The sequence below is a fragment of the Enterococcus mundtii genome (assembly GCF_002947535.1).
Taxonomy (GTDB): domain Bacteria; phylum Bacillota; class Bacilli; order Lactobacillales; family Enterococcaceae; genus Enterococcus_B; species Enterococcus_B mundtii_B.
In genome coordinates this window covers 1-57,671 of the sequence record NZ_PUAP01000008.1, presented here as the reverse complement: position 1 = coordinate 57,671, position 57,671 = coordinate 1, and the positions used below count along the sequence as shown (strand labels likewise).

General features: G+C 39.2%; 60 protein-coding genes, 1 tRNA gene and 1 other annotated feature (1 of these 62 running past the window's edge). Of the genes, 53 read left to right on the top strand and 8 right to left on the bottom strand.

Annotation, left to right across the window (positions count from 1 at the left end; genetic code table 11):
- From dltB to CUS89_RS02275, 8 genes are all read left to right on the top strand, one after another.
- Positions 1–315 carry the final stretch of a D-alanyl-lipoteichoic acid biosynthesis protein DltB gene (dltB, locus tag CUS89_RS02310; RefSeq protein ID WP_104870884.1) on the top strand. Its footprint begins 891 nt before the window's first position, so only the last 315 of its 1,206 coding nucleotides appear in the window; its start codon lies off the left edge, out of view; it ends in the stop codon at positions 313–315.
- 27 nt (positions 316–342) lie between these two features.
- Complete coding sequence (gene dltC / locus CUS89_RS02305) at positions 343–576, top strand: D-alanine--poly(phosphoribitol) ligase subunit DltC (protein ID WP_104870883.1); 234 nt, start codon at positions 343–345, stop codon at positions 574–576.
- Between the two features lie 2 nt (positions 577–578).
- A complete protein-coding gene (dltD, locus tag CUS89_RS02300) occupies positions 579–1,844 on the top strand; it encodes a D-alanyl-lipoteichoic acid biosynthesis protein DltD (RefSeq protein WP_104870882.1) in 1,266 nt (421 codons plus the stop codon).
- A gap of 230 nt (positions 1,845–2,074) precedes the next feature.
- Positions 2,075–3,157, top strand: coding sequence for a M42 family metallopeptidase (locus tag CUS89_RS02295; RefSeq protein ID WP_104870881.1), 1,083 nt, complete (start codon positions 2,075–2,077; stop codon positions 3,155–3,157).
- Positions 3,157–3,951 (top strand): DUF975 family protein, encoded by a 795-nt coding sequence (locus CUS89_RS02290; protein ID WP_104870880.1) that lies wholly within the window; start codon positions 3,157–3,159, stop codon positions 3,949–3,951. Before CUS89_RS02295 ends, CUS89_RS02290 begins: the two co-directional genes overlap by 1 nt.
- 61 nt (positions 3,952–4,012) lie before the next feature.
- Entirely contained in the window at positions 4,013–4,753 is a 741-nt protein-coding gene (locus CUS89_RS02285) for an MBL fold metallo-hydrolase (protein WP_104870879.1), read from the top strand.
- Positions 4,754–4,766: 13 nt separating this feature from the next.
- Entirely contained in the window at positions 4,767–5,771 is a 1,005-nt protein-coding gene (locus tag CUS89_RS02280; RefSeq protein WP_104870878.1) for a lipoate--protein ligase, read from the top strand.
- Positions 5,772–6,207: 436 nt separating this feature from the next.
- Positions 6,208–7,425 (top strand): IS110 family transposase, encoded by a 1,218-nt coding sequence (locus CUS89_RS02275; RefSeq protein ID WP_104870877.1) that lies wholly within the window; start codon positions 6,208–6,210, stop codon positions 7,423–7,425.
- A 232-nt stretch (positions 7,426–7,657) separates the two neighbouring features.
- On the opposite strand, the gene CUS89_RS02270 is transcribed toward CUS89_RS02275, so the two are convergent.
- On the bottom strand, positions 7,658–9,490 hold the full coding sequence (locus tag CUS89_RS02270; RefSeq protein WP_181055287.1) for a hypothetical protein: 1,833 nt from the start codon (positions 9,488–9,490) through the stop codon (positions 7,658–7,660).
- 200 nt (positions 9,491–9,690) lie between these two features.
- Here CUS89_RS02270 and CUS89_RS02265 point away from each other — a divergent pair, with 200 nt between their 5' ends.
- The 3 genes from CUS89_RS02265 to CUS89_RS02255 all read left to right on the top strand — a co-directional run bounded on the left by CUS89_RS02265 (position 9,691) and on the right by CUS89_RS02255 (position 11,375).
- Positions 9,691–10,221 (top strand): signal peptidase I, encoded by a 531-nt coding sequence (locus CUS89_RS02265; protein WP_104870875.1) that lies wholly within the window; start codon positions 9,691–9,693, stop codon positions 10,219–10,221.
- A gap of 80 nt (positions 10,222–10,301) precedes the next feature.
- On the top strand, positions 10,302–10,985 hold the full coding sequence (locus tag CUS89_RS02260) for an O-methyltransferase (protein WP_104870874.1): 684 nt from the start codon (positions 10,302–10,304) through the stop codon (positions 10,983–10,985).
- Positions 10,986–11,301: 316 nt separating this feature from the next.
- Positions 11,302–11,375 (top strand) — tRNA-Arg (locus CUS89_RS02255).
- Positions 11,376–11,492: 117 nt separating this feature from the next.
- On the opposite strand, the gene CUS89_RS02250 is transcribed toward CUS89_RS02255, so the two are convergent.
- Positions 11,493–12,182: a CPBP family glutamic-type intramembrane protease gene (locus CUS89_RS02250; protein WP_181055286.1), complete on the bottom strand. Its 690-nt coding sequence runs from the start codon at positions 12,180–12,182 to the stop codon at positions 11,493–11,495.
- A 380-nt stretch (positions 12,183–12,562) separates the two neighbouring features.
- Between CUS89_RS02250 and CUS89_RS02245 the strand changes: the two genes are divergently transcribed.
- Positions 12,563–12,913: a hypothetical protein gene (locus tag CUS89_RS02245; protein ID WP_104870872.1), complete on the top strand. Its 351-nt coding sequence runs from the start codon at positions 12,563–12,565 to the stop codon at positions 12,911–12,913.
- Between the two features lie 71 nt (positions 12,914–12,984).
- On the opposite strand, the gene CUS89_RS02240 is transcribed toward CUS89_RS02245, so the two are convergent.
- Positions 12,985–13,521, bottom strand: a complete 537-nt coding sequence (locus CUS89_RS02240; protein ID WP_104870871.1) for a TetR/AcrR family transcriptional regulator — start codon at positions 13,519–13,521, stop codon at positions 12,985–12,987.
- A gap of 146 nt (positions 13,522–13,667) precedes the next feature.
- On the opposite strand from CUS89_RS02240, the gene CUS89_RS02235 reads away from it, so the two are divergent.
- The 4 genes from CUS89_RS02235 (at position 13,668) to CUS89_RS02220 (ending at position 17,066) form a co-directional block, all read left to right on the top strand.
- The gene (locus CUS89_RS02235) at positions 13,668–14,273 is read left to right on the top strand and encodes a GNAT family N-acetyltransferase (RefSeq protein ID WP_104870870.1); all 606 of its coding nucleotides are present in this window, start codon (positions 13,668–13,670) and stop codon (positions 14,271–14,273) included.
- A gap of 215 nt (positions 14,274–14,488) precedes the next feature.
- Entirely contained in the window at positions 14,489–14,848 is a 360-nt protein-coding gene (locus tag CUS89_RS02230; RefSeq protein ID WP_104870869.1) for a DUF1304 domain-containing protein, read from the top strand.
- A gap of 124 nt (positions 14,849–14,972) precedes the next feature.
- A complete protein-coding gene (locus CUS89_RS02225) occupies positions 14,973–16,607 on the top strand; it encodes a SulP family inorganic anion transporter (protein ID WP_104870868.1) in 1,635 nt (544 codons plus the stop codon).
- Positions 16,608–16,691: 84 nt separating this feature from the next.
- A complete protein-coding gene (locus tag CUS89_RS02220; RefSeq protein WP_010736015.1) occupies positions 16,692–17,066 on the top strand; it encodes a MerR family transcriptional regulator in 375 nt (124 codons plus the stop codon).
- Between the two features lie 70 nt (positions 17,067–17,136).
- Here CUS89_RS02220 and CUS89_RS02215 read toward each other — a convergent pair whose 3' ends face one another.
- On the bottom strand, positions 17,137–17,781 hold the full coding sequence (locus CUS89_RS02215) for a uracil-DNA glycosylase (RefSeq protein ID WP_104870867.1): 645 nt from the start codon (positions 17,779–17,781) through the stop codon (positions 17,137–17,139).
- A 127-nt stretch (positions 17,782–17,908) separates the two neighbouring features.
- Positions 17,909–17,988 (top strand) — a sequence feature (ribosomal protein L21 leader region).
- A 20-nt stretch (positions 17,989–18,008) separates the two neighbouring features.
- Here CUS89_RS02215 and rplU point away from each other — a divergent pair.
- The 20 genes from rplU (at position 18,009) to recN (ending at position 35,515) form a co-directional block, all read left to right on the top strand.
- Positions 18,009–18,317, top strand: a complete 309-nt coding sequence (gene rplU, locus CUS89_RS02210) for a 50S ribosomal protein L21 (protein ID WP_019723824.1) — start codon at positions 18,009–18,011, stop codon at positions 18,315–18,317.
- A gap of 28 nt (positions 18,318–18,345) precedes the next feature.
- Positions 18,346–18,690, top strand: a complete 345-nt coding sequence (locus tag CUS89_RS02205) for a ribosomal-processing cysteine protease Prp (protein ID WP_104870866.1) — start codon at positions 18,346–18,348, stop codon at positions 18,688–18,690.
- 12 nt (positions 18,691–18,702) lie between these two features.
- Positions 18,703–18,996 (top strand): 50S ribosomal protein L27, encoded by a 294-nt coding sequence (gene rpmA, locus CUS89_RS02200; RefSeq protein WP_010736011.1) that lies wholly within the window; start codon positions 18,703–18,705, stop codon positions 18,994–18,996.
- A gap of 393 nt (positions 18,997–19,389) precedes the next feature.
- Positions 19,390–22,245, top strand: coding sequence for a sigma-54-dependent transcriptional regulator (locus CUS89_RS02195; RefSeq protein ID WP_104870865.1), 2,856 nt, complete (start codon positions 19,390–19,392; stop codon positions 22,243–22,245).
- Positions 22,246–22,408: 163 nt separating this feature from the next.
- Entirely contained in the window at positions 22,409–22,900 is a 492-nt protein-coding gene (locus CUS89_RS02190) for a mannose/fructose/sorbose PTS transporter subunit IIB (RefSeq protein ID WP_019724015.1), read from the top strand.
- Positions 22,901–23,000: 100 nt separating this feature from the next.
- Entirely contained in the window at positions 23,001–23,972 is a 972-nt protein-coding gene (locus tag CUS89_RS02185) for a mannose/fructose/sorbose PTS transporter subunit IIA (protein ID WP_104870864.1), read from the top strand.
- A 32-nt stretch (positions 23,973–24,004) separates the two neighbouring features.
- Positions 24,005–24,811 carry a PTS mannose/fructose/sorbose transporter subunit IIC gene (locus CUS89_RS02180; protein WP_104870863.1) on the top strand — a complete coding sequence of 269 codons (807 nt, stop codon included), beginning with the start codon at positions 24,005–24,007 and terminating at the stop codon, positions 24,809–24,811.
- Between the two features lie 16 nt (positions 24,812–24,827).
- Positions 24,828–25,742 (top strand): PTS system mannose/fructose/sorbose family transporter subunit IID, encoded by a 915-nt coding sequence (locus tag CUS89_RS02175; protein WP_104870862.1) that lies wholly within the window; start codon positions 24,828–24,830, stop codon positions 25,740–25,742.
- Between the two features lie 303 nt (positions 25,743–26,045).
- Positions 26,046–26,420 carry a DUF956 family protein gene (locus CUS89_RS02170; protein ID WP_019724013.1) on the top strand — a complete coding sequence of 125 codons (375 nt, stop codon included), beginning with the start codon at positions 26,046–26,048 and terminating at the stop codon, positions 26,418–26,420.
- A 77-nt stretch (positions 26,421–26,497) separates the two neighbouring features.
- The gene (locus CUS89_RS02165) at positions 26,498–26,743 is read left to right on the top strand and encodes a GlsB/YeaQ/YmgE family stress response membrane protein (protein WP_010736004.1); all 246 of its coding nucleotides are present in this window, start codon (positions 26,498–26,500) and stop codon (positions 26,741–26,743) included.
- Positions 26,744–26,894: 151 nt separating this feature from the next.
- Positions 26,895–27,959, top strand: a complete 1,065-nt coding sequence (locus CUS89_RS02160; protein WP_104870861.1) for a M24 family metallopeptidase — start codon at positions 26,895–26,897, stop codon at positions 27,957–27,959.
- Positions 27,960–28,172: 213 nt separating this feature from the next.
- Complete coding sequence (locus tag CUS89_RS02155; RefSeq protein ID WP_104870860.1) at positions 28,173–28,598, top strand: Asp23/Gls24 family envelope stress response protein; 426 nt, start codon at positions 28,173–28,175, stop codon at positions 28,596–28,598.
- Positions 28,591–29,040, top strand: coding sequence for a transcription antitermination factor NusB (nusB, locus tag CUS89_RS02150; protein WP_010736001.1), 450 nt, complete (start codon positions 28,591–28,593; stop codon positions 29,038–29,040). Before CUS89_RS02155 ends, nusB begins: the two co-directional genes overlap by 8 nt.
- A 94-nt stretch (positions 29,041–29,134) precedes the next feature.
- Complete coding sequence (locus CUS89_RS02145) at positions 29,135–29,989, top strand: bifunctional methylenetetrahydrofolate dehydrogenase/methenyltetrahydrofolate cyclohydrolase (protein ID WP_104870859.1); 855 nt, start codon at positions 29,135–29,137, stop codon at positions 29,987–29,989.
- Complete coding sequence (gene xseA / locus CUS89_RS02140; protein ID WP_104870858.1) at positions 29,986–31,323, top strand: exodeoxyribonuclease VII large subunit; 1,338 nt, start codon at positions 29,986–29,988, stop codon at positions 31,321–31,323. Before CUS89_RS02145 ends, xseA begins: the two co-directional genes overlap by 4 nt.
- 4 nt (positions 31,324–31,327) lie before the next feature.
- A complete protein-coding gene (locus CUS89_RS02135; protein ID WP_104870857.1) occupies positions 31,328–31,555 on the top strand; it encodes an exodeoxyribonuclease VII small subunit in 228 nt (75 codons plus the stop codon).
- A complete protein-coding gene (locus CUS89_RS02130; protein WP_104870856.1) occupies positions 31,552–32,439 on the top strand; it encodes a polyprenyl synthetase family protein in 888 nt (295 codons plus the stop codon). The genes CUS89_RS02135 and CUS89_RS02130 overlap by 4 nt, the downstream gene beginning before the upstream one ends.
- Before the next feature lie 8 nt (positions 32,440–32,447).
- Positions 32,448–33,269 carry a TlyA family RNA methyltransferase gene (locus tag CUS89_RS02125; protein WP_010735996.1) on the top strand — a complete coding sequence of 274 codons (822 nt, stop codon included), beginning with the start codon at positions 32,448–32,450 and terminating at the stop codon, positions 33,267–33,269.
- A 99-nt stretch (positions 33,270–33,368) separates the two neighbouring features.
- Positions 33,369–33,818, top strand: a complete 450-nt coding sequence (locus tag CUS89_RS02120) for an arginine repressor (protein WP_010735995.1) — start codon at positions 33,369–33,371, stop codon at positions 33,816–33,818.
- Between the two features lie 17 nt (positions 33,819–33,835).
- Positions 33,836–35,515 carry a DNA repair protein RecN gene (gene recN / locus CUS89_RS02115; RefSeq protein ID WP_104870855.1) on the top strand — a complete coding sequence of 560 codons (1,680 nt, stop codon included), beginning with the start codon at positions 33,836–33,838 and terminating at the stop codon, positions 35,513–35,515.
- A gap of 126 nt (positions 35,516–35,641) precedes the next feature.
- Here recN and CUS89_RS02110 read toward each other — a convergent pair whose 3' ends face one another.
- Together CUS89_RS02110 and CUS89_RS02105 are read right to left on the bottom strand one after the other, a co-directional pair.
- A complete protein-coding gene (locus CUS89_RS02110; RefSeq protein ID WP_010735989.1) occupies positions 35,642–35,758 on the bottom strand; it encodes a DUF4044 domain-containing protein in 117 nt (38 codons plus the stop codon).
- Positions 35,759–35,829: 71 nt separating this feature from the next.
- Positions 35,830–36,786, bottom strand: coding sequence for a magnesium transporter CorA family protein (locus CUS89_RS02105; RefSeq protein WP_104870854.1), 957 nt, complete (start codon positions 36,784–36,786; stop codon positions 35,830–35,832).
- 209 nt (positions 36,787–36,995) lie between these two features.
- On the opposite strand from CUS89_RS02105, the gene CUS89_RS02100 reads away from it, so the two are divergent.
- From CUS89_RS02100 to ileS, 17 genes are all read left to right on the top strand, one after another.
- A complete protein-coding gene (locus CUS89_RS02100; RefSeq protein ID WP_104870853.1) occupies positions 36,996–37,364 on the top strand; it encodes a DUF3397 domain-containing protein in 369 nt (122 codons plus the stop codon).
- A gap of 170 nt (positions 37,365–37,534) precedes the next feature.
- The gene (gene mraZ, locus CUS89_RS02095) at positions 37,535–37,966 is read left to right on the top strand and encodes a division/cell wall cluster transcriptional repressor MraZ (RefSeq protein ID WP_104870905.1); all 432 of its coding nucleotides are present in this window, start codon (positions 37,535–37,537) and stop codon (positions 37,964–37,966) included.
- Positions 37,967–37,987: 21 nt separating this feature from the next.
- Positions 37,988–38,947: a 16S rRNA (cytosine(1402)-N(4))-methyltransferase RsmH gene (gene rsmH, locus CUS89_RS02090; protein ID WP_104870852.1), complete on the top strand. Its 960-nt coding sequence runs from the start codon at positions 37,988–37,990 to the stop codon at positions 38,945–38,947.
- Between the two features lie 4 nt (positions 38,948–38,951).
- Complete coding sequence (ftsL, locus tag CUS89_RS02085) at positions 38,952–39,350, top strand: cell division protein FtsL (RefSeq protein ID WP_104870851.1); 399 nt, start codon at positions 38,952–38,954, stop codon at positions 39,348–39,350.
- On the top strand, positions 39,351–41,543 hold the full coding sequence (locus CUS89_RS02080; RefSeq protein WP_104870850.1) for a penicillin-binding transpeptidase domain-containing protein: 2,193 nt from the start codon (positions 39,351–39,353) through the stop codon (positions 41,541–41,543). It abuts the gene before it with no gap.
- Between the two features lie 16 nt (positions 41,544–41,559).
- Positions 41,560–42,522, top strand: coding sequence for a phospho-N-acetylmuramoyl-pentapeptide-transferase (gene mraY / locus CUS89_RS02075; RefSeq protein WP_104870849.1), 963 nt, complete (start codon positions 41,560–41,562; stop codon positions 42,520–42,522).
- Between the two features lie 12 nt (positions 42,523–42,534).
- Positions 42,535–43,896: a UDP-N-acetylmuramoyl-L-alanine--D-glutamate ligase gene (murD, locus tag CUS89_RS02070; RefSeq protein WP_104870848.1), complete on the top strand. Its 1,362-nt coding sequence runs from the start codon at positions 42,535–42,537 to the stop codon at positions 43,894–43,896.
- Positions 43,897–43,922: 26 nt separating this feature from the next.
- A complete protein-coding gene (gene murG, locus CUS89_RS02065) occupies positions 43,923–45,011 on the top strand; it encodes an undecaprenyldiphospho-muramoylpentapeptide beta-N-acetylglucosaminyltransferase (RefSeq protein ID WP_104870847.1) in 1,089 nt (362 codons plus the stop codon).
- Positions 45,012–45,025: 14 nt separating this feature from the next.
- Entirely contained in the window at positions 45,026–46,177 is a 1,152-nt protein-coding gene (locus CUS89_RS02060) for a cell division protein FtsQ/DivIB (RefSeq protein WP_104870846.1), read from the top strand.
- A 153-nt stretch (positions 46,178–46,330) separates the two neighbouring features.
- Positions 46,331–47,659 (top strand): cell division protein FtsA, encoded by a 1,329-nt coding sequence (gene ftsA / locus CUS89_RS02055; RefSeq protein ID WP_019723318.1) that lies wholly within the window; start codon positions 46,331–46,333, stop codon positions 47,657–47,659.
- A 21-nt stretch (positions 47,660–47,680) separates the two neighbouring features.
- A complete protein-coding gene (ftsZ, locus tag CUS89_RS02050) occupies positions 47,681–48,928 on the top strand; it encodes a cell division protein FtsZ (RefSeq protein ID WP_010735977.1) in 1,248 nt (415 codons plus the stop codon).
- 15 nt (positions 48,929–48,943) lie between these two features.
- Positions 48,944–49,630, top strand: a complete 687-nt coding sequence (locus CUS89_RS02045; RefSeq protein WP_071865934.1) for a YggS family pyridoxal phosphate-dependent enzyme — start codon at positions 48,944–48,946, stop codon at positions 49,628–49,630.
- The gene (locus tag CUS89_RS02040; RefSeq protein WP_104870845.1) at positions 49,630–50,229 is read left to right on the top strand and encodes a cell division protein SepF; all 600 of its coding nucleotides are present in this window, start codon (positions 49,630–49,632) and stop codon (positions 50,227–50,229) included. The genes CUS89_RS02045 and CUS89_RS02040 overlap by 1 nt, the downstream gene beginning before the upstream one ends.
- Positions 50,230–50,259: 30 nt before the next feature.
- Positions 50,260–50,529, top strand: a complete 270-nt coding sequence (locus CUS89_RS02035) for a YggT family protein (RefSeq protein ID WP_104870844.1) — start codon at positions 50,260–50,262, stop codon at positions 50,527–50,529.
- A gap of 33 nt (positions 50,530–50,562) precedes the next feature.
- Positions 50,563–51,345 (top strand): YlmH family RNA-binding protein, encoded by a 783-nt coding sequence (locus CUS89_RS02030; protein WP_104775503.1) that lies wholly within the window; start codon positions 50,563–50,565, stop codon positions 51,343–51,345.
- 20 nt (positions 51,346–51,365) lie between these two features.
- Complete coding sequence (locus tag CUS89_RS02025) at positions 51,366–52,073, top strand: DivIVA domain-containing protein (protein WP_019722916.1); 708 nt, start codon at positions 51,366–51,368, stop codon at positions 52,071–52,073.
- A gap of 244 nt (positions 52,074–52,317) precedes the next feature.
- Positions 52,318–55,110 (top strand): isoleucine--tRNA ligase, encoded by a 2,793-nt coding sequence (gene ileS / locus CUS89_RS02020; RefSeq protein WP_104870843.1) that lies wholly within the window; start codon positions 52,318–52,320, stop codon positions 55,108–55,110.
- A gap of 91 nt (positions 55,111–55,201) precedes the next feature.
- On the opposite strand, the gene zwf is transcribed toward ileS, so the two are convergent.
- Both zwf and CUS89_RS02010 read right to left on the bottom strand, forming a co-directional pair.
- A complete protein-coding gene (zwf, locus tag CUS89_RS02015; RefSeq protein WP_181055288.1) occupies positions 55,202–56,725 on the bottom strand; it encodes a glucose-6-phosphate dehydrogenase in 1,524 nt (507 codons plus the stop codon).
- A 14-nt stretch (positions 56,726–56,739) separates the two neighbouring features.
- Entirely contained in the window at positions 56,740–57,387 is a 648-nt protein-coding gene (locus CUS89_RS02010) for a metal-dependent transcriptional regulator (RefSeq protein ID WP_071865938.1), read from the bottom strand.
- Positions 57,388–57,671 lie beyond the last annotated feature (284 nt).

Genomic DNA, 57,671 nt, shown 5'->3' with positions numbered 1-57,671 from the left:
ATGCGGTTGATGTTCTTCTTGATGAAGAAAAAATGGTTCAAGAGCAAGATCGTGACGTCAAATATCGGGTACTTTGCATTGTTTCTATTAATGGGTGTCTGGCACGGTTTGACATGGTACTACATTTTGTATGGCATCTATCATGCAACATTGATTTGTGTGACCGATGCATGGATTCGCTACAAGAAAAAACGGAAGAAAAAACTTCCTTCAAATCGCTTGACCCACGCATTTTCTGTTTTCATGACGTTTCAAGCGGTGTGTGTTAGCTTATTGATTTTTTCAGGATTTTTAGATCAACTGTTTTTTAAATAAATAATGAATTTAAAGGAGAGAATAAACATGGAAGAACAAGTTTTAACGATTTTAGCAGATATTACAGGTACAGATGAAGTGAAAGAAAATAAAGAAATTGATTTGTTTGGTGAAGGTTTATTAGATTCACTAGGGTCTGTCCAATTATTAGTAGAGCTGGATGGACAGCTTGATGTGCAAGTACCTGTATCAGAATTTGACCGAGAAGAATGGGCGACACCAAATAAAATCATTGATCAAGTCAACGAATTGAAGGGATAACGATGAAGAAAAAGCTGTTTGCGATTTTTGGTCCAGTGCTACTTGCGTTTATACTGATTGCGTTTTTTTTCACTTCATCTTTTCGCGTGAATGTAGCTGATCCAGAAATCATCCATAGAGCAGCCAGTTCGATGTCAGACAACGTCTTACGAGGGGATGTAATCAAAAATGCAGCCTTTGCTGAAAAAAAGTATGTGCCTTTTCTTGGTTCGAGTGAATTGAGTAGGATCAGTCCCTTTCATCCTTCGGTTTTAGCCCAGAAATATCAACGGAGCTACGAACCATTTTTATTAGGTGCCCCCGGGACTCAATCGCTGAGCCAATTCATGATGATGCGCTCAGCTGGTAAAGATCTCAGAAATAAAAAAGTAGTGGTCGTCGTGTCTCCTCAGTGGTTCGTAAAAGACGGGGTGAAGGAAGACTATTTCAGTACCCACTATTCAGAGTTACAGACATTGGATTGGCTGTTTTCAATAAAAAAAGTGACCGCTTCAGATCGCTATTTCGCGCGACGTTTATTGAGTTTTTCGATTGTTTCGAAAGATGAGGAAATCACGCGGATTTTAAGTACAATACAAAAAGGGATTACACCCAATGATAAAGAATTAGCGGGCTTGGAAGACAAATGGAACATCTTGAAGCGTGAGGATGAATTATTTAGTGGGATTGGTTTGACGGATAAACAAAAACAGATCGATCAAGCGACCAAACCATTACCTGCTAGCTATGAAAAAGAACAACTAAGTAAGCTCGCTACACAGATTGGTACTAGTAAAACTAAGAATAATCCTTTTGCTTTGAAAGATGATTTCTACAATACCCGGATCAAACACCATTTAGATGAGCTGAAAGATTCACAAAAAGACTGGGATTATCGTTTTTCAAAGGAATATTCTGATTTTCAATTATTATTGCAACAATTAGCAAATGAACACATTGAAGCATTATTTATTCTACCGCCAGTGAATGAAAAATGGAGTGACTATACTGGTTTGTCTCAAGAGATGTTGCAAGGATTTGCGAAAAAAATCAAGTATCAATTAAAGGAACAAGGATTTCAACACATTGCAGATTTAACAAAAATGGCCGATGTCCCTTATTTTATGGAAGATACGATCCATCTTGGTTGGCAAGGCTGGTTGACTGCAGATCAGTATATCCAACCCTTCTTAGAAGAGAAGCAACCAGTGAGTCATTATCAGATGGACGATGCTTTCTATAGTAAGGATTGGCAATTGCAAACCCCAGACACACTACCAGAAAAATAAGCGAGGAATTTGAACCAAAACAAGAGGAATGAAGAAATTCGAGCAATGACCTGTAACGTCCAAACAAAGTGGATGTTATGGGTCATTTTTGAGATGTAGTCAGATTCGAAAAATATGAAAACGATAACTGTTCTTATCATAGGACTACATAAATCAAACAAATATGCTGCCCAAAAATCAGTGAATAATGATATAATTCTACTATTAAGTATGGAAAAGAGGGAAAGCGTTTGAATAAAAATGAAGAACAATTATTGATTGATTTAACAGCTGCGCGTGGCGTACCAGGAAATGAAGAAGAAGTACGAAAAGTCTATAAAAAATATGCAGAGCAGTTCACAGATGATATTTTTTACGATGGTTTAGGTAGTATCATCGCCAAACATGATTCTGGTAAGGGACCTAAAGTATTTATCTCCGGACATATGGATGAAGTTGGCTTTATGGTTACAAAGATCACAGATAAAGGATTTATTGAATTTCAAACACTTGGCGGTTGGTGGGGTCAAGTCATGTTGGCACAACAAGTAGAAATCAAGACCCAAGAGGGAAAAATCATCCATGGCGTGATTGGTTCAAAACCACCACATGTCTTGACTGCTGAAGTTCGTAACAAACCTTATGATATCAAAGATATGTTTATTGACATCGGTGCGACAAGCAAAGAAGAAGCGACGGAATGGGGCATTCGTCCTGGCGATATGATCACTCCTTATATTGAATATCGTCGAATGAATGATGGAAAATTTTTATTAGCAAAAGCATGGGACAATCGTATTGGGACAGCTGTTTCTTTACGTGTACTTGAAAATCTAGCAAAAGAAGGACATCCAAATGTCTTATTTGCCGGGAGTGATGTGCAAGAAGAAGTTGGTTTAAGAGGAGCACGCACAAGTACTCATTTAGTTGATCCTGATATTGCGATTGCTTTAGATACAGGTACTGCTGGGGATACACCAGGGATGTCACCAAAAGAGGCAGATTCAGTTTTAGGTAAAGGGCCACAAATCTTGATTTTCGATGCTTCAATGATCCCACATAAAAAATTATTGAATTTTGTGATCCAAGTGGCAGAAGAAATGGCTATTCCATTCCAATATACTGTCATCACTGGTGGGGGGACAGATGCCGGACAAATGCATGTGTCACGTAATGGTGTACCATCGATTGCAATCACAGTTCCCGTTCGTTATCTGCATTCACATACATCGATCATCCATGAAGAAGATTACTTCAATACAGTAAAATTAGTTACTGAAGTAGTCAAACGTTTGGATAGTGAAAAAGTAGCAGAAATCAGGAGTTATGAGTAATGAAGAAGGTCTCTGAATATCGAAAGAAAGCTCGGGCATCATTAGAAGGACAATGGGGGATCAATGCTTGGATCATTTTCCTTTCAGTCTTTATCGGGTTGATCATCCAGCAGCTTTTTGTAGGCATCTTCCCAACCGATAGCACACAGGCAAACATACTTGATTTTTTGATCCAACACGTATTGATCTTTGCATTTACTTATGGGGTCTATTATATCTCGTTAGTTGTGGTCAGAGGTGGGCGAGCAAAATCTAATCTGTTGTTTGCTGTTTTTCAAAAAGAATATTTTGTACCGATTCTGCTTATCAATCTTTTAAATACCGTATTCAATTGGTTGATCAACGGTATTATACTTTTGCCTAGTTTTCTGATTGGCGGGTTCAATACGTATATCAATCTACTTTTTAATGGGAATGCATCACCACAAGGGATAATGAACGATTTTACGATTGATCTGAGTTTTGCGGTCTTTACAACCTTACTCTTTTTCGTGTCGTTATTTGTGATGACGATCGTTGCAGGGTTGTTCCAATTTGCTGCTTGGACAAAGTTTGACTATCCGAAACTGACAGTTATCCAAAGTTTGAAATATGCTTGGTTTTTATTAAAAGATCGTATTGGTACCTATCTTCTCCTACAACTTTCCTTTATTGGTTGGTATATTCTCGGATTTATTGCGCTATTCTTTGGTTTACTCTGGGTGATTGCTTACGTCAATGTGTCGGTTGCACAGTTTTACGAACAAGCCCGTATTGAAAAAGGTAGCCCAATGGAATACTTTAACTTAGGGTAAGCAGTTTTCCTTATGAAAATAAGAAATTGTGGTAGCATAAGTTTTTGAGGGGGAATCAGTCATGAAATTAACCGTTTTAGGTTGCTTAGGTGCATATCCTTACAAAAAACAAGGAACGACGAGTTATCTGTTACAAGCAGATCAATTTAATCTGTTGATTGATGCTGGGAGTGCAACACTTGTGAAATTGGAGGACCATCTTGATCCACTTGCTTTAGATGCGGTGATCATCAGCCACTATCATCATGACCATATCGCAGATCTAGGAGTCTTGCAATATGAGTGGCAATTACATCCAGACAGAGATCAGGAAAAGATATTACCAATCTATGGACATACGAAAGATGCCAGTCATTTTGAACATTTGACGATGCCGGGAGTGTCACAAGGGGTGGCATATGATCCGTCCAAAGAACTCGAAGTCGGGCCATTTTTGATCACTTTCTTGGAAACGATTCATCCAGTGGTTTGTTATGCGATGCGTATTGTCGAAAGAGCCACCGGAAAAGTACTTGTTTTTACAGGAGATTCTGGCTATTTAGAGAGTTTCATCCCTTTTGCTAGAGAAGCAGACCTCTTTTTGGCGGACACGTATCTTTTTGCAGGAAATGAGCGACACAAAGCCCATTTCACTTCAAAAGAATCTGGAGAGATCGCAAAAGCGGCAAAGGTCAAAAAACTGGTTTTGACCCACTTGCCACAATTCGGTGACTTAACACAATTAAAGAATGAAGCGAAAGAAGCGGCTGGAGAAGAAATCGAAGTTGTTTTAGCTGAAGTCGATAAAGTGTTTGATATATAGGAGGACGAGCAGAATGATTTTTGTACCAAATGAAAACCATGATCCAAGAGTAAATTTAGCAATCGAGACCTTTTTGCTACAAGAGATGCCACTAGAAGAGCCAATCTTGCTGTTTTACATCAATGAACCGTCGATCATTATTGGACGAAATCAAAACACGATCGAAGAAATCAATCGTGAGTACGTCGAAGAACATGGCATCCATGTGGTACGTCGTTTAAGCGGTGGTGGGGCTGTTTATCATGATTTTGGTAACTTGAATTTCAGTTTCATCATGCCAGATGATGGGGATTCGTTCCGTGACTTTGCGAAGGTGACTAAACCAATTATCCAAGCGTTACACGAATTAGGTATTTCTGGTGCCGAATTAAAAGGACGAAATGACTTGGTGATCGATGGCTTGAAATTTTCAGGCAATGCCATGTATGCCACAAATGGTCGGATGTTCGCACATGGAACGATTATGTTCGATTCAGACATTGATGAAGTAGTCAATGCGTTAAAAGTCAAAAAAGAAAAAATCGAATCAAAAGGAATAAAATCGATTCGTTCGCGAGTTACTAACATCAAGCCTTTCTTGCCTGAAGAAAAACAAGGAATGACAACAGAAGAATTTCGTGAAGACATTCTTTTGAAAATCTTTGGGGTATCTTCAGTAGAAGAAGTAAAAACTTATGAATTGACAGAAAAAGATTGGGAAAAAATCAATCAAATTTCTGAACAGTATTATCGAAATTGGGATTGGAATTATGGGAAATCACCAGATTTTAACTTTTCACGACAAAAACGCTTTTCAATTGGCTCGATCGAGGTCCATCTAAATGTCTCTGAAGGGATAATCGAAGAGGTAAAAATCTTCGGCGATTTCTTTGGTCTAGGAGATATCAAAGATGTTGAGCAAGTGTTGACAGGGTTAAAATATGACAAAGCTACCTTACAAGAAGCAGTTGAAACCATCGATATCAAGAAATACTTTGGTGCGATCGAAGCACAAGATTTATTGGAACTACTATACTAAATGAGATGGTGACAGAAGCGACTTGATCTGAGCAGTGAGATAGAAAATTGAAAAATATTTGTTTCATATTTTACAATTTGTTAGCTTAATGTTGAAGGTCAGCTTCTGGAACACCGTTTATTTGGTTCTAGGGGATAAGATGACCAATGCCTCATACCCGACAAATCTGTAAGATAACATAAACATACTAAGATTAGTGGGTAAGGTATTCGACGGAATATCTTACCCACTATTTTCTTGTAATCAAGTATAGTGAGAGTGAAAGGAAGCTCGAACATGACCTCATGGACTTCGAGTCCGAATCAAAAAACGAGCTCCTTCACTGCCATTCTAGAATCTGTTTTAAGTATGTTGGGACTTCGAGTCCGTGTAAAGGAAAGTCGAATCGGAATGAATCAGTGAAGGTCTTTCAATCAAATAATAAAGGAGAAGTCGCATGTCATTTATTTTAGCTTTTGACGTATCCAAAGGTGAAAGTTACAAAGTACTTTACCATGATCGGCACTGTCTATCCGAAGGGAAAGTCGCTCACAATCAAGAAGGGTTTCACCAGTTACTTGAAGAAATCATCGCACTTCCAGAAACGCCTGAAATTGTTTTTGAAGCAACAGGTGTCTACTCTCGTCCATTAGAAAAATTCTGTCAAGCTAACCGGTTAATCTACTGCCTATTGAACCCTTTAGAGGCAAAAAAACAAATGGAAGAGGGCACACTGCGTAGTTGGAAAACAGATAAAATCGACGCACATAAATTGGCGCAAACTCATTGGAAAAATACGCGTTTGCCAAAAATACATCAAGCAGAAGTATTTCAGAAACTACGTGATCTTGCCCGTTTTTATCAAGAAATCGAAGATAAAATTTCTCGCGTGCGCATGGATCTTCATCAGGCACTCCAATTAACCTTTCCTGAGTTAGAACACTTCTTTTCCAGTCGTGTTACTCCTTACGCGTTATCGTTAATCGAGGCGTTCCCTCACCCCGAGTTCGTGCTTGCCTCTACTCGAACAAAAATAAAAAATCGCTTAGTAAAGAGCACACGCAAATGTATTTCCGAAAACAGAGCGTGGCAGAAAGCTGACCAAATTTTAACGTATGCGCAAAACTCTTATCCTGCAGTCGACGCCGCGAGTATTCATTGCCAGAAAACGAGTTACTATGCGCGCCTCCTTCAAGACTTACTAGAACAAAAGGAAAGCTTAATGGCGCAAATGATTCAATCTGCTCAAGCACTTGAAGAATTTGAACTCTATCAGTCTATACCTGGGATTGGTGCGCCCACTGCGACTCTTTTAATTGGTGAATTGGGCGATATCAGACGGTTTCCTACCGCAAATCAACTCAATGCATTCGTCGGTATTGATATTCGACGTTTTCAATCTGGAAATTATGTCGGAAAAGATCACATCAATAAACGAGGCAATCCAAAAGGAAGAAAAATTCTCTATTTCGCAATTCGCAATATGATTCGACAACAACACGCTGCGCCCAATCATCTCGTCGATTACTATTACAAACTAAAAAAGCAACCTCTCCCCAAAAAGGAAAAGGTTGCCACAGTCGCCTGTATGAATAAGCTCCTGAAATGCATGCATTCCATGGTCAGGAAGCATACAATGTACGCTTATGCGTATACGGCCTCTAACGACCAATAAGGGATTAACCTTATACACTCATCATAGCACAAAACCAAGTAAAAAAATTTTCTTATTACTTGGTTTATTTCGTATACTTTCATTTTCTTCTTCCGATTCTAGTTCAACAATCAATCATTTGATTTATTAATTTCTCTTGACTAATCGTAGGAAAGGAGGCTGAACACTTCTGTTCCCGCCGTTTATTCGGTTTTAGGTGGTACAAAAGGACTAATGTCCCAGACACCTTTATTTAGCCAGGAGATATATTGATTTTTAAGCGATCGACCCACTTATCTTTTTCTTGGACCAAGGAGCTGCTGTATTTGTCGAGCGTGGTCTGGATCATCATCAAGTCATACTGTTCCTGTCGTATCAATTCTTCTGTCACATCTTTTGAAAAAATATTTTTCTCATAGTGTGTACTGTGCTCACAGTGGATTTGGATTTGGGAATTGATTTCTTGGATCGATAAATAGATTTCTCGATGCAAAGGATTTTCAATAGCTTGGGTCTCTCGAAACGAGTGCTCAAGAATATGAATGAGCAGTTGTGTGAAATCTTCATCATGGATCGGTAAGGACGCTGGGATATGAGTATGAAAATCGACCTTGATATTCTTTTTAGTGGCGACTTCTTGATATCTCGCCAAAATCAAATTTGTTAGTTGGTGACCTGTCGGAAAAAGTGACAAGTCCAATCGTCTTGTTTCGTCTACGATCCGCTTTAAGTAAGTGTTCGCTTCGGCTTGTTCGTTTGCATCGATCAATTGACTCAGTTCTTCCATTTGCGCAACAAAGTCATTTTTCGCCTGATCGATTTGTTGGATCTGTGTTTGGATTTTCGAATAATGTGTTTCGATCAAATCCGTTTTAGTTTGTAAGAAAAGACGTTCTTTATGATAACTATCGATCTTCATGATATTTTCCATGATGTTGTACCCTACAATAACGATCAGGAGGATTGCAAATAAGAGCGTGGACCAGTTGATGATCGAATGTCCGATTCCCAAGGCTGTTTGGATATAAAACATACAATGAAAGATAGCGATCAAAACGATCCAAGGACTACAAACAGTGAAGAAGCGATTTTGTTTGTATGCCTCACCGATACTTGCCAAGGAAGTAACTAAAGTGCTTACAACACTAACGACACTAGCAAAGGGCATCAGTTCAGGTAATTCAAAATCTGAAAATGCTGCATAAAGTAGGATATTCGCAAAAATAAATGTCTGGAAATAGCAGAAATAACCATACCATTTCTGATAGTTTGTCATTTTTGACTGGTAGTAAAAAATGATCAGTATCGAAGTCAAGATAGCAAACAAGTGAGAAAAAATCGAATGAACGATTGGTTCAAAAAGAACCCCACTTAAGATATCTTCTGAAATGGATTCAAATCCAAGTACGAAAGAAAATAGGCTCAAAATCACTAATGAACGATCTATTCTGTTATGCCTATAGAGAATATAGCTAGTCCAAATCAACAAACCGATGGCGATAACGAAAGCCAAGATCATCGCGATGACTTGTGGGATCGACTGTGAAAAAATAAAGCTGATCATTGGACTGGTAGTTCCCAAATAAACTTTGGGTGTCAGCCCAGCATAATTTTGATAAGGGGAGGAAACGACGATTTTCAAAGTCTTGCCCACATAGGATTCTGGGAGATCAATGATCGACAAAGACAATCCAGGATTATTTCGCGTGCTTTCTTTTGAGCGACTGTAGAGCAGCGTGTCATCTAATAAGACACTTAGCCATTGATGATTGCCTTTGATCAAGAGATTGGCGTCCGCCAATTCTTTATGTAGAGTAGTTTCCATTATAAATGGTTCATTTTTGTCGATAGATGGCATGTAGTCGATATGGTTGCTATCGAACTGAAAATAAGGATCGTGCTCGGAATAATAGACCCATGAATCGTCGATCTGAGACATTTGTTTATTGTCAATTGGCGTGAAAAGGTAATGAAAAAAATAAGCGATACTTATTATAAATAACGATGATAATATAATAAGTACGCTCCATTTGATTTTTGTAGAGAGTGGTATAATTTTATTACGTTCGTTATTAAAAAGAACCATAGACAAATCTCCTTTGATAAATTCTCTAATTCCAGAGTAAACTTTTTTCATTTGACAGTCAATTTTTATCTATTTTTATTAGCTTTCTCATTGATTTACTTATTTTTTTATTGAAGGTACACAGACTGAGTATTAATATTGTAATAAATATCACGTTATTATATTATAGATTTAACGAAATATTATTAAGGAGGTCCAATGTGCCTATCTATAAAAAAATAACTTTTTTCAGTTCGATTTCGTTAGTTGTTCTTTTAGCGATAATTTTGTGTGTCGTTCTACTCCCTCGTGTATTTGGACTGACACCACATATCATTGATGATCAGGCGATGGCATCGTCTTATTCAGAAGGAAGTCTGATCTATGTGCAAAAAAGAGAGGCAGATACGATTTTAGTTGGAGATGTAATCACCTACTATGAAAATGCTGGTAAGCATATCGTGACAAGAAGGGTTGTCGCTATTGAAGATCAACACCAGTATTTTTATACGAAAGCTGATGAAAAAACGCAAATCGAAGTTGAAGCAGTACGAGATCGCAATATTATCGGAATGCCTGTATTTCAGATCCCGTATATAGGATTATTGTTCTCACGACATGCGTTCAATTGGATGAAATGGGTGTTTTTGGGTATCGCTTTGTGCTTGTCCTCCATCACTGCTTGGCACACCTACCTTGAACTGAAAAAGCGCCGAGAGAAAGAAACTGATTTTTTTTCTGACATTCAATAGCCAGATTTTTTATTTGCTAGTTTCTCCCTCTTGTCGAAAGATAGGTTTCTTCGTATAATGTTTGGAAGAGGAGGGGAAGTATGCGTAATGAAATGATGCATCGTCCCGTTGTAAAAGAAGAGTTATTGGATTTTATGCGGACACAACAAAAACAGTTAACTGGAGAATTAGGAAAAGTCGAAGAGGAAGCACATGCGGCGGAAGTGCCGATCATCCCTCATGAGACGGTTGTATTTCTGCAGTTTTTATTAGGACAGATCAAACCAAAAGAAGTGCTAGAAATTGGAGCTGCGATTGGTTTTTCATCTAGTTTGATGGCACAAGTGATTGGAAAAGAAGGTCATGTGACAACGATCGATCGCTTTGATGTGATGATCAGAAAAGCGAAAGCTACCTACGAGCGATTAGAGTTGACGGAACGAGTGACTCTATTAGAGGGGCAAGCGGCTGATATTTTACCAACATTGACTGGTCCTTACGATTTTATCTTCATGGATAGTGCAAAATCAAAATATATCGAATTCTTACCTGAATGCCTTCGCGTGTTGAAAAAAGGCGGTGTCTTGATGGTTGATGATATTTTCCAAGGAGGAACGATTCTTCTAGCTGATGAAGAGATTCCAAGAGGAAAACGAGCAATCCATCGTAAATTGAATGAATTTTTACGTGTGGTCATGGCACATCCAGATCTGACCTCTACGTTATTACCTTTGGGAGACGGTGTGATCTTGATCACGAAAGAGGCAGAAACGATCGACTTATAATTGCCAGATTTTGAGTAAAGATTCAAGAGACTGCTAGCTAAGTCAAATTCGTTGATAGTAAGGCAGAAGTTGAAAGTAGGGAAACCTATCCAATCAAGTTCTGCCTGGCTACTTTAAGCTGAACAGGAGTTCACGATCAATGATAAAATGACAAGTTGATCGTAGCAAAAAAGTACAGTATAAAAATCATACATGTTTTTTTTAAGTGAAATCTGTAAGAAAAAAGTACGATAAAAATTTTTGTTTCATAAAATAACTATTTTGTATTGACATAAGCTTTCAGTTTATCTATAATTATTTTTGTTCCGCAAAAGCTGTCATAGTAGCTCAGCTGGATAGAGCATCCGCCTTCTAAGCGGACGGTCGGGGGTTCGAATCCCTCCTGTGACGTAAAAAACCGTTAGAAACTTTTGTTTCTAGCGGTTTTTTTTGTCTATTGTGCCAAATAAGATCGATTTATCGCTGAGGTTTTAAGATGCTGGCTTGATCGTATAAAAAATCGATGTTTCAAATCCCAAAAAGTAAAATGATAAAAAGTAAAATCAAATCATACAAGATATGCGCTAGCATAGGGATCAATAAGTTTTGTGTTTTTAACCATGCATAGAGGGAAGGGGCATGTGCCAAACCAATGACGAAAATACATTGATAGAGATTTCCATCGTATACGGCATAATGACTAAGACCAAAAACCAGTAGAGAAATCGTACTGGCAATCAAAATAGAAAATCTAGTACTCATAAATGTAGAAAGTAAAAGAAAGGCCAAAACGAAGATCGCAGCAATGTAAAGTTCTTCACCAATCAGACTCACGCTAAGTTGTGATAGATATAGGATTATTCCACCAATATTTAACCCTTCGTACCAATTGTCCCCACCAGCATTTGCGGCCATTGTTTGATTCAGCAGTTTTCCAGTCAAGATAAAAAAATCTGCAAGTAGCGAACCAATGATCAGGATAAAAGCAATCCAACGCCAATCGTTCTTATTGAGTTTTTTGAATAAAGATTTTGTGTTTTTCCAACCAATCAGTATGATTAAAGCAAGCGCTCCCCCTATAGGTAAAAAGGTCCAATCTAGCCTACCTGAGAAGATCGGATAAGATGTCATCATTCCCCAATCAGCAAAAATTAAAATAATGAGTGCTAAGAGTGACCGCCACAGATTGAACTTGACAGTTTTAAACATTGCGAACATTAAATAACTCCTCCTATAAATAAAATCAACAAAGGGCGATTGTAACATTGATAGGGAATATCGAGAAATAATTTGCTGTCATTTTTAGCGTTTGATTAGAGACATTAGATGCGAATAAAAATAAAAATAGAATGAATACGATTACGTAGTAAATTAGCCTTTTTCAACAATAAAACAATTGATTGACCAAAAGAAAAATAGAATCTTTTTTATTATCGCCTGTTTTTTTCTGAGGATTTTTCATTTTGAATAATGTAAAGAAATCGAGCATCTATGATAAAATAGAGTATCAACATCAACTGTACGATCAACAAGGGCCGATATTCCTTCGGTCGAAAATCGAAGGGGCTTATTTCAGGAGAGGATAAAGGGAAACGTTTATGTTAATCACAAAAAAATGGCTGGATCGTTTGACGCGTCCATATAGATCACCAGGAATGTTTCGCTGCTTTGCCGAATCTCAGAGTATGGACAGTGTCAGTAGTAAAGCGATTCTATTGATCGATGAGACAAAAGTGACGATTTTGTTTTTGAATTTTTTTCAAACAAAAGTCATTGATCATCTCACGTATGAGCGAACAGTGATCGAAGAGGAACAAGTAGCATTAGGTGGCGGATTATCCGTTGTCTGGCGTTTTTCCGCTGGTAGAAAGCACTGGCGTTTTCGTATCATGAAAAAGATCATCCCTTTAGGAGATGAACAAAGAGAATTTTTGATGCAACTCGAGTAAGGATATCACTTACGAAAAAAAGAAGAACACTAGCAACGATATTGTCGTTGTATAGTCGTTCTTCTTTTTTATTAAAACCGTGTGATGATGTCATCTAAAATAGCAATCAATTCTTCTTTCTCCACGTTTAAATGACCATTGATCCATTCGGCTAAGACGCTAGTAGTTCCGGAAATAGAAAAAAGGACTTCTATTTTATTTTTCTTATCATTTACATCTAGTTGTTCTTCCGCCATGATTTTTTTCATTAGAATCTGTCTAAGCTGTACAGCTAGATCATCATTTAAAAAATCATTGAAGAAAAAATGAAAGACCTTTTTGTTTTCATCTACATGATTCACTAATGCATGAACGAATAAACGAAAGTCATATTGCTCATTTTTAGGGTATTTTTGATCGAATATATCCGTCAATGTAACGATTGTTTCTTCGAGGATTTTTGATCGAAGGTCGTAAATATCCTCGTAGTGAGTATAAAACGTCCCTCTTCCGATATCTGCTTGTTGTGAAAGCTCCGCGATCGTGATTTTATTGATTGGTTTTTCTTTCGTTAAATCTAAAAAGGCTTGTTTGATTGCTTGCTTCGTTCTGGTGCTTCGACGATCCATATGTATCTCCTTTTTTAGACAGTATCTTCCTAAGTGTTCATTATTGGACAGATGTTGAATGATTGCCTATAGGAAGTCGCTTTTTGAGTAATTATAATAAAGTTACGTAAAGAAATAAAGTTTTGATTCAAAAGGAGTAGATGAATATGGAAAAATTAACGATTCGTTCAATTGATAGAAAAGACTTAAACAAAGCAAGTGAATTTGCAGCACAAGGGATGAACTTTAATCAATATACGGAAAATCCTATCGCGCTTTATCTCTATCGACAGTATGCATTGTCAGTAGTGATGATGAAATCAACAATCACATTAGGTGCTTATTTAGATGGAAAATTTGTTGGCTTCATTTTCGCTCGCTTCAATGGAGAAAGCAAAGTGCCTGTTTCGTGGGGGAGACGCTTGTTTGTCAATGTAGTAGAAAAATTGATCGGATTGACCGGATATCAAGGTGCAATAGGAACTTATGACCAAGCCAATCAAAAAATGTATCATGAATTTGCATCCAATCATCCAGAAGGCGAAGTCACTTATTTTGCCGTTGATCCCACATTGAAAGGTAAGCGGATTGGCTCACGTTTGTTAGAAGAAATAGAGAAACGTTACAAAAATAAGCGGATATTTCTCTATACAGACTCTAACTGCAATTACCAATTTTACTTGAAAAAAGGATTCAACATTTTTGGTCGCCAACCAATCGATCTAGGTGGAGGAGAATCAATGACCTGTTACTTACTAAGTACCACTTTATGATCGAAAACTCTAGTGATTAGACTACGCATAACGTTGACTCAGTGATGAGTCGGCGTTTATTTGTGTTTTTACACTCTTGATTTGTAAGAGTAAGTTGCAGAAAAAAAACAACAGTTCCTTTATAATCATAAGTAGATTGTTTTCATTTGGTCAATCACAGCAATGATCCAGCTAAAAAAACGATCAATCACCGATTTTAGAAAGGAAGAAAATAGATGACATTATTATCTCAAATTTTAGTTACACTTGTTGCCTTGGAATTTCTTTATATCATGTATATTGAAACTTTTGCGACGGAATCTGCCACAACTAGTCGAGTATTCAACATGCCGAAAGAAGAATTACGACGTCAGTCAGTACAAACTTTATTCAAGAACCAGGGAATCTATAATGGTTTACTTGGTGTGGCTTTACTATACGGGGCTTATTTTTCAAATGCACCAAAAGAAATTACGGGCCTATTGCTGATCTATATTTTGCTTGTAGCGGCTTATGGTAGCTTGACTAGTGATCGCTTGATCATCGTCAAACAAGGTGGGTTAGCAGCGATTGCACTTATTACGTTATTCTTTTAGGATATAATCGAAAAAACAGCTGAAAAAAATATGAAAGTTTGTGAAAAAACTTACTTTAATCAATAAAATATGCTATCCTGTAACGTGCATTTTATAAATTTTTTATGAAAATGGGGTAGTAGTGTTGTTAAAGAATTATATTGGTTTATTGAAAAAAGAATTTTCTGGCTATAATCTTTCAGTATTTCAAAAAGATTTATTGGCAGGTATCACAGTCGCGGCGGTGGCTTTACCACTCGCTTTAGCCTTCGGTGTTTCAAGTGGAGCAGATGCAGCAGCTGGTCTGATCACTGCTGTCATTGCGGGTCTAGTCATTGGTGGTTTATCTGGTGGGTTCTATCAGATTTCTGGTCCAACTGGTGCGATGGCAGCGATCTTGATGTCGATTGCTGCTAAACAAGGAATGCAAGGGGTCTTATTGGCAACTTTCTTAGCTGGGTGCCTTTTATTAGTTGCGGGAGTCTTGCGGTTAGGCACACTGACTTCGTTTATCCCAGCGCCAGTCATCACAGGTTTTACCTCTGGTATTGCAATCATTATTGCTTTAGGTCAAGTGGATAATTTATTCGGAGTGCGTTCACAAGGAGCGAATGTGATGGAGAAATTATCCAGTTATCAAGACTTAGGTTTTGAAATTTCATTCCCAACGATTTTAATGGGGAGTTTGGTCATTATTGGGATGCTGATCTATCCTAAAAAATGGGCGAAAAAAATGCCAAGTTCATTGCTGGCGATCATTATTACAACTGCATTGATGATGGTCGTTGATCTACCCATCGCGACAGTAGGTGAAATCCCGCAAACATTGATTGGTAACCATCGTTTGGCTTTTGGCGATTTTAGTTTGTCAGCAATCCAAACAGTCATAGTACCAGCAATCAGTATTGCACTGTTAGGAATGATCGAAAGTTTGTTGTGTGGTGCCTCAGCAGGACGAATGGCGAATCGTCAGTTAGATAGTAATCAGGAGCTGGTCGCACAAGGAATTGGTAATCTACTGTTGCCATTTTTTGGTGGGATTCCAGCTACAGCAGCAATTGCTCGAACGAGTGTCGCAATCAAATCCGGTGCTCAAACCAGAGTAGCTGGAATGATTCATGCGATCGTATTATTTCTATCCATGCTTATTTTTGCACCGATCATGTCGAACATTCCGATGCCGGCGTTAGCTGGCGTATTGATCGTCACTGCATGGCGTATGAATGAATGGGGAACGATCAAAGAACTCTTCTCTAAAAGATACTGGTCAGCGCTTCTCCTCTTTTTCTTGACGATGGGGTGTACAGTGATTTTTGATCTAAGCATTGCAATCGTTATAGGAATCATCAGTGGGTGTGTCTTTTTTGTTGTCAAAAGTGCAGCCATCACGATCTCGGTAGAGGAAATCGACTGGCAACGAATGAGCTTGCCGGAAACGGGTAAGTTGGATAATTGGGCAGTCGTTTATATCAGTGGACCTTTATTCTTCATGTCCGCTGAACGATTGAAAGCGACATTAACAGAATTAGCAGATAAAGAAGGAATCATTTTTTCAATGCGTGGGGTGCCGAGTATTGATTTGACGGCGCAAAGTTTATTTGAAGAATTCCAAGAAAAAGCTGCAATAAAAGAACAGACGATCATTTACACCTCGTTACAACCAGAAGTTGAAAAGCAATTGCAACATCTTTGGGAAAAACAAAAGACAGAACAACATCTTACTGTGGCTCATGCGCTGACCTCTTTACACAAACAATATGCGTTAGATAGTGAAATGTAGTCGGTTGTTCGCTTAAAAAAAATTTGTGGCTACCTCATGTTCTAAGGTAAAATAAGGTGATACACGTTTGGGAGGTAGGAATGGATGAATATCAAACAAGTGAGTGAAGAAAAAGGAATCTCTGCGGATACTTTGCGCTACTATGAACGAATCGGTTTGATCCCACCGGTGAACCGAACAAACGGAGGTATCCGTGACTATACTGAAGAAGATTTACGCTGGGTCGATTTCACCTTGTGTATGCGTAGTGCAGGGTTATCGATCGAATCTTTGACTGAGTATATCCGTTTATACAGCGCTGGTGATGAAACGATCCTTGCTCGTAGAGATCTTCTTATGGAAGAAAGTGAACAATTGGCAAAAAAAATTGCAGAGATGCAAGCTTGTCAGGAACGTCTCCAAAAGAAAATCGCTCGTTATAACCAAGACTTGGTCAAAGGAGATCCAATCTTAGCTTGATTAAGTTGCTAAAACAAAGAATCAACCAATCGATCATGATCCGTGAGATTGGTTGGTTCTTTTGCTATCTTTACTTCTTTTCGTCAAGTATTTCCCCGAGTTTTTGCCAATCTGCTAAAATCGTTTCTGTCAGTGTACGATTATAAAAAATGGCAGCTGGGTGGAAGAGTGGAAGGACACGATACTGTTTAGTGGAAAATTGATAAGCATCATGCTGTGGATTCAACTCTAGGACTGGTCCGGTATACAGTTTCCCATGATTTTTTGAAATCGTATAGTCTTTACCTAACAAACGTTGCAGACCAATATTACCAAGCGTGGCAATCAAAGGTGGGTGGATATGCTGTAGTTCAAAATCTAAGATTGGTGCATGAGCAAAAACTTCTGCTTTACTAGGCGTCCGATTTGGATAAACGACCTCTGATTTCTGTGTCCGTCCATTGATCCGCTGGACGATTCGATAAGGGCGGCTTCTGACAGCGCTGGTAATATACACTTCATCCCGAGATAAACCGACTGATTTTAATGCGTTCATCAACTCTTTGCCAGCTTGGCCGCTGAAGGGGATGTGGTTCTCGATTTCTGTTTTACCAGGGGCTTCACCTACTAACATCAATTTGGGGTGGATAGGTCCTTGTCCAGCGACAAAGCCTTCTACGTGGTGACCCTGAATTCGCCGAGTTGCTTCGTCAATCAAATATTTTGGATAATCCATAGTCTCAACTCCTATTCTCATCCATTATAAAAAGAAATCGTCTAATTGACGAATGATTGACAAAATAAAAAAGTTGTTGACTAATATAGTAGGATTTGTTATTCTAGTAATGTTGTAATTGTGGTCTCCACAGCTACAACCGCACAGAACGAGTTTGATTAAGCACAGGATATCCTGTCACTCTGGATGGCGAGTCTAAGTATGAAAATAAGGAGGTGCTTTAAAGCATGTACGCAATTATTAAAACAGGTGGTAAACAAGTAAAAGTTGAAGTTGGACAAACAATCTACATCGAAAAACTTGACGTTGAAGCAGGCGAAAAGGTTGTATTTGACGAAGTTATTTTAGTAGGTGGCGAAACTACGAAAGTAGGCGCTCCAACCGTTTCTGGTGCAACAGTTGAAGGTACAGTTGAAAAACACGGCAAACAAAAGAAAGTCGTTACTTTCAAATACAAACCTAAAAAACACTCACACCGTAAACAAGGTCACCGTCAACCATATACAAAAGTGGTTATCGACGCGATCAACGCTTAATCTGCGTTTGAGAAAGAAGGCCTAAACAATGATCAAAGGGACATTTAAACGAAATGACGCAGGTCAAATCGTTTCATTTACTTTGACTGGGCACGCTGATGCCGGTCCTTACGGAAGTGATATCGTTTGTGCAGCTGTTTCTGCCTTAGCGATCAGCACTGTCAATGGGATTGCTTCATTAGCAGGCTTTGAACCGATTGTTGATATGAATGAAGAAGAAGGCGGCTATTTGTACGTTGAGGTAACTTCAGGATTGACACAAGAGCAAAACAATATTGCGGAAATCTTATTGGAGAATCTCCTATTAGGTTTACAATCGATCGAAGTTGATGACCCAGAACATATCCAAACAAAAACAATTAATGATAAATAGGAGGTGCAGACCATGTTGTTAACAATGAATCTACAATTATTCGCCCACAAAAAAGGTGGCGGTTCTACATCTAACGGCCGTGACTCAGAATCAAAACGTCTAGGTGCAAAACGTGCTGACGGACAAACAGTTACAGGTGGATCAATTCTTTACCGCCAACGCGGAACAAAAATTTATCCAGGTGTGAACGTAGGTATTGGTGGAGATGACACTTTATTTGCTAAAGTTGACGGTGTTGTTCGTTTTGAACGTAAAGGCCGCGACAAAAAACAAGTGTCTGTTTATCCAGTAGCTCAAGAAGCTTAATGAACAGTCGGCTCTATTCCTTGCGTGGCAAGGGGTAGAGCTTTTTAATTTTTCTGTGGATTAAAATTGACTATCCTTTTGACTCTTCTCTCTGGATCAACAAGAGGTAGGCTTTTTTTGCGTTTGAAGAATTATTTGATGTGAAAACAGTTGATTTACTTTTTTAGTGAGAAAGGGAAAAAGATTCCGTCAAATAAAAAAAGAGATTACATTTTCTGCTAAATAATAAAAGACATTAATAGTTTGAGTCGTAAAAATTACTTGGCAAATAAACAACTATCGTTATTTATTTGTTTTGAATGTATCTGTTTTCATTTTGATATAAATAGTTGACGAATAGTAATTAAATCAATAGTATAAGGTTTTAAGGACAAGAGAAAAGGGGCGAAAATATTGGCAAAACGAATTGACCGAATTTATACGTATGTCAAAGAAAAGACCGCTCATTTATCTATAGAAGAAAATGATCAAGGTGTAACGACCCAAGAGATTGCGGAAGTTTTGGGTATCCAGCGTACCAATAGCAGTAAAGATCTCAATAAATTGGTACGTGAAGGAAAGTTGAAGAAAACCGATGGTCGTCCGGTTCGGTATGTCTATCAAGAAAGTCCGATCATTGAAAAGCCATTATCCAAATATGTACCTAGTTATAAAGAAGAAATAACTAGTGTGAAAAAACCGAGTCTTCAAGTAGATACGAAAGATATTTTTGCCAAGATCATTGGTGCAAATGGCAGTATGAAAAACTCAGTGGAACAAGCAAAAGCCGCCATTTTGTATCCCCCAAGAGGATTGAACTGTTTGATCACTGGACCGACTGGTTCTGGAAAGACCTATTTTGCTCATGCAATGTTCCATTTTGCTAAAACCAATCATGTGGTGGAAGAAAACACAGAGCTGATCGTTTTTAACTGTGCGGACTATGCTAATAACCCTGAATTATTGATGAGTCATTTGTTCGGTTATGTCAAAGGTGCGTTTACAGGTGCAGAAGAAGAGAAAATGGGGATTATTGATCAGGCGGACGGCGGGATGCTTTTCTTGGATGAAATTCATCGACTCCCACCTGAAGGACAAGAAATGATTTTTTATTTTATGGACCATGGTACCTATAGCCGATTGGGCGAAACCACGAAATCTCATGAAGCGAATGTTCGGATCGTCGGCGCAACGACTGAAGATCCAGGTTCGGCGTTACTTGAGACCTTTGTTCGTCGTATTCCGATCAATATCAAGTTACCTGCTTTTGATCGACGTCCAGCGAATGAAAAAATCGATTTAGTCAAAATCATGATTGCTCACGAAGCGAATCGTACGCAAAGAAAAATTTCTTTAACAGAAGATGTTGTGAAAGCGCTAATAGGCAGTGTTACTTACGGGAACATCGGACAGTTGAAATCGAATATCCAATTAGTTTGTGCACGCGGATTTTTGAATCACATGAACAAACCTGAAATCTCGATCACGATCGATGATTTAACTGAAGGAATTCGTAGTGGATTGATCCAACTGGCAAGTAATCGAAAAGAGATGGCAGAGTTATCCAAGATCCTTGACCCTAAAATCACCGTTTTTCCAAACGATGATGTGATGCAGTTACAAGCAGATTCCTACGAGTTGCCTTATAATCTTTACGACATTATTGGTGATAAAGCTGCTTTGTTAAAGTCAGATGGATTGGATCAAGAAGCAATCAATCATTTTATCTCAACAGATATCAATATCCATTTAAAGTCATTCTATAAAGATCACGGTTTTTCATTTAATGCAGATAATAAGTTGGCGGAATTTGTCGATCCTAAAATCATTGAAGTAACGAATCAGATTTATCTCATGGTGAAGCAATCTTTGCCTTATGAATTTCAGCAAAATTTTATTTATGCGATGAGTCTGCATATCAGTTCTTTTCTAAAACGAATCCATTTAGGAGAAGAGCGGCATACGAATGATAATATCCGTGAGATGGCGATTGATTTTCCTGAGGAATACTCGCTGGCAAAAGAAGTACGCCAACATATCGAAACGTATTTCCAAGTGGAGATCCCAGAAAGTGAAGATTATTATTTGACTGTTCTGCTTGTTTCGTTACGAGCAAATCAAGCGAGTGGTCGGATCGGGGTCGTTGTGGCTGCACATGGCAATAGTACCGCAAGCAGCATGGTTCAAGTGGTGCAACAGCTGCTAGATGCGGATAACGTCCGCGCAGTGGATATGCCATTAGACATGGACCCGAAAACTGCATTAAGTCGGATCGAGCGTAGTGTGCAAGAAGTAGATGAGGGGAGTGGGACGATTCTTCTAGTGGATATGGGTTCACTTGCGTCCTTCAATGCCCAAATACAGCAAGACACCGGAATCCCTGTCCGAACAGTTGATATGGTCACGACTTCTTTAGTTTTAGAAACCGTGCGTAAAGTGTCGGTGCTAGGAACTGATCTTGATTTGCTTTATGAGTCCTTGAAGAATTTTCGAGGGTATGCAGAAGTCTCAAGTGGAAATGTTCCAGAAGTCGACGACAAACAACGCAAAGCTGTAGTGGCGATCTGTGCGTCAGGTGAAGGAACAGCACAACGAATCAAATCTTTGATCGAACGTGCAGTCAGCAAAAGACAAGAAGCGCAATTGGAAGTGATTGCCTTGTCGATCATTGATTTGAAAACCAAGCTACCAAAGATCCAAAAAAACTATCAAATCATTGCCACAACTGGCATTACTGATCCGCATATCGATGCACCGTTTATTCCTTTAGAAAGATTCATTGATCAAAACATTGAAGTGATTTTAGATCAACTATTGTTAGAGTCGGAGTTAGATGAAACTGAAGATGTTTTATTAAATGAAGAAACAGCAAAAAGCACATGTGTGTCGTTTATCGCAGATAATTTTGCCTTTATCAATGGAGAAAAATTGATTGATCCCCTTTGGAAATTTGCAGATGGATTGATGGATGCAAGTGACATCGATGTAAAAGAATACGGATTTATGATCAACCTTGTCTTACATGCGGCGGGAATGATTGAGCGTGTCATCTTAGGTGAACCGCTCTCTGTAGAAAATCAAGACATCCATTCGATCAAGAATGATCCGCTATATATTAAAATAATCGAGCCTTTGAAATATTTAGAAGAAAAAATCAAGGTGAAGTTTCCGATGGAAGAAGTGTATTATCTGCTAAAAATGATCAATAATCATTTGGAGAAAAAAGAATACACTAATGAAGATATACACAAAAACGATACACTGTTATAGTGTATCGTTTTTGTGTATTGTATAAGAAACCATTAAATAAGGCAGTGTATCTATTAAAAGTTGGCACGGTTCTTGCTTTTAATAAAGTGTGCTTAACGGAAATTCTTCCGACAGAAGTGGGAAGATGTTTTGAGTAGTGATTTAATAAAAAGGAGATTTACGAATGGATATTCGATTAGCACGTATAGATGATCGTTTGATCCATGGGCAAGTTGCAACTGTCTGGTCTAAGTTGACTGGCGTTGAACGTATCATCGTCATAAGTGACGTAGTAGCGAAAGACAAGTTAAGAAAGTTTCTTCTAAAAGAAGCTGCTCCACCAGGGATCATGGCAAATGTCATCACTGTTGAAAAGATGATCCAGATCTTTGAGAGTGGGCTCTTAGCGCGAACGAAAGTGATGCTTTTATTTACTAATCCTAAAGACGTTGAGAAAATTGTCCGAAGTGGTATCCGAATTGATTCTCTAAATATCGGGGGAATGAGTTTTTCTGAAGGGAAAACCATGATCACAAATTTTGTGTCCGTCGATCAACGAGATATCGAAGCCTTTCATTTTTTGGATGGCCAAGGTGTGGAGTTGGAGATTCGGAAGGTGCCTGCTGATCGGAAAATCTTTTTGATGGAATTACTGACCAAAGCCAAGAAAGCATAAAATTGTTGTTGCGTAACGGTCAAATGTATCTGTTGTCAAAGGCAAGCACTTATTTTTATTTTTGATTTTGTTACAACAAAAAGAAGTAGGAGGTATAAATATGGTAGGGATTATCCTAGCAAGTCATGGGCAATTTGCTGAAGGAATCTTACAGTCGGGTTCAATGATCTTTGGCGAACAAGAAAACGTCAAAGCTGTTGTTTTACAACCGAGTGAAGGTCCAGATGACTTGAGAGCCAAATTAGAAGAAGCAGTCGCTTCCTTCGATAACCAAGACGAAGTCTTATTCTTAGTTGATTTATGGGGCGGAACACCGTTCAATCAATCAAACACATTATTTGAAGAACACAAAGATAAGTGGGCAATCGTAAGTGGTTTGAACTTGCCTATGCTGATTGAAGCATATGCTTCACGTTTTTCAATGGAATCAGCACATGAAATTGCTGCTCATATCATTGAAACAGCAAAAGAAGGTGTGAAAGTCAAACCGGAAGAATTAGAACCAGTAGTTGAAACAAAAGCTGTGGCACAAGAAGCTGCACCTTCAGGGACACCTGGTAAGTTCACTTATGTTTTAGCACGTATTGATTCACGTTTGTTGCATGGACAAGTAGCAACTGCTTGGACAAAAACAACAAATCCAACACGTATCATCGTTGTATCTGATGCCGTAGCAAAAGATGAGTTACGTAAAAAATTGATCCAACAAGCTGCACCTCCTGGTGTCAAAGCTCACGTTGTACCAGTTGAACAAATGATCAAACTTGCAAAAGACGATCAACATTTTGGTGGTCAACGCGCATTGCTATTGTTTGAAAATCCTCAAGATGTCGTGCGTGCAGTTGAAGGCGGCGTACCATTAGAAACAGTGAACGTCGGATCAATGGCGCATTCTCCAGGTAAAGTACAACCAAATAAAGTACTTGCTTTCAGTCAAGATGATATTGATTCATTCAATAAATTGAAAGAATCTGGCGTGAAATTCGATGTACGTAAAGTACCGAATGACTCTAAAGGAAACATGGATGAAATTTTGAAAAAAGCGCAAGATGAATTAAAAAATCGTGCTTAATTAATTATCAGAAAAAATGGAGGATTACTATCATGGATTTAAATATTATTCAAGTGATCTTAGTCATCATCGTTGCATTTTTAGCTGGTATGGAAGGAATTCTTGATGAATTTCAATTCCATCAACCAGTTGTTGCATGTACGTTGATCGGCTTAGTAACTGGAAATCTAGTTCCTTGTCTTATCTTGGGTGGTACATTACAAATGATCGCTTTAGGTTGGGCAAATATCGGTGCCGCTGTCGCTCCCGATGCTGCGTTAGCATCTGTTGCATCTGCAATTATTTTAGTTTTAGGTGGTCAAGGTTCAGGCGGCGTTTCTTCAGCAATCGCGATTGCTGTGCCACTTGCTGTTGCTGGTTTATTATTAACAATCATTTGTCGTACGATTGCGACAGCGTTTGTTCATTTGATGGATGCTGCTGCAAAAGATGGTAACTTTAGAAAAGTTGAATTATGGCATATCGTTGCAATCTGTATGCAAGGTGTTCGTATTGCGATCCCTGCTGGTTTGATCTTAGCAATCGGTGAAGGTCCAGTAAGAAGCTTACTTGAATCTATGCCTGTTTGGTTGACAGACGGTTTAGCTATCGGTGGTGGAATGGTCGTTGCCGTAGGTTACGCGATGGTTATCAACATGATGGCTACAAAAGAAGTATGGCCATTCTTTGCAATCGGTTTTGTATTGGCAACTGTATCAGAAATCACTCTTATCGGTCTAGGCGCAATCGGTATTGCTTTAGCTCTTATTTACTTGGCACTTTCTAAACAAGGTGGTTCAGGTAACGGCGGAAGCTCAAATACTGGTGACCCACTAGGCGATATCATCGATAACTATTAAAGGAGGCGTTCACGAAATGGCAGAAGAAAGAATTCAATTATCTAAAAAAGATCGTATTTCTGTTTGGTTGCGTTCGACTTTCCTTCAAGGATCTTGGAACTACGAACGTATGCAAAATGGTGGTTGGGCATTCTCAATGATCCCAGCGATCAAAAAATTATATAAAACAAAAGAAGACCGTGCGGCTGCGTTGACACGTCATTTAGAGTTCTTCAACACACATCCATATGTTGCTTCACCAATTTTAGGGGTAACTCTTGCACTGGAAGAAGAACGTGCAAATGGCGCACCTGTTGACGATGTTGCGATTCAAGGGGTTAAGGTTGGTATGATGGGACCTTTAGCTGGTATCGGTGATCCAGTCTTCTGGTTTACAGTAAGACCAATCCTTGGAGCTCTAGCTGCTTCTCTAGCAATGGCTGGAAATATCTTAGGCCCAATCATTTATTTCGTTGCTTGGAATATCATCCGTATGGCATTTATGTGGTACACACAAGAATTCGGCTATAAAGCTGGTTCTAAGATCACAGAAGATTTATCTGGTGGTTTGTTGCAAGACATCACTAAAGGTGCATCAATCTTAGGTATGTTCATCTTGGGTTCATTAGTTAACCGTTGGGTATCGATTGGCTTTGCGCCAGTAGTATCAAGCGTTAAACTTGACGAAGGTGCTTACATTGATTGGAATAGCTTACCTGCAGGTGCTGAAGGTATCAAGAGTGCGTTAGAACAACAAGCAGCTGGCCTTTCTCTATCTGACTACAAAGTAACAACATTACAAGACAACTTAGACAGCTTGATCCCTGGATTAGCTGCATTGTTACTAACATTGTTCTGTATGTGGTTATTGAAGAAAAAAGTTTCACCAATCGTTATCATTCTTGGATTATTCGTAGTGGGTATTGTCTTCCACTTAATCGGATTAATGTAATCTAAGTCAATAAGATGTTAAAGAAGCTGTGACAGAAATCAATCGTTGATTTTTGTTGCAGCTTTTTTCATAGAAGGCGACGAGACTGTACATTATCACTGTTCTGATCGAATGGTACACGATTGTGGAAAACCGTTTGTTAGAGGTAGTATCTATGCTCGAAAAGACATACTATTTATGATAAGATGTCTTTGATGATACAAGGAAAAAAGTGAGGCTAAACTGAACGAATAGCCAAATCATGGAAACGGTAAGATTTTTGATTACCGGAACTTTAGATTGTTTAGAAATGGAGTGATTGAAATGGTACAATCGCTGAATACAAAAGTTGACTTAACGATGAATGCGACATCTTATCTAGGTGTGGCAGAATATGGGAAAATCATGATCGGTGACAAAGGTTTTGAATTTTACAATGATCGTGATGCGCGCAAATTCGTCCAGATCCCATGGGAAGAGGTAGATGTCGTGATTGCCTCGGTGATGTTCAAAGGAAAATGGATTCCACGTTTTGCTATTCGCACAAAGAAAAATGGAACCTATTCATTTTCTGCAAAACATCCCAAGGAAGTTTTACGAGCAGTCCGTAAGTATGTTGATCCAAGTCACATGGTTCGCTCTTTAAGTTTGGTCGACGTAGTCAAGCGAGGCGTGATCGGTATTTTCAAGCGTAAATGATTTGTAGCTAGCCCTCATCGTTTGCTTGCTTTTTATTTCTTATGATAAACTTAAAGAGTAAAGAGGGAGGTTATACGATGAGTTGGTTATGGACATTGATTGTTGGTGCAATCATTGGAGCGATTGCTGGAGCAATCACAAGTAAAGGTAATTCAATGGGATGTATCACAAATATTATTGCTGGTTTGATTGGTTCGACGATCGGTCAAGCGATTTTTGGCAACTGGGGACCAAGCGCTGCTGGTATGGCACTTATTCCATCTATTTTAGGGGCAGTGATCTTAGTTGCTGTTGTCTCATTTTTCTTTGGTAAAAGATCTTAGAAATGAAAGCATAAAGCGTTTTGACTTGGGAAAAAGCCCAAGTCAAAACGCTTTGTTCGTTTCTGTTGAAGGAATTTATCTTTCCTATGCCTTTAAAAAAGAAAGTTTGCTATAATGATAAAAAGAGTGCAAAGAAAGAAGGAATTTACACATGATGTTACGAGTAGAAAAGTTACGCAAAAAAATGCGAGAAGCGAATCTAGATTCATTTTTAGTGACAAGTCCTTACAATCTCCGCTATTTGACTAATTTTACAGGAACCACTGGGTTAGCGGTCATTACATTAGAGAAAGCCTTCTTTATTACGGACTTCCGTTATACAGAACAAGCAGCAGCTCAAGCACAAGGTTTTGAGATCATCAAAAATGTCGCACCGATTTTTGAGGAAGTCGCTGATTTGACTCGAAAAGAAGGATTGACGAATCTAGCGTTTGAAGAACGTACGGTTTCATTTTTAGAATATTCAGTATTAGAAGAATTACTTGACGCAGAGTTGATCCCAGTTTCTGATATGATCGAAGAATTACGTGAAGTAAAAGACGAAGATGAATTAGTGATCATTGAAAAAGCTTGTAGCATCGCTGATATGGCTTATGATCATATCTTAAAAATGATCCAACCAGGTATGACGGAGATCGAGGTCGCCAATCAATTAGATTTCTATATGCGTTCACTAGGTGCATCAGGTGTGTCTTTTGAAACCATCGTGGCGAGTGGTGTTCGTTCAGCAATGCCACACGGAGTGGCTAGCAAAAAAATCATCGAACAAGGTGATTTGATCACGATCGATTTTGGTTGCTATTATGAAGGGTACGTTTCTGATATGACACGTACGTTTGCAATCGGTGATCCAGGGGAACAATTGAAAGAAATCTATCAAATCGTCTTAGATGCCCAATTGGCAGTTTTAGATGTGGCCAAACCTGGTGTCACAGGTGTCCAACTTGACGCAATAGCAAGAGATTACATCAGCAAATATGGCTATGGTGAAGCATTCGGGCACTCTACTGGACATGGTATTGGCTTAGAGATCCACGAAGGTCCTAACGTATCTGCTCGAGCAGAGAAACCATTTGTTGTGGGCAATGTCATCACGGATGAACCAGGAATCTACTTACCAGGAATCGGTGGTGTCCGGATTGAAGATGACTTATTGATCACTGCTGAAGGAAATCGAGTATTGACTCACTCACCAAAAGAATTGATTATTTTGTGATGACCAGCCTTTTTCAATAAATGTAAATGTCAAAACTCAGACTTTGTTATAGAAAATGGGCTCATTTAATGATACACTATAAGAGAAATCAAGCGATTGTAAACGGCGCGTTTTTTCACGCATGACTGATTTACAGGCGACAGTTTTCCTAGGTACATGACTTAGCTTCTTGAAGTGAAAGATGTACGTAGGCAAAAGGAGGAATAAATAAAAATGGCAGACGAAAAAAACTTAGTCTTACATGCTAATCAAGATTTAGGAGAAATCGTGATTGCACCAGAAGTGATCGAAGTCATTATCGGTATTGCAGCTTCTAAAGTCGAAGGTGTCTACGGGATGCGTGGAACTTTTGCTAGCAATGTCACAGAATTGCTAGGTCGCGCAGCGCATGGTAAAGGTGTATATTTAGTCAATGACGAAGAAGGTTTGAAAGTTGACTTATATTGTTATTTAGAATATGGCGTTTCAGTACCAAAAGTAGCGATGGAAATGCAAGATCGTGTCCACCAAGAAGTACTTTTCATGACCGACATTGCATTAGCTGAAGTCAATATCCATGTCGTAGCAGTTGTACCAGAAAAATTGGAGCAACCAGCAATCGATGAACTTTTTGAGGACGAAGAGGACGAAAATGAATAAAGAGTTATCAAGACACGAGATCCGCGAGATGGCATTACAGGCATTGTTCCCATTAGATTTCAACACTGATCTGACAAAAGAAGATGCAATTTTTAATGCGATCGAGTTGGATCACCAAGAGATGATCAATGAAGAGCAATCAGAATTTGTTCCAGTATATCTAGACACACTAGTTGGTGGCGTCTGTGCAAAAAAAGCATCGTTAGACACGATCATCGAAAAGCATTTAAAAAATAATTGGCGGATCAATCGTATCTCCAAAATGGATTTGATTATTTTAAGAATCGCGATTTTCGAAATGATGTACGTGGATGACGTGCCTGCAACTGTTGCATTGAATGAAGCAATCGAGTTAGCTAAAACATTCAGTGACGACCGTTCACGTAAGTTTGTAAATGGTATGTTATCGAATGTGTTAAAAGAATTAGAAGCTGGGGCGTAAGTCCTAGCTTTTTTCTATGAGAGTTAGTAAATCTGGTTATGTTACAAGTGGTTTATATGGTAGAATGAAAGCAAAAATATCTGGGAGTGATCGTATGTCAGAATTGATGAATGGAAAAGAACTAGCAGAAAAAATGCAAGCAGAACTTGCGTTGAAAGTAAAAGAGCTTAACGAACGACAGATCAATCCCGGATTAGTTGTTTTATTAGTTGGAGAAAATCCAGCAAGTCAAGTCTATGTTCGTAATAAAGAACGAGTAGCGAATCAATTAGGTATTTATTCAAAAGTAGAGCGTTATAGTCAAACAATTTCAGAAGATGAGCTTCTCCGTGAAATCGAAAAATATAATCAAGATCCACAGTTCCATGGGATACTTGTGCAATTGCCTTTACCAGAACATATTGATGAAGAGAAAGTTTTATTGGCTATCGATCCTAAAAAAGATGTTGATGGTTTCCATCCAATGAATCTAGGACGTTTGTTTGCAGGGAATCCAGATAAGATCCCGTGTACGCCTTATGGAATCATGAAGATGTTTGAAGCATATGATATTGATTTGACTGGCAAGCGTGCAGTAGTGATCGGTCGTAGTAATATTGTCGGTAAACCAATGGCGCAACTTTTGTTGATGGCTGATGCGACAGTCACCATCGCCCATTCAAAAACGAAGGACCTTCCAGCGCTAGCTCGTGAAGCAGATATACTCGTGGTAGCTATTGGGCGTGGCCATTTTGTGACAAAAGACTTTGTCAAACCAGGTGCGGTAGTTGTCGATGTGGGAATGAATCGTGATGAGAATGGAAAACTGATCGGCGATGTCAAATTCGATGAAGTCGCTCCTCTTGTAAGCTATATCACGCCTGTCCCTAAAGGAGTAGGACCAATGACGATCACGATGCTGATGGCACAAACAGTCCAATCAGCTGAAGCAGAGCGAGGAGAGTTATGACGCAAGAATATTTAACAGTTACCACCTTGACCAAATATTTGAAACGAAAATTTGAAGCAGACCCATATCTCGAAAGAGTTTATCTAACTGGCGAAATCTCAAATTTCCGTATGCGAACGAATGCGCATCAATATTTCAGTTTAAAAGATGATCACGCAAAAATCTCTGCGATCATGTTCAAAGGTGCTTTCCAAAAGTTACGTTTCCAACCAAAAGAGGGAATGAAAGTGTTGGTGATTGGCCGCATCTCCCTTTATGAAGCCAGCGGTTCTTATCAAATTTACGTGGAACATATGGAGCCTGATGGTGTTGGGGCGTTATATCAAGAATTAGAAGAACGAAAAGAGAAATTGATGAAAGAGGGCCTATTTGCTGGACCTAAAAAGGCATTGCCGAGATTTCCAAAACGCATCGCCGTTTTAACAAGTCCTAGTGGTGCGGTCATTCGTGATATTATCACGACGGTCAAACGCCGTTACCCAATCGCACAACTTGTTTTGTTCCCAACTGTTGTGCAAGGAAACCAAGCAGCAGATGATGTCGTCCGCAATATCCAACGCGTTGAAGCGTTAGGGGATTTCGATACGATGATCATCGGACGTGGTGGTGGTTCGATCGAGGATCTTTGGCCTTTCAACGAGGAACGGGTGGCTCGTGCGATTTATCAAGCAAAAACACCGACCATCTCTTCTGTCGGGCATGAGACAGATACGACGATTGCTGACTTAGTCGCAGACGTTCGAGCAGCGACACCGACGGCAGCAGCTGAGTTGGCTGTTCCAGTATTATCGGAAGAGTTGATGCGGATCAAGGAAAGACAAGCACGCTTAGAACAAGGGTTTTTACGCCAGATCCAACGAAAACAAGAGCGGTTTGCCCGCTCAAGACAATCCTATGTCTTTCGCCAACCTGAACGTCTCTATGAGGGACAAACGATCAAACTGGATCAATTACGGCAACGCTTGTATCAAGCAACGCAAAAAATTTACCATGCAAAAGAAAAACAAACCATGACCTTAAGTCATCAGTTGCAACAAGTTGCACCCATTTATCGAGTGAAAGCAGCCAAACAAGAAACAAGCTACTTAGAAAAACGATTAGAAGAAAAAATGCAACAATATATGCAACAACAGCAACAAAAGTTTCAACAAACGGTTCAATCACTTGATTTACTTAGTCCCTTAAAAATCATGGGCAGAGGGTATAGTTACACCACGTTGAATGATCAAGTGGCAAAAAGTGTCGATGATGTCCAAGTGGGTGATGAGTTAGTCATTCATTATGCAGATGGACAGGTCAAAGGCAAAGTGGAACAGATCGAAAAGGAGAAATAATAAGATGGCAAATCCTACATTTGAAGAATCATTGCAAGAATTAGAAAAAATCGTCATGCAATTAGAGCAAGGAGATGTCCCTTTAGAATCAGCATTAGATGCGTTCAAAAGAGGGATGGAATTAAGCAAGCAATGTCAAGATACTCTTTCTAAAGCAGAAGAAACCCTCACAAAAATGATGACTGAAACGAATGAAGAGATCGCTTTTGACGAGAAAGAGGGCCCACAATGAAACTAACCGACTTTTCTGCGACTCACCTTCCTTTGGTAGAAGAAGAAATGGTTTCTTTCATTACGGAATATACTTCGGATGAACGCTTGAAAGATAGTATGGTCTATTCGATTCACGCAGGTGGAAAAAGAATCCGACCACTTGCTTTATTGGCAACCGTGGCTTCATTTGATGCTAAGATCGATACTTCTGCTTATCAAGTGGCAGCAGCACTAGAGATGATCCATACGTATTCGTTGATCCATGATGATCTTCCAGCAATGGATAACGATGACCTGCGTCGAGGAAAGCCTACGAACCATAAAGTCTATGGGGAGGCAATCGCAATTTTAGCAGGAGATGGCTTATTGACGGGTGCTTTCCAATTGATCAGCATGACCCACCTAGCGAATTCACCAAAATTATTGTTATTGCAACAATTGGCTGTCAGTGCTGGGACACAAGGCATGGTCGCAGGACAAGCGGCTGATATCCAAGGGGAAACGAAAGATTTGACGCTAGAAGAACTAGCATTGATCCACGAACGGAAGACTGGACGTTTGATACGCTATGCTTTGCTAGCGGGTGGGATTTTAGCAGAACAACCAGAAGAAGTCTTGGTAAAATTACAACAAATTGCCGCTCATCTTGGGTTAGCTTTTCAGATCCGTGATGATTTATTGGATGTGACTAGTACGACGGAAGCATTAGGGAAAACAGCTGGCAAGGATGAACGAGCGGATAAAAATACCTATCCACGTTTATTAGGGATCGAGCAGACTAGATCTGCGTTGCAACGAGAAATCCATTCCGCCAATAGGATCATTGCTGAATTAGAACAAGAAGTTTGTTCATTTGACGGAGAGATCCTTCGTCAGTTGGTCAAACGATTTGATGAGAAGTGAGGAAGAGGATGGAAAAAGAACGAGTAGATGTATTAGCCGTCAAACAAGGGCTATTTGAAACAAGGGAACAAGCAAAACGTTCCGTGATGGCAGGATTGATCTATAATGAGAAAAATGAACGTTTTGATAAACCAGGAGAAAAAATCCCCGTTAGTAGTGAATTAAAAGTCAAAGGTAAAAAATTACCGTATGTTTCTCGGGGTGGGTTGAAACTAGAAAAAGCATTAAAACAATTTGATCTAACAGTCAAAGATAAAGTGTTGCTTGATATCGGGGCATCCACAGGAGGATTCACAGATGCTGCGTTGCAAAACGGAGCAAAAATGAGCTATGCCCTAGATGTGGGCTACAATCAGTTGGCGTGGAAAATCAGACAAGATCCAAAAGTGGTCGTGATGGAACGTGTCAACTTTCGTTATGCAAAACCTGAAGATTTTGATCAAGGGGTACCGGAAGTGGCTGTCATTGATGTGTCATTCATCTCTTTGAAGCTGATGCTACCGCCGTTACATGCAATTTTAAAGCCAGAAGGTGAAGTAATTGCATTGATCAAACCACAATTTGAAGCTGGCAGAGAAGCCGTTGGTAAAAATGGAATTGTTCGAGAGGCGACGACTCATCAACAAGTCATCGAACAGATTTTGACTTTTGCGACAGAGCAAGGCTTTGATGTATTAGATCTAAGTTACTCTCCTATCACAGGTGGAGAGGGCAATATTGAATTTTTAGCGCACTTGAAAAAAGTATCAGATAAAGGAACGATCTATGCGAACGTTGATCCAGCTCACATCGTTGAAATGGCTCATGAGCAATTTACGCATAAGCGGTAGTCTCGAAAATGACAAAAAAGACTATGAGTTCTTCTTTATTAAGCGCTTAAAATAAGCTATCATTGATAGAAGAAGGATTGGCGAAGGAGCGGATTGAGCATGAGAAAAAAAGATCGACATCGTTTGATTACTCGATTACTAAATGAACAAGATATACGTAAACAAGAAGAATTTGTTGAAATATTAAAAAACAAAGGGATTTCTGTTACACAAGCAACGATCTCAAGGGATATCAAAGAGCTTAAATTGATCAAAGTTCCAGCAGTTGATGGTGGCTATCGTTATAGTCTGCCTGCTGAAACAAGTGAAGATGTGAGCACAAAGCTAGAAAAACTATTGAAAGACGCATTTGTAGCAGTTGACCAGATGGAGAAGTTTGTTATTTTAAAAACTTTGCCGGGCAACGCTTCTGCAGCTGCGAATTTAATCGATAAACGTTACAAAAAAGAATTGTTCTCGATCATTAACGATGATGACAATGTGTTGATGATCACACGATTGGAAGAAGATGCCGTTCAATTAAAGAAAGATTTTCTGCATTACCTTTAATCTAAGGAGTGATTGCAATGCTACAAGAAATAAGTATCACCAATTTTGCGATTATTCCTGAATTGCGTTTGTCGTTTCATGAAGGAATGACAGCTTTAACAGGAGAAACCGGAGCCGGTAAGTCAATTATTATTGATGCTTTGGGCTTATTAGCAGGTGGTCGTGGATCAAGTGATTATATTCGTCAAGGTGCCGATAAATGTATTCTGGAAGGGTTATTTGAGTGGCCTAAACAAGAAGGTTTTGAAGCGCTGATGGAAGAGTTAGGGATCGAGTCTGATGGCTCGAATCTGATTGTTCGTCGAGATATGTCTTTAGCAGGTAAGAATGTTTGTCGAGTCAATGGACATATCGTGACATTAGCGAATTTGCGACGAGTTGGCAGTTATTTAGTGGATATCCAAGGTCAAAACGAACATCAGGAATTATTACAACCTGAATCACATCTTGTGTTACTTGATCGTTTTGGCGACTCGAGATTCCAAAAGAAAAAAAGAGTGTACCAAGAAGCTTATGAAGCGTATCGTGAACTTGAAAGAAAAGTACGCAAGATCCAACAAAACGAAAAAAACTATGTTCAACGTATCGATATGTTGAATTTTCAACAAGAAGAAATCGCAGCTGCCCAATTAGAGGTAGGTGAAGAAGAAAAGCTTCGAGAAGAGCGCGATAAATTAAGTAATTATCAAAAAATCGTTGATGGTTTAGCTACTGCTTATGGAGCGCTTAGTGAAGGTGAACAAACTAGTCTTGATGGTGTCGGAATGGCTGTTTCAGAGATCCAAAGTATTGCCCATCTTGATCCAGAATATGAAGCGATTTTTGATAATATCCAGAGTGCCTATTACTTGTTGCAAGATGCAGTAGGAGACATGAGTAGGCAAATCGATCTGCTTGAACTGGATGAGAATCGTTTGGAAGAAGTAACCCAACGGATGGAAACGATTCGCCAATTGAAGCGTAAATATGGCGATTCAGTAGAAGCCATCTTAGCCTACTATGAAGAGATTACAGAAGAGTTGGATTCATCTGACTTTACAGAAGGTCAACTCGATAAAATGAAGAATGAACTAACCCAAAAAGAAGAATGGGCCTTTCAATGTGCAGAAGAGCTACATCAAGCAAGAAAAGCGATCGCAAGCGACTTAGAGCAGTCGATTTTACGTGAATTAAAGAGTCTTTACATGGAAAACACCGAATTTGAAGTTCGTTTTTCAACGCAAGCAAATAGACGCTTGGATGAGCAAGGTTTCGATCTCGTGGAATTTTATATCACGACGAATCCGGGAGAACCATTGAAGCCATTAGTCAAGGTAGCATCGGGCGGGGAATTGTCACGAGTATTACTTGCTCTGAAAACTATTTTTTCTTCTGAACAAGGTGTGACTAGTATTATTTTTGACGAAGTAGATACTGGTGTTAGTGGCAGGGTGGCGCAAGCCATTGCGGATAAGATATTAAAAATCTCTAAGTATTCTCAAGTACTTTGTATCACACATCTCCCTCAAGTTGCCGCTGTAGCGGATTACCAGTACTACATCGTAAAAGAGGTAGTCGGTGGAAGAACACAGACATCCGTCGCCGAATTAGCCGCAGTTGAAAGAGAAAATGAAATTGCGCGAATGTTAGCCGGTAGTGAAATCACACCGCTAACGATTGAACACGCCAAAGAATTGTTGCGCTTAGCGAAAAAATGAAACGGCGAAAAAAGCTCTTAGCAAAAAAAAGCAGGATCTAAAAATCAGAAATGATTTTCAGGTCCTGCTTTTTTACTTTGATCAAAACTCATTGGTCATAAAGAAACTAACGCCAAAAGCAATTATCTACATTACGCTGATTACAGCAGTTAGAACGACTGAACCGATTGTCAAAATCAACATTGTCCAAATCACTAATTTTGTCACTTTCGCAAAAGTACTCGTTTGTTTTTTTTCTCGCATCGTGATTACCTCGATTTATTATTATTAACTTAATTTTACATGCTTTTGGCTTATTCTACAAGAGGGCATCTCTATAAAAACTTACCTTTTTTCAAATAATAAGTCGTTAGAAGTGAAATGATCACAGTCAATAGTATCAACCAAAGAAAAGCATCATCCCTTTCAGCAATTGGTAGTTTAATATTCATACCGTAAATACTTCCAATGATTGTCGGAATCGTCAGGATGATTGTCAAAGAAGTTAAAATTTTCATAATATTATTCAAGTTGTTTGAAATGATAGCAGAAAAAGTTTGGTTCATTTGTTCGACTAACTTCAAGCGAATGCGAGCGGTTGTCTTCGCCTGTTCTGTTTCGATGATCACATCTCTTAGGTGATTCATCATCGCGTGATTATTTTTGACCGATTGGTTCTCAGCTAATTGTTGCAACGCATCAAGATTTGAGGCAGTCGCTTCTTTGAAGTAAACCAAGCTTTTTTGGATATCCATGATTTGGTACAATTGTTTATTTTCAGTTGAAACTTTTAGTTGTGTTTCCAACAGATCACACTGAGCAAGTAAGGAAGAGAGATAGGTGTTATAGGACTGGGTGATCTGCCAAAGTAACTGCATAAAGATATTTAAAGTTGTCGAAAGATCGTTTCTTTGAAACGTTTGATGAAAGACTTTTTTCAAAAAAAGTGGTTCATGATTCGTAATTGTGATAAGCTTCTTTTTGGGCGTGAGAATAATCGAAAACGGATAGGTATCTACTTGGAAATATCCGCTAGGACTGGTTTTTGGAAAAGGGTATTGTAATAATACCAATGCTGGCTTTGTTAGCTTTTCTTGATTAAATTCTTCTACCCGTGAGTTTTCTGCATCGTCTAAGACAGACGTGAGATAATCTTTAGGTATCTGGAATTGTTTGATCAATTGATTGATTTCTTCTTCGGTTGGTCGCTCGACACAATACCAAATGGTTTCAGCCGTTTCTTCCATCGAATCAATCAATTTCTGGTCTTCAAGTGTGAAATACTTTATCATTGGGAACCTCCTAAATACTTCTTTCTTCTATTATAACTAAATATTGAAAAGAACACATTGAAAGAGACTATCCATTGATCATCAATCTTGATTTGTAAAAAAACGACTGCAACAAAATAATAAAACAGTATAAATTTAAACTAAATGAAATCGTTGTGTAAACTAAATCACGTATACTTAACGCAACGATTAAAAAGGAGATTTGTCGTATGGGCAGTTTTTCACCACTTGTATTATTTTGGTACATCTTTCCGGCAATCGTGATTTTTGGTTGTCAATTTCTAGTAAAAATCTTTGCTTTGACTCGTCGTTTTAAAGTCAAAGCACCTGATTTAGCCGTTCCTTTTTTGTGGGGAGGCATCCACGCATTGTCTCGTAATACCGCTACGTCTTCATTTTTGCCTTTTTTATTGATCACCATCCTTTTAATGGCAATCTGTATCGCGTTATTCCAAGCTTATTACTATGACGAAATCGTGTATTCGCGTTATTTCAAAATGACTTGGCGTCTTACTTTTTTAGTAACCTTAGTCATGTATGTCGTATTGATCGTCTTAAACTTCCTTTCGTTTCTCTAATATGGCGCAATCAGGCTGTTAAAAGACTTTTAAAAATCTTTTAGCAGCCTGATTGTTAAAATTTTTTTTACTAATCAAAAAGTTATTCTCAGATTTCCCATAAAAGGTGGTAGAAAGTGGGGGATTGTGGTAGACTGATTTTAGTTAGTGGAGGATTGGGGGTAGTTTCGATGTTAATGGGCGAATTTCGGCATAATATTGATGCAAAAGGTCGTTTGATCGTGCCTTCAAAACTACGCGAAGAATTAGGCGAACAATTCGTGTTGACTCGTGGATTAGATGGCTGTCTTTTTGGCTATCCGATGAGCGAATGGAACGAATTAGAGTCGAAACTCAATGATATGCCCCTAGCAAAGAAAGATGCTAGGACCTTTGTCCGTTTTTTCTACTCAGCAGCTACAGAGTGTGAGTTGGACAAGCAAGGACGTATCAATATCCCTAATACATTAAGAAACTACGCAACAATAACGAAAGAGTGTGTCATTGTTGGTGTGTCAAACCGAATCGAGATTTGGGATGAAACCAAATGGCAAGAATTTTCTGAAGCTGCGGAAGAAAACTTTGATGAAATCGCTGAAAATATGATCGATTTCGGATTATAAGAAATAGGAAGAGGCTGACCAATGACTGAAACATTTCAACACTATACAGTCATGTTAAAAGAGACGGTAGATGGACTTGCAATCAAACCGAACGGAATTTATGTGGACTGTACACTCGGCGGTGCCGGGCATAGCGAATACTTATTAAGCCAACTGAATACAGAGGGTCATCTTTATGCGTTTGATCAAGATCAAACGGCAATCGATCACGCGAAAATCCGTTTGGCTAAGTATGTCGAAAAAGGTATGGTCACTTTTATCAAAGCAAATTTCCGTGAGCTTGAAGAGCGCTTGACTGAATACGTCCCTAAGGTCGATGGTATCCTTTACGACTTAGGCGTGTCTTCGCCACAATTAGACGAAGCAGAACGAGGATTCAGTTATCATCAAGATGCGCCTTTGGATATGCGAATGGATCAATCAGCACCTTTGTCAGCGTATCATGTGATCAACGACTATCCATACAACGAATTAGTGAAAATCTTCTTCCGGTATGGAGAAGAAAAGTTTTCAAAACAAATTGCCAGAGAAATTGAACGGGTGAGAAAAGATCATCCGATTGAAACAACCGGGGAATTAGTAGAGATCATCAAACAGGTGATCCCTGCCCCAGCAAGACGAAAAGGCGGCCATCCTGCAAAGCGTATTTTTCAAGCTGTGCGGATTGCAGTCAACGATGAGCTAGGCGCGGAGGAAGCTTCCTTAGAACAAGCAATCCGCTTATTGAAGGTCGGTGGTCGAATCAGTGTGATCACTTTCCACTCATTAGAAGATCGAATCGTCAAAAACATGTTCAAAGAATATAGTACAGTCAAAGATCTACCGCCAGGTTTGCCGGTCGTACCTGATGAGTTCCAACCTGAATTAAAAGTGATAACGAGAAAACCGATGTTGCCATCTGAAGAAGAATTGGCAGAAAACAATCGTTCTCGTAGTGCAAAATTGCGCATCGCTGAAAAAATACGAGAGAAAGAGGAGTAGAAGAATGGCAGAACTAAAGAAAGTCCAACAATATCCATATGATTTACAAGAAATTGAACTACCAGAGCAACCTCTGCCAGATTCACCCTCAGAGAAAGAAATCGTTCTTCCTCAATCTCCAGCAAAACGCTTGAAGCAAATCTCTATTTTTGAAAAGCTTGCAGTAGTATGTATTGCTTTTTCTGTCGTTGCACTTTGCGTGTTGACAGTGATGTTAAGAACCAACATCAGTGGTATGGAAAAACAAATTGGTGCACTACAGTTTGAATACAATGAAAAAAATCAAGAAAAAATCAGTTTGGAACAAGAGAAAAGTGAACTTTCTCGTACCGAGCGTGTCAAAAAAATCGCAGAAGAAAAAGGGTTGTCAATCAATGACGACAATTTAAGGAAAGTGAAGTAAATGAGTCTTAAAAATAAATTCCGGCGGTTTATGGAAAAGAAAAATCTAAATCCGATGAACAATCGCAAAAAAGTAGGTATCATTTTATTTGCTACGAGTATTGGGTTGTTCTTTTTATTTGCCGTTCGTTTTGCGTACATCGTGATCGGTGGACATGTGGCTGGCACGTCATTAGAAGAAAAAACGAACCAGCTTTATCAAGGTAGTGAAGAAGTCAAAGCAAAACGAGGCACGATCTTTGACCGTAACGGGGTGGCATTAGCAGAAGATGCCACTTCTTACTCAATCAAAGCGATTCTTTCTGAAACATATACGACTGGAAACAAAAAATTATATGCACAAGAAAAAGATTTCGATACACTTGCGGATATTATCAGCAAAAACCTTTCAATGGAAAAAAGTAAAGCCTTGAAGGTGCTACGCGATGGAGCCGAACAAAATCTCTACCAAGTAGAATTTGGGAATTATGGACGTAATATCACCCAAGAGACGAAACAAAACATCGAAGCAGAGATGAAAGCAGCAGATGTTACTGGGCTTTATTTCGATAATCACCCTGCCCGTATGTATCCTAGTGGGGTATTTTCTTCCCATTTTATTGGCTATGCGGTACCGGACGAAGATGAAAATGGCTTAGTTGGTCGACTTGGGATCGAATCTGCTTATAATGATATTTTGAGTGGACAAAACGGAAAGATCTACTATCAAAAAGATAATTTCCAAAACCCATTACCAGGGACTGTAGCAGAAGAAGAAAAAGCAATTGATGGTAAAGATGTGTATACGACCCTTGATAGCCGTCTGCAAAGTTATTTAGAGACCTTGATGGATCAAGTCAATGAAGAATACCAACCTGAAGAATTGACTGCGGTGCTGATGGAAGCCAAAACAGGTGAAATCACTGCAATGAGCCAACGTCCGACGTTCAATCCTGAAACGATGGAAGGTCTGACGGGGAAAGACGCTGTGTGGCGTAATATCCTTGTACAAGATTCTTATGAACCTGGCTCAACGATCAAAGTCTTCACGACAGCAGCTGCTATCGAAGAAGGTAAATTCAATGAAAATGAATCTTTCTTATCTGGACAGATCAAAGTGGCTGATGCAACGATCAATGACCATGACTTCGGTAAAAAAGGAATGCTGACGATGCGTCAAGCTCTTTCATGGTCCAGTAACGTTGGTATGGTAATGCTTGAACAGCGTTTAGGTGGGAAATGGTATAACTATTTGCAAAAACTAGGGTTTGGGCAAAGTACCCACTCTGGGTTGGATGATGAAGTTGCGGGTGCTTTACCAACTGCTAATATCGTCGACCAAGCGATGAGTGCGTATGGTCAAGCCATCGGTGTCACGAATTTCCAAATGATGAAAGCTTTCAGCGCAATCGCCAACAACGGGACGATGATCCAACCACGTTATATCAGTAAGATCGTTGATCCAAACACTGGAGAAGAAGTCTCTACTGAAACGGAAGTGCTAGGTCAGCCGTTCTCAAAAGAAACAACAGAAAAAGTTCGTGAGTATATGCGCGATGTCATAGAAGATGAAAATTACGGTAGTGCTTACGGAGTATATAGTGTTCCAGGATACAACATCGCAGCCAAGACCGGAACAGCTCAGATCGCCTCTGATACAGGAGGCTATCTAACAGGTGATACCGCGTATCTGTATTCGATCGTCGAAATGGTACCAGCTGAAGATCCTGAATATGTGCTTTATCTGACAATGAAACATCCGAAAACATATGATCGAACAGCTTTAGCAAAAATTGCAAACCCATTGCTGAAACGGGCAATGGATTTCAAAGAAGCTGAAACAGCTACGCCAGAAGAGAAAAAGACGGAAAATATCACTGTCTCTGATTATCGTAATTTAAATCCTGATATTGCTGCTGCAGATGCACAAAAGAGCGGTTTGCAACCAGTAGTCATCGGCGATGGAGATAAGGTAGAAGCACAATCCACAGCAAATGGTGATGAGCTGATATCAGGAGAAAAATTGATTTTATATAGTGGTGGTACTGCATTGATGCCTGATGTGACAGGGTGGTCAAAGGCAGATATCATGAAATTAGGAAAAATACTTGGTGTTGAAGTGACGTTCCACGGTGATGGTTACTGTACAGAACAAAGCCTCGCACCTTATGAAAAAATATCTGATGAAACATTGAGTTTCCATCTAAAAGAATAATAGGAGAGAAGAGAGCATGGATTTGACACAAACATTAATTCCCATTGCGAGTAGTTGTGCAATGACGATTGCAACAATGCCGTTATTTATTGGTTATTTTCAAATGAAAAAACAAGGCCAAGCCATTCGTGAGGAAGGACCTAAATGGCATAATGTAAAAGCCGGAACTCCAACGATGGGGGGATTGGTGTTTTTAGTCAGCGCGCTCTTGACAGGTATCTGGGTAGGCGCTTGGCAACAACAGTTGACGCCTACTCTTTTCATCCTACTCTTTGTACTTGCTCTATACGGAGCAATCGGTTTTTTAGATGATTTCATCAAAATCTTCAAGAAAAGAAATATGGGGTTGAACTCAAAGCAAAAATTGATTGGCCAAATTGTTGGTGGGATCATCTTTTATCTCGTTTATCGTGGCGAAGGATATCCTGGGACACTGAATTTTTTTGGGCTTGATCTTCCTTTAAGTTGGGTGTACGGATTATTCGCAATTTTCTGGTTGGTTGGCTTTTCTAACGCTGTTAACTTAACAGATGGTATTGACGGCTTAGTAGCTGGATTAGGAAGTATCTCATTTTTGACCTACGCAGTGATTGCTTGGCACCAACAGCAGTATGATGTCTTAATTATCTGCTTGAGTGTTTTAGGTGGTCTACTAGGATTTTTCGTCTATAATCGCAAGCCTGCCAAAATATTCATGGGGGATGTCGGTTCCTTAGCACTAGGAGGATTGTTAGCAGCAATCTCGATCATGCTCAATCAGGAATGGACATTACTATTGATCGGTCTGATGTATGTCATCGAAACAGCTAGCGTGATGTTGCAAGTATCTTCTTTCAAATTGACTGGTAAAAGAATCTTTAAAATGTCACCGATCCATCATCATTTCGAGATGAGTGGTTGGTCTGAATGGAAGATAGATACTGTCTTTTGGATAACAAGTGTAATTACTTCATTGATCACATTATGGATCGTATGGTAGGAGATGACGAGAATGAAAAAAATAACAACTTATGAAAATAAAAAAATCCTTGTTTTAGGATTAGCAAAAAGTGGATTCAGTGCGGCCAAGTTATTACATGAACTGGGCGCACTTGTCACCGTTAACGACGGAAAACCGTTTGATGAAAATCCTGAAGCGCAAGAATTGCTGTCCCTAGGAATCAAAGTAGTGACTGGTAGTCACCCAATCGAACTATTAGATGAAAAATTTTCAGTCTTGGTCAAAAACCCAGGTATTCCTTACACACATCCGTTAGTTGCAAAAGCACAAGAAATGGGTATTCCGGTAATTACGGAAGTTGAATTGGCTTACGAAGTAGCGGAATGCCCAATTATCGGCATTACAGGAACCAACGGAAAAACGACAACAACAACAATGACTGGTTTATTGTTGAATGCAGGGAAATCTGCAGGTGTGACTCGTTTAGCTGGAAATATTGGGTTTCCTGCTAGTAGTGTGGCACAAGAGGCTGGTCCCAAAGATAAGATTGTTATGGAACTTTCAAGTTTTCAATTGATGGGGATTACTGATCTCCGCCCACACATTGCAGTGATCACGAATATCTATGAAGCGCATATCGACTATCATGGTTCTCGTCCGGCCTACGTCAAAGCCAAATGGCATCTGCAAAAAAACATGACGTCTGAGGATTATCTTGTATTGAATTGGAACCAAAAAGAATTACAAGAACTAAGTAAAAAAACGAAAGCAAAAGTGTTGCCTTTTGCGACTGATCAAATCTTAGAGACAGGTGCTTATTCTTTTGAGGGAGCCATTTATTACGACAAAGAAAAAGTCATGGAAATCTCTGAAATAGGAGTTCCAGGTGCGCACAATGTCGAAAATGCTTTAGCAGCGATTACCGTCGCTAAACTATATGGTGTAACAAATGAAGAAATAAAAGAAACGTTGAGTCACTTTCATGGCGTTCCACATCGTACACAGTATGTCGGTGAGGTCCAAGGCCGTAAATTTTACAATGATTCGAAAGCCACAAATATTTTAGCAACTAAAATGGCATTAAGCGGATTCCAACCAGAAAAATTGATTTTGATCGCCGGTGGACTTGATCGGGGCAATGGCTTTGATGAACTCATTCCATCACTTGAAGGTGTGAAGGGATTGATCACTTTTGGTGAAACCAAAGAAAAATTGAAGGATGCTGGAAAAAAAGCTGGGATACGTACAATCTATACAGCAGAGTCTGCGGAAGCAGCGGTACCTATAGCTTTAGAAAATAGTGAAGCAGGGGATATCGTTTTATTATCACCAGCCAATGCAAGTTGGGATCAATACCCCAATTTTGAGATCCGTGGCGATCGCTTCATGGAAGCCGTAAGAAAATTAAAATAGAAAAGTAGAAACGAGCGATAATAACTATGAAAATTTTGGTAACAGGTGGAGGAACCGGTGGACATATCTATCCCGCGCTAGCCTTCGTCAATTATGTGAAAACACAAGAGCCGAACGCCGAGTTTATGTATGTAGGTGCAAAACGTGGTTTGGAAAATAAAATTGTTCCAACTACTGGGATTCCTTTTCATACCTTAGAGATCCAAGGATTTCAGCGAAAGTTTTCACTAGCTAATGTCAAAACGATCCATTTATTCTTGAAAAGTATCCATCAAGCGAAGAAAATACTAAAAGAATTCCAGCCGGATATTGTGATTGGAACCGGTGGTTATGTCTCTGGGGCAGTTGTCTATGCTTCTGCCAAGTTAGGGATTCCGACGATCATCCATGAACAAAACAGTGTGCCGGGAATGACGAATAAATTTTTAAGTCGTTATGTGGATCGAATCGCGCTTTCTTTCAAAGATGCAGCTACCTTTTTCCCAGAAGAAAAATCAGTTTTGATCGGTAACCCGCGAGCACAAGAAGTTGCGGATACGATGAAAACTGATATTCTAAAAAAATTCGATCTTGATCCTGAGAAGAAAACAGTCTTGATTTTTGGTGGAAGCCAAGGGGCATTAAAAATCAATCAAGCTGTTACTTCTTATTTGGATACATTCGAAGCGACGGATTATCAGATCCTTTACGCATCAGGTGAACGTTATTATCAAAGCATCAAGGAAAAACTGGGAGAAACCAAAGCGAATATCAGTATCCAACCGTACATCAATGAAATGGCAGCGGTGATGGCGGCAAGTGATCTATTAGTCGGACGAGCAGGGGCAACCTCCATTGCTGAGTTGACTGCACTTGGATTACCTTCGATCCTTATCCCAAGTCCTTATGTGACGAACGATCATCAGACCAAAAACGCCATGAGTCTCGTTCGAGTTGGGGCGGCTAAGATGATCGCCGATGGAGAGTTGGATGGTGATTCGTTGGGGGCAGCGATAAATGAGATCATGGCAGATGAAACATTACAACAGAACATGTCAACTGCCTCTAAAACATTAGGTATCCCGGATGCATCTGAGCGCTTGTACCAACTAGCAAAATCGTTAATCAAAGAATAAGGTGGTGGTCATAGATGAGTAAGAAAAAAGAAACAAAAAAAATGCCAGAGCAGTCAAACGATGAAAGTTCGCTGACGCCTTGGCAAATGGCCAACCGTAAATACTTAGAAGAACATAAAGAGCAAACAGATCATCGAACAGGAGCAAGTGAAAAAAAGGAGCATAAAGAAGAACAAATAGAAACTTCTGCTTCTAAAACAGAAGAACTGCCTGTTGAAGATGAGTTATTAGACTATGAAGAAATCGAACATAAGAAAGATGGAGCACCTTATAATGGTTCATTTATCGATCGCTTACCTAATTTAAAAAATTATCGAAACAAAGTTTTATATAAAAGGCTGAGTTTAATTATTTCCATTCTTTTGATTCCTTTGTTATTTTTGATTTATTATGTTTCTCCGTTGAGCAAATTAGAGGGCGTTTCTATTTCTGGAAATGAAGTTGTTGCGAAAGAAGAAATATTGAAGGATACGCAATTGGAATTGAACCAGCATATTTGGGGACAGTATTGGCATCGCCAAAATTACATCGATCGTTTGAAAAAAGAGCAACCTCGAATAAAATCAGCTACGATCGGTTTTAATAGTGTCAATACATTTGAGCTTTCTGTCACTGAATACAAAGAGATCGCTTTGATTTTAACAGACGGAAAATATAGCCCTGTGATCGAGGATGGCACGGTGTTAGACGAGACAGTGGAGAGCCCAACAAAAAATCTTCCAATTCTAGAAGGTTTCACTGACTCGACAAAAATCAAAGATTTAGCAAAAGAATATAATAAACTATCTCCAGAATTACAAAAAGCCATTTCGGAAATCAAATATACACCACGTAATACGAATCAAAATTTGATCCAGTTGAATATGAACGATGGGAATCAAGTCATTGTCAATATTACTAACTTAGCAACGCAAATGAATTTTTATGCGCAAGTAGCTAGCGAAATGGAAGAAAATGGTGTGATCGATATGGAAGTAGGCATTTTTTCTTACCCTTACTCAAATAATAGTGAAGAAGCGCAAGAAGAAGGATCAGAAGAAAGTACAGATCAAACTTCCACTCCAGAAACAGGCGATAGTGAGCCTCAAATAAGTGAGAATCAAGACGAATTGAATCCAACGAATGAAAATACGACCCCATCTTCGTCAAGTTTAGATGAAAATTAATAAAACCACTGTAAAATGTGATAATGTACTTTCTAAAAACTGGTGATTTATGGTAAAATTGGAAACAGTGAATATATCTATAAAGTATATTTTTAAAACGGACGTATTTGTTCGCATGTATATGGAATAGTTAAGTAGGAGGGAATCCCATTCATGGCAAAAACAGGAATGTACGTAGGCCTTGATATTGGAACGACATCAGTCAAAGTTGTCGTGGCTGAATATATCGACAGCCAAATGAATATTATTGGAGTAGGGAACGCAAAATCAGAAGGGATTAACCGAGGCATCATCGTTGATATCGATAAAACAGTACAAGCGATACAGCGAGCAGTGCGTCAGGCAGAAGAAAAAGCCGGCATTCAAATCAAAAGTGTAAGTGTGGGTCTACCAGCAAACATGCTTGAAGTAGAAAACTGCCAAGGGATGATTGCAGTAAACGGAGATTCAAAAGAAATCACCGATGAAGATGTCCGCAATGTGGCTTCAGCTGCACTGGTTCGTTCAATACCTCCTGAACGTCAAATCGTGTCAATTTTACCACAGGACTTTACGGTAGATGGATTCGAAGGCATCAAAGATCCTCGTGGGATGATCGGTGTCAGATTAGAAATGTATGGTCTATTATTTACAGGACCAAAGACAATCATTCATAACATTCGTAAGTGTGTTGAGAATGCGGGATTGATCGTCAATGAATTAGTGATCACACCTTTAGCGTTGACTGAATCAATTCTTTCAGATGGAGAAAAAGATTTTGGTACAATCGTTATCGATATGGGTGGTGGACAAACAACAACTGCTGTCATGCATGACAAACAGTTGAAATTCACGAGCCTAGATCAAGAAGGTGGCGAATTTGTCACAAAAGATATCTCTATTGTTTTAAATACTTCCTTCAACAATGCAGAAGCATTAAAAATAAATTATGGGGATGCTTATCCAGAACGTACCTCAGAGCAAGAAGAATTTCCGGTAGATGTGATCGGCCAAACAGAGCCTGTTCGAGTCGATGAACATTACCTATCAGAAGTGATCTCTGCTCGAATGGAACAAATCTTCAATAAAGCAAAAGAGGCGTTAGATCAAATCGAAGCATTAGAGCTGCCTGGTGGTATCGTATTGACTGGTGGGGCAGCTAGCCTTCCAGGTGTCGTTGATTTGGCACAGGAAATATTTGGCGTAAACGTGAAACTTTATGTACCAAATCAAATGGGTCTAAGAAATCCGGTATTTACAAACGTGATCAGTATTGTTGATTACTCTGCGAATTTAAGTGAAGTATACCAATTAGCTAAAATCGCTGTTATGGGGGAATCAGCACCTGTTCATTATACAACCAATGAGCCGGAAGCTCACACATCATATGAACAATACGATGTGGCAGAAGAAACAACGTATAACGAAGAACCAGAAGAAAAAAATTCTGGCGAAAACGTAACAAGTAAAATCAAAGGATTTTTTACCAATATATTTGATTAATCATCGTGGGAGGAAAAAAACATGGAATTCTCAATTGATAATAACATCAATGACGGCGCAGTCATCAAAGTAATCGGCGTCGGTGGTGGAGGCGGAAACGCTGTAAACCGTATGATTGAAGAAAACGTTAAAGGTGTTGAGTTTATCACTGCCAACACAGACGTTCAAGCATTAAAAAATTCAAAAGCAGAAACAGTGATCCAATTAGGCCCTAAATACACACGTGGTTTAGGTGCAGGTTCACAACCAGAAGTTGGCCAAAAAGCAGCTGAAGAGAGTGAACAATCTTTACGTGAAGCATTAGAAGGCGCAGACATGATCTTCATCACTGCTGGTATGGGTGGTGGAACTGGTACTGGTGCTGCACCGATCGTTGCTGGAATCGCTAGAGAATTAGGCGCATTGACAGTGGGTGTTGTCACTCGTCCATTTACATTTGAAGGACCAAAACGTGGCCGTTTCGCTGCGGAAGGTATCGCACGTTTGAAAGAAAACGTTGATACATTATTGATCATCTCAAACAACCGTCTTCTTGAAGTCGTTGACAAAAAGACACCAATGCTTGAAGCATTCCGTGAGGCAGACAATGTCTTACGTCAAGGTGTGCAAGGTATCTCTGATTTGATCACAGCACCAGGTTACGTAAACTTGGATTTTGCTGATGTGAAAACAGTGATGGCAAACCAAGGTACCGCTTTGATGGGTATCGGAGTAGCAAGCGGTGAAGAACGCGTGATCGAAGCAACGAAGAAAGCAATCTCTTCTCCATTATTAGAAACATCGATCGATGGGGCAGAACAAGTCCTATTGAACATCACTGGTGGCTTGGATATGACGTTATTCGAAGCACAAGATGCTTCAGATATCGTAGCAAATGCAGCAACTGGCGATGTAAATATCATCTTAGGTACATCGATCAATGAAGAAATGGGCGATGAAATCCGTGTAACGGTCATTGCTACAGGTATTGATGAAACAAAAAAGGAACGAAAGTCTAGTCGTCCAGCTAGACAAACGTCAACTCAAACGCAATCTTCTGCTCAAAGCAATCGATTAGACATGGACCAAGCAAAACCAATCACTGCTGAAGATGAAAGCAGTTTTGGTGATTGGGACATCCGTCGCGAACAAAATGTTCGTCCAAAAGTGGATGAGTCTAATTACGAAACTATTGAGAAAAAAGAATTTGATACATTCAATCGTGAAGAAACAAAAACAAAAGGTGACGACGAATTGAATACACCGCCGTTTTTCCGTCGTAAAAAATAAAAGGAGGAAGAGCACATGATTGCTGACAACTTGCAGAATATCAAGCAAGACATTCAGGATTCGTGTGCTCTTGTTCATCGTGACCCGAAAGAAGTGACATTAGTAGCTGTTACAAAATCTGTAGAATCACTCCAAACAGAAGAATTAATCAATGCCGGAGTGACACATTGTGCAGAAAATCGTGTCGATAAATTGTTGCAAAAAAAACAAGATTTGCTTAAATATTCTGAAGTGAAGTGGCATTTAATTGGTAATTTACAACGCAGAAAGGTAAAATTGATTGTAAATGAAATTGATTACTTTCATGCGTTAGACAGTTTGAAATTAGCAGAAGAAATCCAAAAAAGATTAGAAAAACAATTAGCTTGTTTTGTGGAAGTCAATGTGTCTGGTGAAGTATCGAAACACGGTATCTCACCAGCGGAGCTTCTGCCTTTCTTAGAATCTTTAGCAGCCTATCCAAATATACAGGTAGTAGGACTTATGACTATGGCACCGAAGGACGCTTCTGCTGAACAAATTCGTAAAGTGTTTGAAACGCTGAGAGAATTGCGTGATCTTGCCCAATCAAAACAATACACACATGCACCATGTACCGAACTGAGCATGGGGATGAGCCAAGATTTTCAACTTGCAATTGAAGAAGGAGCTACATTTATCCGTGTAGGAACAGCGCTATTCAAAGACGAGGAGGAAGAATAATGCCACTTTTAAACAGGGGAGCAATTGCTAATTTTTTCGGATTAGCTGATGAAGAAGAGTACGAATACGAAGATTATCCTGAACAACAAAAGGTTGCCAAGCAGCCAACTAAATCAAACACACAGTATCAACAACATTCTCCAGCTGTTTCACAGCCGATTGAAAAAAAACAACGCCCAACGACGACATCACGTCCGGTTGGTCGTGAGAATGCGCCGATGAACGAAACAAAAAAAGTCATCGAATTACATCAAACTTCTACAAAAAATACGCAAAAAGACCAACGACAAACGAGACCATCTGTTCAACCGAACACACAGTTAGCAGGAAAAATCACAGTGATGGAACCTCGTGCCTACTCTGAAGCAATGACGATTGCTAAAAGAATCATTGCGGGAGAAGCAACATTAGTCAACTTTCGGTTAGTAGAAGAAAAGCAGGCTCGACGTATCGTGGATTTTCTAACAGGGACAGTCTATGCGTTAGACGGCGATATCAAACGAGTAGGTGATGAGATTTTCCTTTGCACACCAGCTGGTCTGGAAATCGATAGTTCAACGGCTCAATCTTTCGCAGATGGAAGTATGTTTGATCTGTAAAGAGGAGGAGCAAACATTTATATTCTTTTTATGATACTTAATTTAATTTCACGTGCTGCATACTTTTATAGCATGATCCTAGTAGTTTATGCGTTACTATCTTGGTTTCCTGGAGGATATCAATCTAGTCTTGGACGCATATTATCAAAGATTTGTGAACCATATATCAGCCTATTCGATCGTTTGCCTTTAAGATTTGGACCAATGGATTTTACGATCTTAGCATCAATTGTGATTTTAAATCTTGCTGTCCAAGGATTGCAGCATATCGTTTTATGGATGATTACGTTCGCTATTTAGTATTGAGCAACCAGGGATATAGGAGGGAATCAAGTGGATACGAATGTGTATCAGCATTTCCGAGTAGATGAACGTCCGTTTATTGACTCTGTCGGAGATTGGATCGAACAGGTCCAGAGTCAGTATGCACCTTATCTGACAGAATTTCTTGACCCAAGACAATGTTACATCTTAGAGACCTTGATTCGCCAAAATAGTGACTTACGTTTTCAATTATACGGCGGTTATGAGCAAGCAGAACGAAAAAGATGCTTGATTTTCCCAGACTACTATGAACCAGTTGACGATGATTTTGAAATGTCGTTATATGAAATCCATTACCCAAGTAAGTTTGCCAGTTTGAGTCATGGCAAGATTTTAGGTACACTAGTTGGTACAGGGATAAAACGTTCTTACTTCGGTGATATTATTTCAGATGATGACCGATGGCAAGTTTTCATTGCAGACGAAATCGATCATTTTGTCGTTAATCAAGTGACTAAAATCGGGAAAGTGGCTGTTCGCTTAGAAGAGATCAATTACACAGAGATGATCTTGCCAAAAGATAGCTGGACTCAAGAAAGAGGCACAGTCAGCTCACTTAGACTGGATAGTGTGATCTCGGAAATCTATAATATTTCAAGACAGCGTTCAAAGCAACTGATCGAATCGGGGAAAGTAAAAGTGAATTGGACAGAAAATACGAAACCGGACTTTTTGCTTGAGTTATTAGATATTGTTTCGATCAGAGGATATGGTAGAATACAAATCCAAGACCTTGAGGGGAAAACAAAGAAAGACAAGTGCAGGGTGTTGTTTGGTGTATTACGTAAATAAAACAAGAAGGTGGTTTACTCATGGCTTTAACTCCATTAGATATTCAAAATAAAACATTCCCAACGAAAATGCGGGGATATAATCAAGACGAAGTAGATGATTTCTTAGATTTAGTGGTTCGTGATTACGAAGAAGTAACACAAAGAAATCGTGAACTAGAAAAAGCAGTGAAGCATTCAGAAGAAAAACTTGAATACTTCAATGAATTAAAAGATGCTTTGAACCAATCGATCATTGTGGCACAAGATACAGCCGACAAAGTAAAAACAAGTGCAAGTAAAGAATCAGAAGTAATCGTGACTTCTGCACAAAACAAAGCAGACGAAATGGTAGCAAACGCTGAAAAACGCGCGCACCAATTAACAACGGATGCAGAAGAAAAAGCCCGTCGTATTTTGACAGACGCAACTGAAAAAGCAAGACAACTAGCTACAGAAACAGAAGATTTGAAGAAGAAAACACGTGTATTCCATCAACGAATCAGCTTGATGTTAGAATCACAACTTGAACAAGTGAAAAGTCCAGAATGGGATGAGATCTTACAACCATTCTCTAGTTATGTAACGGACAGCCATGAAGTAATCAAAGAAGTTTTGGCAAAACAGCTTGACAATGAAATTGAAAGTGATGTACACTCTGAAACAGGAGTATACGAGTCTCCAGTGACTGCTTTTGATACGCAAGCAATCGATCTTTCGATCATTCCTGGAGAATACGAAGAAGAGTAGAACAGAAAAGCATTTTGACATTCTTAAAGCGAGCCAATGACAGTGTAAGATTGGTAAGACCCTGCAAAGTGAAAGATCCTCTACTTGTTTTATTTCTGAACGATAGTAAGAAATAGCGGTTGACCTCGTTATCGGTCTTTGAGAGTTACGATCGTAACTAAATTTGGGTGGTACCACGGCATGTTCGTCCCTAGGATGAACATGCTTTTTTGCGTTCTGTAAACTAAAGCTAAGGAGTGTTTATATGAAAATGAAAGAAACCTTGCAATTAGGAAAAACAAGTTTTCCTATGCGTGGGAATTTGCCGAACCGTGAAGGTGAGTGGCAAAAAGAATGGGAAGAAAATCAAATCTATCAACAAAGACAAGCGTTGAATGAAGGCAAACCGAGCTTTATTCTTCATGACGGCCCCCCGTATGCAAACGGAAATATCCATTTAGGGCATTCTTTAAACAAAATCAGTAAAGATATCATCATCCGTTCAAAATCAATGTCTGGTTTTCGTGCGCCTTACGTTCCCGGTTGGGATACGCATGGCTTGCCGATCGAGCAAGTGTTGACGAACAAAGGGATCAAAAGAAAAGAAATGACGATGGCTGAATACTTGGAAAAATGTCGTGAATACGCCCTTTCACAAGTAGACAAACAACGGGAAGACTTTAAGCGTTTAGGCGTTGCTGGTGATTGGGAAAATCCTTATGTCACTTTAGATCCTTCCTATGAAGCTGCACAGATCCGTGTGTTTGGTAAAATGGCTGAAAAAGGGTATATCTACAAAGGATTAAAACCAATTTACTGGTCACCATCTAGTGAATCTTCATTAGCTGAAGCTGAAATTGAATATAAAGATGTCAAATCTCCTTCAATCTATGTCGCTTTCACTGTGAAAGATGGCAAAGACCTTTTGGATGAAGATACTGCTTTCGTTATTTGGACAACGACACCATGGACATTACCAGCTAACCAAGGGATTGCTGTAAATCCAACATTTACGTATGTCTTAGTAGAAGCTGATGGTCGCAAATTTGTCGTTGCCAAAGATTTGATGGAAACGGTGCAACAGGCAATTGGCTGGGAAACAGTCACAGTCTTAAAAGAATTTGCAGGACAAGAGATGGAATACATGACAGCGACACATCCATTCTATGATCGTGAATCTTTAGTGATCTTAGGAGATCACGTGACCTTGGATGCAGGTACTGGATTAGTCCACACTGCACCTGGACACGGGGAAGATGACTATATTGCAGGAAATCGTTACAAATTACCTGTTGTTTCTCCTGTGGATTCTAAAGGTGTATTTACTGATGAAGCACCTGGATTTGAAGGAATCTTTTATGACAAAGCAAATCCAATGATCACGGATCTATTACAAGAAAAAGGTACCTTGTTGAAATTGGATTTCTTCACCCATAGTTACCCACATGACTGGCGTACTAAAAAACCTGTGATTTATCGTGCAACACCACAATGGTTTGCTTCGATCAATGATTTCCGCCAAAACATTCTTGATGAAGTGGAAAAAGTTGATTGGATCATTCCATGGGGAAAAACACGTCTTTACAATATGGTACGTGATCGCGGCGATTGGGTCATCTCACGTCAACGTGCTTGGGGCGTTCCGCTACCAATCTTTTATGCTGAAAATGGTGAAGCAATCATTACACCTGAGACGATTGAACATGTCGCTGAATTATTTGCGGCACATGGCTCAATCATTTGGTTTGAAAAAGAAGCGAAGGACTTACTACCAGAAGGCTTTACGCATCCAGGATCACCAAATGGCGAATTTACGAAAGAGACAGATATCATGGATGTTTGGTTTGATTCAGGTTCTTCTCATGAAGCTGTTTTACGTCAACGTCCTGAGTTATCTTTCCCGGCGGATATGTACCTTGAAGGTTCTGACCAATACCGTGGTTGGTTCAATTCAAGTATTACAACAAGTGTCGCAATCAATGGTGTTGCGCCATATAAATCAGTTTTATCACAAGGCTTCACATTAGATGGTGAAGGTCGAAAAATGAGTAAATCATTAGGCAATACGATCGTTCCAGATAAAGTGATCAAACAATTTGGTGCGGATATCCTCCGTCTATGGGTATCTAGTGTGGACTACGAAGCAGATGTTCGTGTATCAATGGATATTTTAGGTCAGGTTGCTGAAGTTTATCGGAAAATCAGAAATACGATGCGATTCTTATTAGCAAATACGGATGATTTTGATCCTAAGAAAGATGCAGTAGCGTATGAAGATCGTCGTTCAGTTGATAAATATATGACAGTTCGTTTGAATCAAGTCATCAAAGAAATCCGTGAAGAAGGATATGATAAGTATAACTTTATGCAAATCTATCGCACGGTGATGAACTTCTTGACAGTGGATCTTTCTTCTTTCTATCTGGATTTTGCGAAAGACGTGGTCTATATTGAAGCAGAAAATGATCATCAACGTCGTTGTATGCAAACTGTTTTTTATGAAACGGCTGTTTCATTAACGAAATTATTGACACCGATCATTCCTCATACAACAGAGGAAATCTGGTCATTCTTAAAAGAAGAAGAAGCTTATGTTCAATTAAGTGAGCTACCAGGATATGTTGAATATGCTAACCAAGATGAGTTGTTAGATACATGGGCAGCCTTCATGGATTTCCGTGATAAAGTCTTAAAAGCACTAGAAGAAGCAAGAAATAGTAAATTGATCGGAAAATCATTAGAAGCAAAATTAACGATCTATCCGAATCAACAGGTGAATCAATTATTGACAGCAGTTGCTGCTGACATTCCTCAATTATTGATCGTCTCACCAGACTACTTTACGATTATGCCAGAAAACACTGAAGCGCCTGAAAATGCTTTAGTCTTTGATGATGTAGCGATCTTAGTCGAAAAAGCAGAAGGCGAAACGTGTGATCGTTGTCGCCAAATCCGTAAAGATGTTGGCACTGATGAAAAATTACCACACTTATGCGGACGTTGTGCACAGCTTGTTGAAGCGTTCTACCCAGAAGCAGTCGCAGAAGGTTTTGAATAAAAGTAAGCAAAAAACAACCAAACACATTTTGTGTTTGGTTGTTTTTGATATATAAAAAAGTATTTTTAAGCGAATAACAAGTGATTGGTGACTAATCCAATTTTCCACGTTCACGGTACCAATGATCTGGTTGCCAGATCCATTCGAAACCATCTTTTTCTAAAAGTTCGAATGCTGCTTCAGGACCCATAGAACCAGCTTTGTAATTTGGAAAATCTGGTTGTACTTGATCCCAAACTTGGCGGATCACATCAACGATGTGCCAAGATTGTGCGACTTCTTCCCAGTGAGAGAAGTTTGTGCTATCGCCATTCAACGCATCTAACATAAGCTTTTCATAGGCTTCAGGACTATTTTCGACCATTTCAGCACTATTGCGATATTCCAATTTGATTGGATCTGTTGCAAAACCCTGACCAACTTTTTTTCCATTTAATGTAAATGAAAAACCTTCTGTTGGTTGGATATAGATAGTCAAGACATTGGGTGGTAAGGTTGGGTCATTGCAAGGTTCATCGATGGATGTTTTAAATACATTGACTGGCACTTGTTTAAAGACGATATTGATTCGTGTGCCTTTTTCAGTAAGACGCTTACCGGTACGTACATAAAAAGGTACGCCAGACCAACGGAAATTATCGATCGTGAATTTTCCAGCAACAAATGTTTCAGTGGTGGATTCTGGATCAACGTTGTCTTCTTCACGATAACCTTTGAATGTCTGATCGTCTAATTGACCTGCAGCATATTGCCCACGTACAAAATTTTCTAAGACTTCCTTTTTTTCATAGATACGAATAGCTTTTAACGCTTTGATCTTTTCTGATCGGATTTCTTTTTCAGAAAAAGCAACAGGCGGTTCCATCGCAAGTAATGCTAATACTTGAAGGATATGATTTTGGACCATATCTTTTAACGCGCCGCTGTGGTCATAATAACCACCACGATCTTCAACACCTAAACTCTCACCAAAAGTGATTTGGATGTTGTCGATGTAACGATTGTTCCATTGAGACTCAAAAATATTATTGGCAAAGCGGATCGCAGAGATATTTTGGATCATTTCTTTACCTAAGTAATGGTCGATACGGAAAATGTCATCTTCTGGAAAGACTTGTCGGATTTTTTCATTCAATTCAAATGCAGATTGGAAATCAGAGCCAAAAGGTTTTTCGATGATCAATCGGTTAAAGCCAGTCTCAGTGACGATTTTTTGAGATTTCAAATGTGAAACGATCGTACCGAAAAACTGTGGAGCCATGGCTAGATAGTACATTCGATTGCCATTCAAGTGGTATTTTTCATCTAAACGATCAGATAATTCTTTTAATGTTTGGTAATGAGAAGAATCATTGACATCATGAGATTGATAATAAAAATGGCTAGCAAATCGTTCGGCTTCTTCAGCAGAAGGGTTCAATGATTCGATTGTTCCTTTGACCACTTCACGATAGTGTTCATCACTCCAAGGGCGACGTGCTGTACCGATCACAGCAAAATGTTCACTCAAGTTACCTTTTTTGTATAAACGAAAAAGTGAAGGATACAATTTACGTTGTGCTAAATCTCCTGTACCGCCAAATATAGTAAATAATACGTTTTTTTCATTCATTATTTGCGTAATCTCCTTTACAGTTTATCGACAAAAATTGTACTGGCGGCTTTAAAGCTGACAGGAATTTTTTTGGTTTTATTTTGGATAGTGATTGGACCTTCATAGGCAGCTACATCAGTGATTTCATAAGTTTCATCAATATTGACATCGATTGTCACTAAATAGTCTAGTAATTCCTTTTCATCAAGGACACGAGCGATCCGAATTTTTGTTCCGACTGGGTAGGACTCAAGTGTTTGACGACGTTCTTCGTGGACAACTTGTTCCTTTTCAGGAATAATGCCTCCGTGAGGACAATGTTTAGGATGATTTAAATAACTTTCTAAATGATCCGCAAGCTGTTCAGAAGTCACATGCTCAAGGACCTCAGCATCGTCATGGACCTCATTCCAGTTGTAATCTAAATGTTCGACTAAAAAAACTTCCCATAATCGATGTTTACGTATCAGGCTACTTGCTTTTATCAGTCCGCTATCAGTCAATTGTACACCTTGGTAAGGAGAGTGTTCGACTAGTTTTTCTTTTACGAGTTTAGAAATCATTTCGCTTACTGAAGCAGGTGACACTGCTAGGCTAGAAACGATTTGTTTATTGTTGACTTTAGTTGTGTCACCGCCTAATTCCAGAATGATTTTTAAATAATCTTCTCGGTTTGGTGTCATATGCGATCATCCTTTCATGGTAAGAAACCATCACTTGTAAGTGTAACAAAAAAAACACAAATTGACTATTTTATGAGAAAAAAAGTAGGTCATAACTTTCGTTTTTTTTATTTTTTCATATCTAATGGTTACTCCAGATTTCTAAGGATTTATTTGAGATATGAAATGTAAAAATAGCCACTAGTTGGAAATTACTTTGGTCTTATCATAGCATCACTTGAGAAGTAGTTGTGATCTAGAGGAAGTCACTTGGATGAAACTTGCAAAACAAGTCCATTAGTTTA

Excerpts from the sequence above, each read along its gene's own strand:
- CUS89_RS02170 (WP_019724013.1), top strand. The coding sequence starts at position 26,046 with ATGGTACAATCGCTGAATACAAAAGTTGACTTAACGATGAATGCGACA.
- CUS89_RS02125 (WP_010735996.1), top strand. The coding sequence starts at position 32,448 with ATGGAAAAAGAACGAGTAGATGTATTAGCCGTCAAACAAGGGCTATTT.
- CUS89_RS02080 (WP_104870850.1), top strand. The coding sequence starts at position 39,351 with ATGAGTCTTAAAAATAAATTCCGGCGGTTTATGGAAAAGAAAAATCTA.
- dltD (WP_104870882.1), top strand. The coding sequence starts at position 579 with ATGAAGAAAAAGCTGTTTGCGATTTTTGGTCCAGTGCTACTTGCGTTT.
- CUS89_RS02250 (WP_181055286.1), bottom strand. The coding sequence starts at position 12,182 with ATGTTCGCAATGTTTAAAACTGTCAAGTTCAATCTGTGGCGGTCACTC.
- CUS89_RS02145 (WP_104870859.1), top strand. The coding sequence starts at position 29,135 with ATGTCAGAATTGATGAATGGAAAAGAACTAGCAGAAAAAATGCAAGCA.
- murG (WP_104870847.1), top strand. The coding sequence starts at position 43,923 with ATGAAAATTTTGGTAACAGGTGGAGGAACCGGTGGACATATCTATCCC.
- CUS89_RS02190 (WP_019724015.1), top strand. The coding sequence starts at position 22,409 with ATGGATATTCGATTAGCACGTATAGATGATCGTTTGATCCATGGGCAA.
- CUS89_RS02280 (WP_104870878.1), top strand. The coding sequence starts at position 4,767 with ATGATTTTTGTACCAAATGAAAACCATGATCCAAGAGTAAATTTAGCA.
- nusB (WP_010736001.1), top strand. The coding sequence starts at position 28,591 with ATGAATAAAGAGTTATCAAGACACGAGATCCGCGAGATGGCATTACAG.
- CUS89_RS02035 (WP_104870844.1), top strand. The coding sequence starts at position 50,260 with ATGATACTTAATTTAATTTCACGTGCTGCATACTTTTATAGCATGATC.
- CUS89_RS02060 (WP_104870846.1), top strand. The coding sequence starts at position 45,026 with ATGAGTAAGAAAAAAGAAACAAAAAAAATGCCAGAGCAGTCAAACGAT.
- CUS89_RS02100 (WP_104870853.1), top strand. The coding sequence starts at position 36,996 with ATGGGCAGTTTTTCACCACTTGTATTATTTTGGTACATCTTTCCGGCA.
- CUS89_RS02040 (WP_104870845.1), top strand. The coding sequence starts at position 49,630 with ATGCCACTTTTAAACAGGGGAGCAATTGCTAATTTTTTCGGATTAGCT.
- CUS89_RS02120 (WP_010735995.1), top strand. The coding sequence starts at position 33,369 with ATGAGAAAAAAAGATCGACATCGTTTGATTACTCGATTACTAAATGAA.
- CUS89_RS02165 (WP_010736004.1), top strand. The coding sequence starts at position 26,498 with ATGAGTTGGTTATGGACATTGATTGTTGGTGCAATCATTGGAGCGATT.
- CUS89_RS02220 (WP_010736015.1), top strand. The coding sequence starts at position 16,692 with ATGAATATCAAACAAGTGAGTGAAGAAAAAGGAATCTCTGCGGATACT.
- CUS89_RS02205 (WP_104870866.1), top strand. The coding sequence starts at position 18,346 with ATGATCAAAGGGACATTTAAACGAAATGACGCAGGTCAAATCGTTTCA.
- CUS89_RS02130 (WP_104870856.1), top strand. The coding sequence starts at position 31,552 with ATGAAACTAACCGACTTTTCTGCGACTCACCTTCCTTTGGTAGAAGAA.
- ileS (WP_104870843.1), top strand. The coding sequence starts at position 52,318 with ATGAAAATGAAAGAAACCTTGCAATTAGGAAAAACAAGTTTTCCTATG.
- CUS89_RS02215 (WP_104870867.1), bottom strand. The coding sequence starts at position 17,781 with ATGGATTATCCAAAATATTTGATTGACGAAGCAACTCGGCGAATTCAG.
- CUS89_RS02045 (WP_071865934.1), top strand. The coding sequence starts at position 48,944 with ATGATTGCTGACAACTTGCAGAATATCAAGCAAGACATTCAGGATTCG.
- CUS89_RS02240 (WP_104870871.1), bottom strand. The coding sequence starts at position 13,521 with ATGGATCGTCGAAGCACCAGAACGAAGCAAGCAATCAAACAAGCCTTT.
- CUS89_RS02245 (WP_104870872.1), top strand. The coding sequence starts at position 12,563 with ATGTTAATCACAAAAAAATGGCTGGATCGTTTGACGCGTCCATATAGA.
- CUS89_RS02275 (WP_104870877.1), top strand. The coding sequence starts at position 6,208 with ATGTCATTTATTTTAGCTTTTGACGTATCCAAAGGTGAAAGTTACAAA.
- ftsL (WP_104870851.1), top strand. The coding sequence starts at position 38,952 with ATGGCAGAACTAAAGAAAGTCCAACAATATCCATATGATTTACAAGAA.
- mraZ (WP_104870905.1), top strand. The coding sequence starts at position 37,535 with ATGTTAATGGGCGAATTTCGGCATAATATTGATGCAAAAGGTCGTTTG.
- CUS89_RS02235 (WP_104870870.1), top strand. The coding sequence starts at position 13,668 with ATGGAAAAATTAACGATTCGTTCAATTGATAGAAAAGACTTAAACAAA.
- CUS89_RS02025 (WP_019722916.1), top strand. The coding sequence starts at position 51,366 with ATGGCTTTAACTCCATTAGATATTCAAAATAAAACATTCCCAACGAAA.
- recN (WP_104870855.1), top strand. The coding sequence starts at position 33,836 with ATGCTACAAGAAATAAGTATCACCAATTTTGCGATTATTCCTGAATTG.
- rplU (WP_019723824.1), top strand. The coding sequence starts at position 18,009 with ATGTACGCAATTATTAAAACAGGTGGTAAACAAGTAAAAGTTGAAGTT.
- xseA (WP_104870858.1), top strand. The coding sequence starts at position 29,986 with ATGACGCAAGAATATTTAACAGTTACCACCTTGACCAAATATTTGAAA.
- CUS89_RS02110 (WP_010735989.1), bottom strand. The coding sequence starts at position 35,758 with ATGCGAGAAAAAAAACAAACGAGTACTTTTGCGAAAGTGACAAAATTA.
- CUS89_RS02230 (WP_104870869.1), top strand. The coding sequence starts at position 14,489 with ATGACATTATTATCTCAAATTTTAGTTACACTTGTTGCCTTGGAATTT.
- CUS89_RS02175 (WP_104870862.1), top strand. The coding sequence starts at position 24,828 with ATGGCAGAAGAAAGAATTCAATTATCTAAAAAAGATCGTATTTCTGTT.
- CUS89_RS02105 (WP_104870854.1), bottom strand. The coding sequence starts at position 36,786 with ATGATAAAGTATTTCACACTTGAAGACCAGAAATTGATTGATTCGATG.
- ftsZ (WP_010735977.1), top strand. The coding sequence starts at position 47,681 with ATGGAATTCTCAATTGATAATAACATCAATGACGGCGCAGTCATCAAA.
- murD (WP_104870848.1), top strand. The coding sequence starts at position 42,535 with ATGAAAAAAATAACAACTTATGAAAATAAAAAAATCCTTGTTTTAGGA.
- CUS89_RS02290 (WP_104870880.1), top strand. The coding sequence starts at position 3,157 with ATGAAGAAGGTCTCTGAATATCGAAAGAAAGCTCGGGCATCATTAGAA.
- CUS89_RS02135 (WP_104870857.1), top strand. The coding sequence starts at position 31,328 with ATGGCAAATCCTACATTTGAAGAATCATTGCAAGAATTAGAAAAAATC.
- CUS89_RS02160 (WP_104870861.1), top strand. The coding sequence starts at position 26,895 with ATGATGTTACGAGTAGAAAAGTTACGCAAAAAAATGCGAGAAGCGAAT.
- rsmH (WP_104870852.1), top strand. The coding sequence starts at position 37,988 with ATGACTGAAACATTTCAACACTATACAGTCATGTTAAAAGAGACGGTA.
- CUS89_RS02285 (WP_104870879.1), top strand. The coding sequence starts at position 4,013 with ATGAAATTAACCGTTTTAGGTTGCTTAGGTGCATATCCTTACAAAAAA.
- ftsA (WP_019723318.1), top strand. The coding sequence starts at position 46,331 with ATGGCAAAAACAGGAATGTACGTAGGCCTTGATATTGGAACGACATCA.
- CUS89_RS02180 (WP_104870863.1), top strand. The coding sequence starts at position 24,005 with ATGGATTTAAATATTATTCAAGTGATCTTAGTCATCATCGTTGCATTT.
- CUS89_RS02260 (WP_104870874.1), top strand. The coding sequence starts at position 10,302 with ATGCGTAATGAAATGATGCATCGTCCCGTTGTAAAAGAAGAGTTATTG.
- CUS89_RS02270 (WP_181055287.1), bottom strand. The coding sequence starts at position 9,490 with ATGGTTCTTTTTAATAACGAACGTAATAAAATTATACCACTCTCTACA.
- mraY (WP_104870849.1), top strand. The coding sequence starts at position 41,560 with ATGGATTTGACACAAACATTAATTCCCATTGCGAGTAGTTGTGCAATG.
- rpmA (WP_010736011.1), top strand. The coding sequence starts at position 18,703 with ATGTTGTTAACAATGAATCTACAATTATTCGCCCACAAAAAAGGTGGC.
- CUS89_RS02010 (WP_071865938.1), bottom strand. The coding sequence starts at position 57,387 with ATGACACCAAACCGAGAAGATTATTTAAAAATCATTCTGGAATTAGGC.
- CUS89_RS02185 (WP_104870864.1), top strand. The coding sequence starts at position 23,001 with ATGGTAGGGATTATCCTAGCAAGTCATGGGCAATTTGCTGAAGGAATC.
- dltC (WP_104870883.1), top strand. The coding sequence starts at position 343 with ATGGAAGAACAAGTTTTAACGATTTTAGCAGATATTACAGGTACAGAT.
- CUS89_RS02155 (WP_104870860.1), top strand. The coding sequence starts at position 28,173 with ATGGCAGACGAAAAAAACTTAGTCTTACATGCTAATCAAGATTTAGGA.